Source organism: Chthoniobacter flavus Ellin428 (assembly GCF_000173075.1).
Lineage (GTDB): Bacteria > Verrucomicrobiota > Verrucomicrobiia > Chthoniobacterales > Chthoniobacteraceae > Chthoniobacter > Chthoniobacter flavus.
The window spans coordinates 1-57,671 of record NZ_ABVL01000008.1; the positions used below are offsets into that span (position 1 = coordinate 1).

40 protein-coding genes and 3 pseudogenes (1 of these 43 running past the window's edge) are annotated in these 57,671 nt (G+C 60.6%); 16 read left to right on the forward strand and 27 right to left on the reverse strand.

Translation table 11 applies throughout. The features are described from left to right. Nucleotides 1-733 precede the first annotated feature (733 nt). Nucleotides 734-1,474 carry a hypothetical protein gene (locus CFE428DRAFT_RS14340; RefSeq protein ID WP_006980283.1) on the reverse strand — a complete coding sequence of 247 codons (741 nt, stop codon included), beginning with the start codon at nucleotides 1,472-1,474 and terminating at the stop codon, nucleotides 734-736. Then, nucleotides 1,471-2,160 (reverse strand): hypothetical protein, encoded by a 690-nt coding sequence (locus CFE428DRAFT_RS14345; protein WP_006980284.1) that lies wholly within the window; start codon nucleotides 2,158-2,160, stop codon nucleotides 1,471-1,473. Before CFE428DRAFT_RS14345 ends, CFE428DRAFT_RS14340 begins: the two co-directional genes overlap by 4 nt. A gap of 268 nt (nucleotides 2,161-2,428) precedes the next feature. Here CFE428DRAFT_RS14345 and CFE428DRAFT_RS14350 point away from each other — a divergent pair, with 268 nt between their 5' ends. Beyond that, a complete protein-coding gene (locus CFE428DRAFT_RS14350; protein ID WP_006980285.1) occupies nucleotides 2,429-4,747 on the forward strand; it encodes an AsmA family protein in 2,319 nt (772 codons plus the stop codon). A 5-nt stretch (nucleotides 4,748-4,752) separates the two neighbouring features. Here the strand turns inward: CFE428DRAFT_RS14350 and CFE428DRAFT_RS14355 are convergent, their stop codons facing one another. The 4 genes from CFE428DRAFT_RS14355 to CFE428DRAFT_RS14370 all read right to left on the reverse strand — a co-directional run bounded on the left by CFE428DRAFT_RS14355 (nucleotide 4,753) and on the right by CFE428DRAFT_RS14370 (nucleotide 8,856). After that, nucleotides 4,753-6,075, reverse strand: coding sequence for a C39 family peptidase (locus CFE428DRAFT_RS14355; RefSeq protein WP_006980286.1), 1,323 nt, complete (start codon nucleotides 6,073-6,075; stop codon nucleotides 4,753-4,755). After that, the gene (locus CFE428DRAFT_RS14360) at nucleotides 6,072-7,151 is read right to left on the reverse strand and encodes an agmatine deiminase family protein (protein ID WP_006980287.1); all 1,080 of its coding nucleotides are present in this window, start codon (nucleotides 7,149-7,151) and stop codon (nucleotides 6,072-6,074) included. Before CFE428DRAFT_RS14360 ends, CFE428DRAFT_RS14355 begins: the two co-directional genes overlap by 4 nt. A 3-nt stretch (nucleotides 7,152-7,154) precedes the next feature. Beyond that, nucleotides 7,155-8,039 (reverse strand): carbon-nitrogen hydrolase, encoded by an 885-nt coding sequence (locus CFE428DRAFT_RS14365; RefSeq protein WP_006980288.1) that lies wholly within the window; start codon nucleotides 8,037-8,039, stop codon nucleotides 7,155-7,157. 220 nt (nucleotides 8,040-8,259) lie between these two features. Then, entirely contained in the window at nucleotides 8,260-8,856 is a 597-nt protein-coding gene (locus tag CFE428DRAFT_RS14370; protein ID WP_006980289.1) for a peptidylprolyl isomerase, read from the reverse strand. Nucleotides 8,857-9,211: 355 nt separating this feature from the next. On the opposite strand from CFE428DRAFT_RS14370, the gene CFE428DRAFT_RS14375 reads away from it, so the two are divergent. Together CFE428DRAFT_RS14375 and CFE428DRAFT_RS14380 are read left to right on the forward strand one after the other, a co-directional pair. Continuing rightward, on the forward strand, nucleotides 9,212-9,604 hold the full coding sequence (locus CFE428DRAFT_RS14375) for a hypothetical protein (protein ID WP_006980290.1): 393 nt from the start codon (nucleotides 9,212-9,214) through the stop codon (nucleotides 9,602-9,604). Nucleotides 9,605-9,841: 237 nt separating this feature from the next. Then, nucleotides 9,842-10,339 (forward strand): peptidylprolyl isomerase, encoded by a 498-nt coding sequence (locus CFE428DRAFT_RS14380; protein WP_006980291.1) that lies wholly within the window; start codon nucleotides 9,842-9,844, stop codon nucleotides 10,337-10,339. Between the two features lie 135 nt (nucleotides 10,340-10,474). Here CFE428DRAFT_RS14380 and CFE428DRAFT_RS39800 read toward each other — a convergent pair whose 3' ends face one another. Next, entirely contained in the window at nucleotides 10,475-10,912 is a 438-nt protein-coding gene (locus CFE428DRAFT_RS39800) for an aminotransferase class I/II-fold pyridoxal phosphate-dependent enzyme (RefSeq protein WP_006980292.1), read from the reverse strand. Between the two features lie 88 nt (nucleotides 10,913-11,000). Beyond that, nucleotides 11,001-11,639: pseudogene (locus tag CFE428DRAFT_RS41095) on the reverse strand (aminotransferase class I/II-fold pyridoxal phosphate-dependent enzyme); the annotation flags it as partial. Between the two features lie 202 nt (nucleotides 11,640-11,841). On the opposite strand from CFE428DRAFT_RS41095, the gene CFE428DRAFT_RS14395 reads away from it, so the two are divergent. Beyond that, entirely contained in the window at nucleotides 11,842-13,176 is a 1,335-nt protein-coding gene (locus CFE428DRAFT_RS14395) for a 3-keto-disaccharide hydrolase (RefSeq protein WP_006980294.1), read from the forward strand. Nucleotides 13,177-13,220: 44 nt separating this feature from the next. Here the strand turns inward: CFE428DRAFT_RS14395 and CFE428DRAFT_RS14400 are convergent, their stop codons facing one another. The 3 genes from CFE428DRAFT_RS14400 to CFE428DRAFT_RS14410 are packed head-to-tail and all read right to left on the reverse strand — an operon-like array spanning nucleotide 13,221 to nucleotide 14,649. Continuing rightward, nucleotides 13,221-14,039, reverse strand: a complete 819-nt coding sequence (locus CFE428DRAFT_RS14400) for a hypothetical protein (RefSeq protein WP_006980295.1) — start codon at nucleotides 14,037-14,039, stop codon at nucleotides 13,221-13,223. After that, the gene (locus tag CFE428DRAFT_RS14405) at nucleotides 14,039-14,293 is read right to left on the reverse strand and encodes a glutaredoxin family protein (protein ID WP_006980296.1); all 255 of its coding nucleotides are present in this window, start codon (nucleotides 14,291-14,293) and stop codon (nucleotides 14,039-14,041) included. Before CFE428DRAFT_RS14405 ends, CFE428DRAFT_RS14400 begins: the two co-directional genes overlap by 1 nt. Continuing rightward, nucleotides 14,290-14,649: a hypothetical protein gene (locus CFE428DRAFT_RS14410; protein ID WP_006980297.1), complete on the reverse strand. Its 360-nt coding sequence runs from the start codon at nucleotides 14,647-14,649 to the stop codon at nucleotides 14,290-14,292. The genes CFE428DRAFT_RS14405 and CFE428DRAFT_RS14410 overlap by 4 nt, the downstream gene beginning before the upstream one ends. 168 nt (nucleotides 14,650-14,817) lie before the next feature. Between CFE428DRAFT_RS14410 and CFE428DRAFT_RS14415 the strand changes: the two genes are divergently transcribed. Then, entirely contained in the window at nucleotides 14,818-15,384 is a 567-nt protein-coding gene (locus CFE428DRAFT_RS14415; RefSeq protein ID WP_237705497.1) for an RNA recognition motif domain-containing protein, read from the forward strand. Between the two features lie 428 nt (nucleotides 15,385-15,812). Here the strand turns inward: CFE428DRAFT_RS14415 and CFE428DRAFT_RS14420 are convergent. Beyond that, nucleotides 15,813-17,223: pseudogene (locus tag CFE428DRAFT_RS14420) on the reverse strand (DUF1501 domain-containing protein). Nucleotides 17,224-17,263: 40 nt separating this feature from the next. Beyond that, the gene (locus tag CFE428DRAFT_RS14425) at nucleotides 17,264-19,951 is read right to left on the reverse strand and encodes a PSD1 and planctomycete cytochrome C domain-containing protein (protein WP_006980300.1); all 2,688 of its coding nucleotides are present in this window, start codon (nucleotides 19,949-19,951) and stop codon (nucleotides 17,264-17,266) included. Between the two features lie 185 nt (nucleotides 19,952-20,136). Between CFE428DRAFT_RS14425 and CFE428DRAFT_RS14430 the strand changes: the two genes are divergently transcribed. Beyond that, the gene (locus CFE428DRAFT_RS14430) at nucleotides 20,137-21,882 is read left to right on the forward strand and encodes an ArnT family glycosyltransferase (RefSeq protein WP_006980301.1); all 1,746 of its coding nucleotides are present in this window, start codon (nucleotides 20,137-20,139) and stop codon (nucleotides 21,880-21,882) included. Between the two features lie 4 nt (nucleotides 21,883-21,886). Continuing rightward, nucleotides 21,887-23,611 carry an ArnT family glycosyltransferase gene (locus CFE428DRAFT_RS14435; RefSeq protein WP_006980302.1) on the forward strand — a complete coding sequence of 575 codons (1,725 nt, stop codon included), beginning with the start codon at nucleotides 21,887-21,889 and terminating at the stop codon, nucleotides 23,609-23,611. 282 nt (nucleotides 23,612-23,893) lie between these two features. Here CFE428DRAFT_RS14435 and CFE428DRAFT_RS14440 read toward each other — a convergent pair whose 3' ends face one another. The 7 genes and pseudogenes from CFE428DRAFT_RS14440 to CFE428DRAFT_RS14465 form a co-directional block, all read right to left on the reverse strand. Continuing rightward, nucleotides 23,894-25,567, reverse strand: coding sequence for an FAD-dependent oxidoreductase (locus tag CFE428DRAFT_RS14440; RefSeq protein WP_006980303.1), 1,674 nt, complete (start codon nucleotides 25,565-25,567; stop codon nucleotides 23,894-23,896). Between the two features lie 56 nt (nucleotides 25,568-25,623). Continuing rightward, nucleotides 25,624-27,312: a S26 family signal peptidase gene (locus CFE428DRAFT_RS33640; RefSeq protein WP_337442714.1), complete on the reverse strand. Its 1,689-nt coding sequence runs from the start codon at nucleotides 27,310-27,312 to the stop codon at nucleotides 25,624-25,626. After that, a pseudogene (locus CFE428DRAFT_RS40495) lies at nucleotides 27,286-27,768 on the reverse strand (serine/threonine-protein kinase); the annotation flags it as partial. The gene CFE428DRAFT_RS33640 and the pseudogene CFE428DRAFT_RS40495, both read right to left, overlap by 27 nt. 348 nt (nucleotides 27,769-28,116) lie before the next feature. Next, on the reverse strand, nucleotides 28,117-28,845 hold the full coding sequence (locus tag CFE428DRAFT_RS14450; RefSeq protein WP_006980305.1) for an RNA polymerase sigma factor: 729 nt from the start codon (nucleotides 28,843-28,845) through the stop codon (nucleotides 28,117-28,119). A gap of 63 nt (nucleotides 28,846-28,908) precedes the next feature. Next, complete coding sequence (locus CFE428DRAFT_RS33650) at nucleotides 28,909-31,896, reverse strand: protein kinase domain-containing protein (protein WP_006980306.1); 2,988 nt, start codon at nucleotides 31,894-31,896, stop codon at nucleotides 28,909-28,911. Nucleotides 31,897-31,928: 32 nt separating this feature from the next. Continuing rightward, on the reverse strand, nucleotides 31,929-32,684 hold the full coding sequence (locus tag CFE428DRAFT_RS14460) for an RNA polymerase sigma factor (RefSeq protein WP_006980307.1): 756 nt from the start codon (nucleotides 32,682-32,684) through the stop codon (nucleotides 31,929-31,931). A 150-nt stretch (nucleotides 32,685-32,834) separates the two neighbouring features. Continuing rightward, complete coding sequence (locus CFE428DRAFT_RS14465) at nucleotides 32,835-33,443, reverse strand: TetR/AcrR family transcriptional regulator (protein WP_006980308.1); 609 nt, start codon at nucleotides 33,441-33,443, stop codon at nucleotides 32,835-32,837. Between the two features lie 154 nt (nucleotides 33,444-33,597). On the opposite strand from CFE428DRAFT_RS14465, the gene CFE428DRAFT_RS14470 reads away from it, so the two are divergent. Next, nucleotides 33,598-34,350, forward strand: coding sequence for an SDR family NAD(P)-dependent oxidoreductase (locus tag CFE428DRAFT_RS14470; RefSeq protein WP_006980309.1), 753 nt, complete (start codon nucleotides 33,598-33,600; stop codon nucleotides 34,348-34,350). A 176-nt stretch (nucleotides 34,351-34,526) separates the two neighbouring features. Here the strand turns inward: CFE428DRAFT_RS14470 and CFE428DRAFT_RS14475 are convergent, their stop codons facing one another. Continuing rightward, on the reverse strand, nucleotides 34,527-36,191 hold the full coding sequence (locus tag CFE428DRAFT_RS14475; RefSeq protein WP_202797426.1) for a chloride channel protein: 1,665 nt from the start codon (nucleotides 36,189-36,191) through the stop codon (nucleotides 34,527-34,529). Between the two features lie 482 nt (nucleotides 36,192-36,673). Between CFE428DRAFT_RS14475 and CFE428DRAFT_RS14480 the strand changes: the two genes are divergently transcribed. Genes CFE428DRAFT_RS14480 through CFE428DRAFT_RS14515 form a run of 8 tightly spaced genes read left to right on the forward strand, consistent with a single transcriptional unit; the run spans nucleotide 36,674 to nucleotide 49,769 of the window. Continuing rightward, entirely contained in the window at nucleotides 36,674-37,933 is a 1,260-nt protein-coding gene (locus tag CFE428DRAFT_RS14480; RefSeq protein ID WP_131989581.1) for a hypothetical protein, read from the forward strand. Nucleotides 37,934-37,954: 21 nt separating this feature from the next. Continuing rightward, nucleotides 37,955-38,374 (forward strand): hypothetical protein, encoded by a 420-nt coding sequence (locus tag CFE428DRAFT_RS14485; protein ID WP_202797427.1) that lies wholly within the window; start codon nucleotides 37,955-37,957, stop codon nucleotides 38,372-38,374. 1 nt (nucleotide 38,375) lies between these two features. Continuing rightward, nucleotides 38,376-40,409, forward strand: coding sequence for an ATP-binding protein (locus CFE428DRAFT_RS33655; RefSeq protein WP_006980314.1), 2,034 nt, complete (start codon nucleotides 38,376-38,378; stop codon nucleotides 40,407-40,409). 1 nt (nucleotide 40,410) lies between these two features. Continuing rightward, nucleotides 40,411-41,403 (forward strand): cytochrome-c peroxidase, encoded by a 993-nt coding sequence (locus CFE428DRAFT_RS14495; RefSeq protein WP_006980315.1) that lies wholly within the window; start codon nucleotides 40,411-40,413, stop codon nucleotides 41,401-41,403. Next, nucleotides 41,400-44,000 (forward strand): DAHL domain-containing protein, encoded by a 2,601-nt coding sequence (locus CFE428DRAFT_RS33660; RefSeq protein WP_006980316.1) that lies wholly within the window; start codon nucleotides 41,400-41,402, stop codon nucleotides 43,998-44,000. The genes CFE428DRAFT_RS14495 and CFE428DRAFT_RS33660 overlap by 4 nt, the downstream gene beginning before the upstream one ends. Nucleotides 44,001-44,004: 4 nt before the next feature. After that, nucleotides 44,005-46,218, forward strand: a complete 2,214-nt coding sequence (locus CFE428DRAFT_RS14505) for an ATP-binding response regulator (RefSeq protein ID WP_006980317.1) — start codon at nucleotides 44,005-44,007, stop codon at nucleotides 46,216-46,218. 9 nt (nucleotides 46,219-46,227) lie between these two features. Beyond that, the gene (locus CFE428DRAFT_RS14510; protein ID WP_006980318.1) at nucleotides 46,228-49,161 is read left to right on the forward strand and encodes a hybrid sensor histidine kinase/response regulator; all 2,934 of its coding nucleotides are present in this window, start codon (nucleotides 46,228-46,230) and stop codon (nucleotides 49,159-49,161) included. After that, a complete protein-coding gene (locus CFE428DRAFT_RS14515; protein WP_006980319.1) occupies nucleotides 49,158-49,769 on the forward strand; it encodes a response regulator in 612 nt (203 codons plus the stop codon). The genes CFE428DRAFT_RS14510 and CFE428DRAFT_RS14515 overlap by 4 nt, the downstream gene beginning before the upstream one ends. A 127-nt stretch (nucleotides 49,770-49,896) precedes the next feature. Here CFE428DRAFT_RS14515 and CFE428DRAFT_RS14520 read toward each other — a convergent pair whose 3' ends face one another. The 6 genes from CFE428DRAFT_RS14520 to CFE428DRAFT_RS33665 form a co-directional block, all read right to left on the reverse strand. Further along, nucleotides 49,897-51,042 (reverse strand): nucleotidyltransferase family protein, encoded by a 1,146-nt coding sequence (locus CFE428DRAFT_RS14520; protein ID WP_006980320.1) that lies wholly within the window; start codon nucleotides 51,040-51,042, stop codon nucleotides 49,897-49,899. After that, the gene (locus CFE428DRAFT_RS37345) at nucleotides 51,039-51,896 is read right to left on the reverse strand and encodes a hypothetical protein (protein WP_006980321.1); all 858 of its coding nucleotides are present in this window, start codon (nucleotides 51,894-51,896) and stop codon (nucleotides 51,039-51,041) included. The genes CFE428DRAFT_RS14520 and CFE428DRAFT_RS37345 overlap by 4 nt, the downstream gene beginning before the upstream one ends. A gap of 18 nt (nucleotides 51,897-51,914) precedes the next feature. Then, complete coding sequence (locus tag CFE428DRAFT_RS14530) at nucleotides 51,915-52,178, reverse strand: PqqD family protein (protein ID WP_006980322.1); 264 nt, start codon at nucleotides 52,176-52,178, stop codon at nucleotides 51,915-51,917. Then, nucleotides 52,175-53,305, reverse strand: coding sequence for a tetratricopeptide repeat-containing glycosyltransferase (locus tag CFE428DRAFT_RS14535; RefSeq protein WP_131989580.1), 1,131 nt, complete (start codon nucleotides 53,303-53,305; stop codon nucleotides 52,175-52,177). The genes CFE428DRAFT_RS14530 and CFE428DRAFT_RS14535 overlap by 4 nt, the downstream gene beginning before the upstream one ends. A gap of 46 nt (nucleotides 53,306-53,351) precedes the next feature. After that, entirely contained in the window at nucleotides 53,352-53,510 is a 159-nt protein-coding gene (locus CFE428DRAFT_RS37350) for a hypothetical protein (RefSeq protein ID WP_006980324.1), read from the reverse strand. A gap of 1,164 nt (nucleotides 53,511-54,674) precedes the next feature. Next, a protein-coding gene (locus CFE428DRAFT_RS33665) for a beta strand repeat-containing protein (RefSeq protein ID WP_006980326.1) crosses the window boundary here: on the reverse strand, nucleotides 54,675-57,671 show its 3' portion. The gene runs 2,598 nt beyond the window's last position; the window shows 2,997 of its 5,595 coding nt (coding positions 2,599-5,595); the start codon falls outside the window, past its right edge; its stop codon occupies nucleotides 54,675-54,677.

Here is a 57,671-nt window from a genome sequence, read left to right on the forward strand (position 1 = left end):
TGACTGATCAGCCCGTAAAGGCTGTAGAAGCGCTCGCGCTTCTCCTGTTTGGCTTTCGCCCTCAGCTTCGCTCGCCAGTCCTGAAGTTTCGACGGCAGCAGCGCCTCCCGGATGGTCAGCTCCACTTTTGTCTCTTCTGTCATAGGTTCGGTTTTCACCGCTCCAATCAGCTCCAAGGACTCTTTGAGTCCGCTTCGTTCTGCCAAAGCCCCTTCGCTCCACGGACGTTACTCCGCTTCATCGCTACTATGGGCTTCTCCGACTCCCCAATCTCCAGCTCGATCCTTATGGCTTCGGCTCGGGCCGCGTTCCGTCCCGCTCTCGCGCGACGAAACCCAAGACCAGGGTCTCCCAGTCTGCCCAACCCCACCTTCCCTGCGCGCTGCCCCCTGCGACCCCGGAGGTCTTCACCGTTGCTCGTGAACATCCCTTCACGGTGAATGCTAGGCTTCGGCTCCTCCGAGAGATTGGCCGACCTCACTAAGCGTAACGAGGCTCTTCTAGGTTTGCTTGCGCTGCGGCTCACAGGTTCGATCCACGGAGCTTCAACCCCAGGATTGCTCCCAGAATCGTCCGCTTCTCTACAAGCTCGATGTTCAGTTGGCTTGACGAACACTTTTCAGTTCATGGGTTTGGGTTGGCGGTGCTGGCGCACCAGAGGCCGCAGAGACGCAGAGGGAAGAAGACAATCGGACAATCAGACTGGAGACAATGGGACAACCAGCGCGAAGCGTTATCCCATTGTCCGATTGTCTTCCTGTCTCATTGTCCTCTCCCCTCCGCCCTGCGCGTCCATGAGAGCGAGGATGCGTTGCTTCTTGGCCTCGTAGTCGAGGGAATGGAAGAGGCGGATTTCGTCCACCCGTCGGGCGCCGTTTAGGGCGTCGAGGAAGAGAGTGTATTGCCCGGCAAGCTCCGATGTCTCCAGGTAACGGCCGCGGAGGTTCGCATCGGCATAAGCGTGCGGGGTCTGGCGGGAGAAAAGGTGGAAGCGCAGCCAGCGGCGATCCGCGCGGGAGACTTTCTGGGTCTTGCGAAAGAAGGCCACGAAGAGCAGTAGCACGAGGTAGGTGTCGACCTGCGCCTGGAGCTCGAGATTGCGCGCGAAGTCTTCGCTGGCGATTTCCCGGATGCCCCGCTGAAACTGGATCGCCGCGTGCAAGGCGTGGTTGATCTCCTCCACGAAGGCGATGAGACAGCGGATGTTTTCGTTGGTGATCCCTTTGCGCGGGTCATGCCTTTCGAGCTGCTCGATGAGCCAGCGCGAGTAGTAGATGCCGATGTGCAGGCGGTCGTCCGATTTGCGCAGGAAGGTGCGGGCGAGTTCGCTGAGTTCGCGCGCCGAGGCACCGGCTGCGCGGCTGAGCTGTCCGCAGCGCTGGCGATCGATGAGACAATCTTCCAGATTGATGCCGACCTGCACGTAGGTGCGTTCAAAGAGCCGCTGAATCTCACTGAACAAAGTGGCGTTCATGGGATGAGCGGGGCGAAGGCGTTATCGAGGTGGATCAGCGAATCGGAAAGGTGATTGAGCGCAAGCCGGATCTCGCGGAAGCCGGCGGCGAGCTTTTCGAAGATCTCGCTCAGGGCACAGGTGCGGGCCACTTGATGGCCAGCCGCCAGGTGGAAATTGCTGCGCCCGAGGTCCTCGTAATAGCCAAGATCCGGCGCGCCGCGTTGCGAGCGGTGTTGCACCGTTTCGTGAAAGATGCCGGTGATGAAGAGCGAGTAATTGCCGACGTGCGCGCGAATGAGAAAGCTCTGCGCGGGCGAAGCGGTGCGCAGGGCGATCAGCATATCCGAAACATACTGGATCGGGCTGGTATGCCCATCGGCCGGCGAGCGCATCCGCGCGGTCTGGGAAAAAGTCTCGAGCAGCGAAGCGAGGTAATCGCTCACATCCCGATCCGCCAACGCTGTCTCTTTCAAGACATGCCTGAGCAAAATGTAGAAGTAGAGCTGCGGCGAAATAGTCAGCGGGCCACCGTCCGCGAACAGGGATTCGACGAGACGGGGATTATCCAGGACGGTATCCCGTGCTGCACCGTCGGTGAGGAGGTCCACCAGGTTTACCGAGTCGCGCTCGGACCTGGAAAGTGTGCGGACGACGAAATCGAAATCCGCCGCCGTGAAGCGTTCCCGACAATTGGCTTTGATCATCGGAGCTTTGATATGAGCACTGGGTGTGCCATGCGTAGTTCGACGCGCTAAAATAGCACGGTATTCATCCAATATTTCGGAAAAACGGGGGCCGGTGGATGGGAGGGGGAAGGAAGAACATCCAACATCCAACATCCAACACCCAACCTCCAACATCCAATGGCGCAAGCGCGTGACGGGAGCGGGTGAGTCTGCGGGGAAGTCATTGGGTGTTGGGTGTTGGACGTTGGATGTTGGATGTTCCGCTCTTTCCCCCCATCTTCCTCTCATGCGCCGCGTGCTGCTCACTCTCTTCGCCCTCTTCCTGATCGCGCTGTCGTTCGGGATGTGGTACGCGTCGCAGCGCGGTTTCACCAGCAAGTGGCGGGGCTATGTGCGGGAGGAATTTCACAAGCGCGGGGTGGAGGTCACGCTGCGGCGGCTGACGCTCGACCCGTTGCGCGGGCTGGTGGCGAAGGATGTGCGGGTCTTCGATGCGCATGACAAAAAGCGCACACTCGCAGTCATCGATGAGATGGTGCTGCAGGTCAATTTTGCGAATCTCATCCGCGGGAAGACATTCCTCGATGCGCTCGACCTGCACGATGCGAACCTTTCCCTGCCTCTGGATCCGCAGAAACCGCACGGGCACAAGATCGAGATCGCGCGGCTCAATGGGCGGCTGTTTCTCCCACCGCAACAGCTGTACCTCGCCTACGCGGATGCCGAGGTCTTCGGGTTGCACGTCAGCGCGTCGGGACGGCTCATTCATCCACAGGCGTTCCGACTCTCCAGCGCCTCGCGCTCGGCTATAACGCCGGACCTGGTCTCGCGCATTTTCGAGGAAATCAGTGCGATCAAATACGAGGCTGGGCCGCCGGTAGTGAGCCTGACCTTCAGCGGCGACCTCGCGCAACCAGATCAGATTTTCGTGGACGTGGCCCTGTGGGCGGAGCGCATTCGCCGCAAGCGCTACCTGCTCAACAATCTCTACATCGGCGCGAGCTGGCGCGGCGGGGCGCTCGACCTGAAGCAATTCGTGGCCACGGATGCAGCCGGCGAGTTGCGGCTCAATGGGCTGTGGGAGCGGGAATCGAATCACGCGCAATTGCAGCTCCGCTCGAACATCGACGTCGCGGCGCTGGCCCGGGCGTGCGGCAATTTTCCATGGCTGGACGATTTCGTTTTTTACGCGCCCCCGGCGATCGATCTGCGGCTCGACACGACGCTGGGCGACAAGCCGGAGTTTCTCGTCTCCGGGCGCCTGGCGGCGAAGAAGTTCGCCTATCGCTCGATCGTCTTCGATCAAGCGGAGGCCGGGTTTTCGTGGGATGGTACGCAATGGAGCCTGCGCGATGCCCATGTGCGACGGGCAAATGAACAGGAGATCAGCGGCGATGCCCTCCAGGTGGCGGGCGATTTTCGTGCGCGACTGGACAGCACGATGGACCCGCGAGTGTTCCGTCCGCTGCTTTCGGATGCGCAATCGGAGACCTTGCGGCAGCTCGAGTTTTCCCATGCGCCGCACATCACGGCGGAAGCGTACGGCGCTTCACCCAGCCTTGACGCGCTGAAGATCGATGGGCGGGTCGAGCTCGGCGCGGCGCGATTTCGCGGGGTGCCGGCGGAAAGCACGAAGGCGACGTTGCACTATGAAAACCGCACGCTCTCGATCGCGCCCTTCACCTTGAAACGCAGCGAAGGGGAGGGTTCGGGCGGTTTGTATTTCGATTTCGGGCGCGAGGAAATTCGCTTCGACAAGATCCGTGCACGGGTGAATCCACCGGAGGTAGCGATGTGGATCGATCCGGATCTCGTGAAGCAAATCCTGCCCTATCGTTTTGTGCGGCAGCCGCCCAATTTGCTCATCGATGGCGTGGTGAATACGCGCAATGGAAAGACCACCCGACTCTCGATCCTCGTCGATGCGCCCGCGGGCGTGGATTACACGTTCCTGAAGAAGAACCTCAGCTTTCCGAAGATCAGCGGGAAGCTGCTCTTCACCGATGGTCGCCTGAAGATTTCCGATCTCTCGGCGGCGCTCTTCGGCGGCACACTTTCCGGCGGCGCGGATATTTCACTCAATCGCGCGCGGCCCAACTACAGCGCGAATGTGGCGCTGGCCAATGTCGATTTCACCAGCGTGACGAAGCTGTATTTCGACTATGACGATTCGCACGGACATCTCAATGGCCGGTATGATTTCACCGGGAGCGGGGAGGATGCCCGCAACATGGAGGGGCGCGGTGAATTGACGGTGACCGAGGGGAATGTCTTCGCGATTCCGTTTCTCGGGCCGTTCTCCGGCATCCTGAATAACATCGTGCCCGGACTGGGGCGGGATGTGGCGCATCAGGCCAATGTGGACTTCACGATTTCCAGCGGGGTGATCGCGACGGACAACCTCAACGTGCAGGGGAAGGGCTTTAGTATGTTAGGCAACGGGAAGCTCTATTTCCTCGATGACAAGATGGACTTCGACATGCGGATCAATGCGCAGGGGATATCCGGCGTGCTGCTCTTTCCGATGAGCAAGCTGTTTCAATATACCGCCGATCAGAAACTCTCGAAGCCGCAGTGGCGGATGAAGATTATCCCGCGGCTGTAGAATGCTTAATTTAGCGGCTCGATCGACATCGTGCCGGTCGTCATCGTCCAGGCATCCTCGGCTTTCATGCGCTTGAGTTCGTGGCCCGGACCCCAGGAATCCGAAAAGAGGATTTCGTCCTTGAAAGTGTTGTAGCCGATGATGAGGCGCATGTGGCCTCCGGCGTTTTGCGGGATGCCAGGCTCGGGCACTTTGCCAAGCATCACGGTCCACAGCAGAGGGACGCCCTGGTCGACGTGCGCCTGGACGGCCTGGACGAAACGATGCAGACCCGTCTGGTTCTTGACTCGCGCTTCACGTAACACGTCCGGATCCATTCGACGATAGATCGCTTCGACATCGATGTTGTAAGTCGGCTCGGGCAGCAGCGGCTTGTGATCCTTTTTAGCTGCGCGGTTGTAATCGACCATGAGGGTAAGCATTTCCTTGGCGTCGAATTTTTCCACTTCCTTCACCCGCAACTTGAGCCGGGCACCAAGTTTCTTCAGCGCATCGAGCATCGACTCAGCGCTCGTGCCGGTCGCGGTCGTACCGGCGACCTGCGCGAGCTCGTTTTCGTCGACGCTGTCGCCATAATAACGCATCACGCGCTCGGTCGCGGCCACGACGCAGTATCCTTTTTCGCCTTGGTCAACCATCGGCACATCGCCAAGCCAGACGTCTCCATTGCCATTGCGTTTCACATGGGCGAGACCGGAAAACCGGGCTCGCTGCAGATTCGTGGCCGAAGCGAGCATGCTCACTTTCTTGACGGGCGCCGATACATCGAGACGCACGAATTCCGCGCGGAAAGGAGTATTGCTGGCCGCCACCGCCCTGCTCTTGCTGTATTCCAGAAGATAGTGCGCCTTGTCCGTCGTCCAGATCAGACCGTCGGCGTGCACGGCATTAGCGGCATCATTTCCGCGCACCTTGAATGGGGTATGGGTCGCCGCATTGATCTTATCCACCACGATGTGGACCAAGCGGTCGAAGCGCTCTTCCGTTAAGTTGCCGACATCTCCCCGTCCATAAAACAATATCGAAATCCCATCGAGCTTATCGCCATCGAATCGAGCCACGCTTTCGACTACCGGCAACCCGAAGACCGAGAGCGCCTCGTCCGACGTTCTCGCCGTATGGCCATCGGCACCATAGAGAAAAGTGGCGCGCGCGGAATCCCTGGCCTTGGAAGTCCATAAATAGCCGTACTTCTTCGCCGCTTGCATGAAGTCCTCTTGCTTCATCGTCCATAGATTGTCGGTGGCAAATAGCGAATCGAGCGATTCGCCAAACGCCGAAGCCACCAAGGTGGCCACGACAGCGGCGACGAAGAGCAAGCGAATCATGGGGGGAGGAGGGGCTGTTGCTGGGTAAGACAATGAAACGCACCCAGGCCCCAAATCAACTCCCGACAATCAATCGGCACGACCTTTCTCTTGGGAAAAGCCTTCTGGAGGACCGCCACCGCCCACTTGTCATGGGCATCGGCGAAGACGGGCAAAAGGATAACCTTGTTGCCAATATAGAAATTCGCGTAGCTGGCCGGCAGGCGCTGGCCATCGCGGACAATCTTCCGCGGCATGGGCAGCGTGACCACCTCCAGCGGGGTGCCGTCCTCGGCTTCCATGGTATGCAACGCGTCGAGGTTCTGCCGGAGCGGTTCGTAGTTGCTGTCGTTTTCGTCCTCCTCCACCACAGTCACCACCGTAGTGCGGCCGACGAAACGGGTCAGATCATCCACGTGTCCGTCCGTGTCGTCGCCCTCGATGCCGTCACCCAGCCAGAGGATGTGTTTCACACCGATATAATCCCGCAGCCGTTGCTCGATGTCCTTCTCGGACAAATCCGGATTGCGGTTCGGGTTGAGCAGGCACGATTTCGTGGTCAGCAGGGTCCCGGCACCGTTCACGTCGATCGAGCCGCCCTCGAGCACCATTTTCGGGAAGAAAATGGGCAGCTTTTGGAATTCAGCGATGCGCTTTGGCACATCGTCATCGAAATCGAACGGCGGATACTTCCAGCCCCACGCGTTGTAATCCCAATCGACGATTGCCAGGCGTGGCGCTTCCGCGCGGGTGAGATAGATGGGGCCGTGATCGCGGCACCACGGCTCATTCGTGGGGATGTGATAGAACGTGACGTGGTCCGTCTTCGCGCGGACCTTGGCGAGATGGGAGCGCACGAGCGCCTCGTGCTCCGCATCGCACACGTTGATGTTCACCTTTTCCGATTCGCCGAGGGCGTGGACCATCTGCGCGAGCGTGGGCACGACCTTTTCGTAGGAATCGGGAAAGCTGATGCCGTCGGGCCGCGGCCACGAGAGCCAGGTGGCCTCGTGCGGTTCCCACTCGGCCGGCATGTGATAGCCTTGGGCCGCGGGAGTGGAAGTAGCAGTGCTGGGGTGCTCGGTATGCGCGCTCATAGGTCAGTCGATGAATCGCTTTTGAATATCGCCGTAAGCGTCAATGCGGCGGTCGCGGAAAAAGGGCCAATGCGTGCGCTGGGTATCGAGGGCATCGAGATCGGCCTCGACGAGAAGGATTTCCTCATCGCTCACTGAAGCCTTGGCCACGATCTGCCCAGACGGGTCGGCGACGAAACTTTGCCCCCAAAATTCGATGCCCGGGCCGCCATCGGGCGCCTCGTGGCCCACACGATTCGGGACGGCGACATAGCAGCCGTTGGCGATGGCGTGCGAGCGCTGGATCGTTTCCCACGAACTGTGCTGGCGCATGCCGTATTGCTCCTTCTCTCCCGGATGCCAGCCGATGGCCGTGGGGAAGAAAAGGATCTGCGCACCGGCCAGCGCGGTTAGCCGCGCGGACTCGGGATACCACTGATCCCAACACACGCAGACGCCGATCCGGGCATACCGCGTCTTCCAGGCGCGGAAGCCGAGATCGCCCGGCGTGAAGTAAAACTTCTCGTAATAGAGCGGGTCATCCGGAATGTGCATCTTCCGGTATTTGCCGAGATACGTGCCATCGGCATCGATGATCGCCGCGGTATTGTGATACAGGCCGGCGCTGCGCTTTTCGAAGAGCGAAGCGACGATGACCACGCCGCGCTCTTTTGCCAGACGGCAAAGCGCGTCCGTGCTCGGCCCAGGGATTTCCTCCGCGAGCTGGAAGTATTTGTGATCCTCGATCTGGCAGAAGTACTGCGAGGTGAAGAGCTCCTGCAGGCAAATGATCTGCGCGCCACGATCCGCCGCCTCGCTGACGCGAGCGAGGGCCTTGGCGAGATTTTCCTGCGGCTCGGCAGAGCAGCGCATCTGAACGAGAGCGAGAGTGACTTTGGAAGACGACATGCGGAGAAAAAGAATGCGCCGCGCTTCGTCCAGACGAAGCGTTCTTGCGTGAAAAGTTTGTGACGAGCCGCGCGGATTGCAACCCGTCAAATTGGGAATTTCAGATTTTACTTTTCGGATGTTTTCGCCGCGCAATGCATGGCGCTGTCCCGAGGCGGGTTACGATAGCGTCCCTCTTCGCCTCACATCCGATTTCGGAAATCCGAAATCCGAAAACCAATTACTTAATGGAGTCGGCGGAAACGATCTGAACGCTCTCGAGCGCCACGCGGCTCTGCGGCTTGCTGTTCTCGCCATTCGGGCTCGGGCCCACCGGCGTCTTGCCCAGCTTGCGCAGGGTATCCTCGCCCTTGATGAGTTTGCCGAAGGCGGTGTATTTGCCATCGAGCTGCGGAGTCGGCCCGAGACAGATGAAGAACTGCGAGCTCGCCGAATCCGGATCCGCGGAGCGCGCCATGGAGATGACGCCGAACTCGTGGTGGTGGTCGTTGAATTCCGCCTTGATGCGCTCATCCGCGTGGCCCGTGCCCCAGCGCCCTTCCATGCTCGGATCCTTGGTCAGCGGATCGCCGCCTTGGATCATGAAGCCATCGATGATGCGGTGAAACGCAGTGCCATTGTAGAAGCCCGCCTTCGCGAGCTTGATGAAATTGGCGACCGTCTTCGGCGCCACATCGGGCCAGAACTCGATGACCATTTCACCCTGGGAGGTTTTCAAGACAGCCACTTCCTTGTCCTCCGCGCGCGCGGAGTTGGGAAAAAGAGTGACCGCGCTGAGCGCACAAGCGAAGAGGAAGGAAAAGAGGGGCAGCTTCATGCCGGGAACATCAGCGCGGCTCTTGGATGCTGTCACGCGGAAAAATCACGTAGGAGGGCGAAAGATGAGCCGTCGTCGGATGGCGATCGCGCTGCGGAACTCCGGAGAGCGCACCGTCCGGGGTGCTGGCGACGGCGTCCTGCCGTCGCGAACTTTTTTACCACGCCCGGCTTTTGTCTCCGACCGCATGAAGGGAAGTTTGTTTCGGCGGGACGCCAAAACCAGTGCCCGAGACGGGTGCGCTCCCAGAACTGCCGCCGTGTTTCCACTTTCATTCAACCGCACACGAAGCGCGCAACGGGGCTGGAAAATCTGCGGTGGCTCTTGGAAACTGAACGTGTATCCCTACCAAGTAATGAGCGAACAACCCCCAACCACTTTCGACGACCAGCCAGTCATCCGCGAATTCACCGGCACCTGGCGCTTTTCCGCCCCCAACATGCCGGGCCAAATGGGACTCATTCATTTCACCGAAAACGGGCGCGCGATTCAGTGCCTCTTCGATCCCACCAATCCGGAAAAGGGCACCTGGATGCGCCTCTGGTATTTCATCGAATCTCCGACGACGCTTCGCTTCTCCTACGAGAACGACGACAAGGGTTGGCGGCGCACCTATCAAGTGGCCGGCGGTACGATTACCCTCCGCGGCGGCGGTTCGGAAGATGCCGTCTTTACCCGCGCCCTGCCAAATCGCATTCCGGAGTGGTTTTCCCATTCAATCGCCTCGGCGGCCAAGCGCACCGCTTGATCGGCACATTGTGAATTTGTTGCCCGCTGGCAAGTAGGACATCGCGCGTGATACAACGGATTAGCATCATCGCCCTCGCCCGTGGACCGGGGGACCAGATGTTGGGCGATACAGTCGTGTCTCAAAATGGACACGCGGTCTGCCCAGAATCGGATACCGCGACCCATCCACCACTACGTGACCAGCCGTAAAATCGATTGCCAAGATGCGGTCGTATCCGCATCGTCGCCCACCCTTATGAATGACATTCGCCTGATCCTGAAGACGTCCCGCGGTAATATCGAAGGCACCATCTTCGCTTCGAAAGTGCCGATGACCGCCGCCAATTTTCTGAACCTCGCCAAGCGAGGGTATTATAATGGCATCAAGTTTCATCGCGTGATCCCGGACTTCATGATCCAGGGCGGCGACCCGACCGGCACCGGCATGGGCGGCCCGGGCTACAAGTTCGGCGACGAGATTCATCCCTCGCTCAAGCATACCAAGCCGGGCATGTTCTCGATGGCCAACGCTGGCCCCGGCACGAATGGCAGCCAGTTTTTCGTCACGCACGTCCCCTGCCCGTGGCTGGACGGCAAGCACGCGGTCTTCGGCGAAGTGACCAAAGGCCAGGACGTGGTCAACGCCGTGAAGCAGGGCGACACGATCGACAGCATCGAGATTCTGGATTCCACGGACGAGCTGTTCACCGCCCAGAAGGCGCAGCTCGACAAGTGGAATGCGGTGCTGAAGTAAGACGGCGCAAGCGCCGGAACATCCAACGTTCAACATCGAACATCCAACATCCAATGGCGCGAGCGCACGTGCGACAGCTCCATTGGATGTTCGATGTTGGGTGTTGGATGTTGGATGTTCTCTCCGGACGTTCCGTCACTCCGCGGCGCAAAGGATCGCACCCAGCGTTTCCAATCCGCTGACCAGTTCCTCCTCGCTGGCCTTGGCGCAATTCAGACGCAGGCTGCTGGTGGGTTGGGGCTCGGTGTAGAACACCGGGCCGGCGCCGAAGACAATCCGCTCCTGACGCGCGGTTTCGCGCACTTCGGCGAGGTCGACGGCGCGCGGTAATTCGGCCCAGAGCATGTAACCGCCGCGCGGCGGATTGGCGCGGGTACCTTTGGGAAATGCGCGGGCGATGGCCTCGAGAGCGAGCGCGCGGCGATGAGCATTGCGGGGACGCAATTTCGCGAGATGTGGATCGAGCGCACCGGCGGCGAGGAATTCGCGCAACGCCACTTCGGAGACGACCGCGCTGTGCAGATCCTGCTGACATTTGCGCGCGGCAAAATCTTCGTAAAGCGTGCCGGGCACGCAGACACCAGCGCGCAGGCCCGGGCGAAACGCTCTTCGAAAAGCTGGAGACGTAGCTCACCGTCGAGCCGTCGTCCCACGCAAGCAAACTGCGCGGCACGCCGTCTTCGATGAGTTCGCCATAGATGTCGTCCTCGATGAGGCGCACGCCGTTCTGTCGGCAGATCTCCACGAGCCGCGGACGTTTTTCATTCGGGATGGTGACGCCCGAGGGATTCGACAACGCCGCGCAAACGATGAGCGCGCGCGGCTTCCAGCGAGTGAGCAATTCTTCGGTGGCGTCGAGATCGATGCCATCCGGGCCGGTGATTGGCAGTGGCAACACGCGCGCGCCGGCGACACTCAAGACCTCGAGCATGCCGTAATAGGCGGGTGCCTCGACGGCCACGATGTCGCCCGGCTTGACGAGAATGGAGATGAGCAATTGCACGCCTTGCGTGCAGCCGGTGACGGTCACGAGTTGCGGCCCGCGCACATTCGCGCCGCGCGCCTGGAGTCGCGCGGCGAGTTGCTCGCGCAGGACGTGGTCGCCCTCCGGATGATGATAGGTAAACATCTTCGCGCCCTCGTGGGCAAAGGCGCGCGTGAAGGCGGCCTGCAACTCCTCGGTGGGCAGCGAATCGAGGCCGGGCACGCCGGCGGCGAGATTGATGAGACCGGCTTCGTCGGCCTGGCGCATGAAATCGACCAGGCGGCCAGCGGCGCGGAAGGGGCGGGGTTCAGTCATGCGAATCGAGGTGTTGGTAACGGGCGAATTGCCGGAGGGCAGGCGCCGAGACAATCCCAAATAAAAATTATGACACGTTCCCGCCACAATCCAATCGCACCCACCAACGGGGTTGGATTCAGGCCGAAACGTCCCAGCCACCCGCCCATTTCGATTGGCCTTCCCAAGAAAGACCGCGGCAGATGAATTGATAGGAGTATCTATGTTCCCCCGAACGTTCCTCACCACTTTCGTGCTGCTATGTGCCTCGCAACTCTATGCGGAGGACAGCGACGGCTTCACCCCGCTTTTCAATGGTCACGATATGAGCGGCTGGGTGCGGGAGAATGGTGCCGAAGACACTTTCACTGTGCGCGATGGAATGATCATCGACACGGGTCTGCCGATCGGGGTGATCCGCTCAGATCGGATGTATGAGAACTTCATCCTCGAGTTTGATTGGCGGCACATGAAGTCCGGTGGTAACAGCGGTTGCTTTGCCTGGAGCGACGGACTGCCGCATGTCGGCGGGCCATTCCCACGCGGCATCGAAGTGCAGGTGCTCGATCCCGGCTTCGCCGCGACCCACAAGGGCGAGAACGAGTGGTACACCTGCCAGGGCGATCTCTTCCCGGTGCAGGGTGCGACCATGACGCCGTTTGGCCGGATCTCGAAAACGGGCGCGCGCAGTTTCCCCATCGAAGATCGCACGAAGCCGTCGCCGGAGTGGAACCACTATCATCTCGTCGCCAATGCCGGCGAACTGCGGCTCTCGGTGAATGGGAAGGAAGTGACGGTCGGCAAAGACTGCGTTCCACGGCGTGGCTACCTCAGCCTCGAGGCGGAAGGCAGCGAGGCGCATTTCAAGAATCTGCGGATCAAGGAACTGCCGTCGACGAACACGCCGCCGGAACAGACGGCGAAGGCCTACGAAGGCTTCAAGCCGCTCTTCGACGGCAAGGACTTGGGTGGGTGGAAGTTCGATAACGCGACCAGCGAAATATGGAGCGCGCGAGGATCACATTTCATCAGCAAGGCCGGCATGTCACAAAATGCCAAGGGGCTGTGGAGCGAGAAAAAGTATCGGGATTTCGTGCTGTGCGTGGACTGGCGTTTGACTGGCAAAGTCGACCCGAGGCGCTTATTCACCTTTCAGGAAGACGGTCTTTACGTGCGCAATGCTGCTAACTCCATCGTCGAAAAGGAGATGCCCGATGCGGGCAGCAGCGCCATCGCCCTGCGGGGCGATTCCAAATATCAGTTGAACCTTTGGAGTCACCCCATGGGTTCTGGTGATTTTGAGTTGCTCCACACCGACGAAGCCATCCCGAGCCCGTTGCGCCGTGCGCTCCTGCCGAAGGTGAAAGCCGATGCGCCACCCGGAAAATGGAATCGATTCTTCATCACCCTCAAGGGCGACCGAGTCACGGTCGTGCTGAACGACCAGACCGTGATCGATAACGCCCAACTGCCGAACATCCCCGCCGAGGGCCCGATCGGGCTGCTGTACCACGGCGACGAAGTGGAGTTCGCGAACCTATTCATTCACGAACTGTAGCCAGCGAAGGCTCTCAACTATCCACTCTCAACCCTCAACTTCCCCTACGACAACCGAACCAGGTCGCGAAGAAATTGGAACCAGATGAAAAGCATGCCCCGCCACGAATAACGAATCTCGCCAGCGGCATTCCGGGTGAGCACCCCAGTGGCGATGTTGTGATTGATCTGCGCGCGCAGGTCTTTCTGGATTTCGTTCTGAATCTGATCGCCGTCGAGTTCCTCGAGATCCTCGAGACGCACGCGGTTCTCGTTCAGAAAATGGCGATGGCTTTCGTAGATCTGCAGGAAGGTCTGGTCGCCACGCAGCCGATTCACCCGCCATTGCGGCACGAGCTTGAGGCTGTAGCTGAAAGGATAATTCCAGGTCGTCCAGATCGTGCCATCCTTCGCCCGCGAGCTGACGCTGAGATAGAAAAACGCCACGTCGCGCTGGTCGATGAGACAGATGGCCGACTGGGTGCGCTCGGCCATCTTGTAAAAAAGCCGGAAGAATTGGGCGTAGTCTTCCCAGTCCCAACCCGAATCGCTGATATGCTCGAACTTCTCGCCCTCGATCTCCTCGGTGATCTCGTTCAGCGCGGGAAAGGTTTCTGAATTCGGCGGCGTCTTCTGGCGGAGGTTCTTTTCCAGCGGCAAGGTCAGCCGCCGCACGCGGGTGAGGATTTCCAGCCACGGCAAAAGCAGCCAACTGGCAGCACAAAAGACACCGACCATCCAGTAGCCGGTGAATCTCCAGCCTGCGATGAAAGAGGTGGCCAGAACCCCGACCGCGCCCAGTTTGCGCAAAAAGGGGTGGCGGAAGCTGCGCAAGGCGAGGGTAAGGACAAACACCCCCAGGGTGAGCAGCAGGTCGGATAACATCAGGGACTGATGCTGTACTTTTTTACGAAAACTGCAAGTTCGTCCGGTCCGAAGTCCGGGAGAACAAGGCCATCCGCGGTCACCAGGGTGGGGGTTAGCCGCTGGCCGGAGAGGCGGATCATTTCATCATAATCCGCCCGCGACTTTTCCACATCGATGAGGGCGTATTGATAACCGCGCTCGTCCAACCATTCCTGCGCTCGGACGCACCACGGACACCACACTTTGACGTAAAGCTTCAGTGCCGGGGTCATTTCGCCTTCTCGTCCTTCCACTTCTTCGACTGGGCATCGATATAATGCTGCACGTTCACCTTGTAGGTGGCGAGCTGCTCCTCCGTAACATCCTTTTCCTCAATCACTTTCACGCTCTCGGCACCGGTGATGAAAGTCGTGCCGGCGAGTTGGAGAACCAGCTTGGTGTAGTCGTCTTTGTACATGACCACCGGAAACGTGTCGCCTTTATCCATCATCCAGCGGGCGCCGTCGGAAAGCAGTACCGGGGTATCCGCCGTGAGCATGGCGTAGAGGACAAAGTGCTTCTTGGGAGGTCCGGCTTGCACAGAGCCACCCAGGATCAACGCGAGGAAAATGAGGAGGATACGGTTCACGTCCGGCTATTTTCTCCGCCTCGGACGGAAAATCAATGGAGGATCAGGGCACCCCCAGACCGTTCGCGAAATGATAAAATAGACTTTGCTTTTTATCAGGTTTCTCTAATCTCCACGCTCCAGATAACACAACCTTAGCACAGCCCTCGGAGTTGGGAAGATTGTCAGTTGAACCTGTTCAGTGACGACCTGAAAACCGATTTCCGGGAAACCGTCACCGAAGACCGCGCTCAGGCCAACAGACTACACTACATGGGCAACAAACTCTACGTAGGAAATCTCTCCTTCAATACGACGGAGACCGATCTCCAGGATTACTTCGCACAGGCGGGTCCGGTAACGGAAGTGCTGCTGGTGCAGGACAAATTCACCGGTAAATCGCGCGGCTTCGCATTCGTCACCATGGCGAACGACGCTGACGCGCAGACCGCAATCACCCAACTCCACGGCAAACCCTTCGAGGGGCGCACGCTGACGGTTAATGAAGCGCGTCCGCGCGAAGATCGTCCGCCGGGCGGCGGCGGCGGCGGATATCGTGGCGGAGGCGGAGGCGGTGGTGGTGGTGGATATCGTGGCGGCGGGGGCGGAGGAGGAGGCGGTGGTGGATACCGTGGCGGAGGCGGAGGAGGCGGTCGTGGAGACCGCGGCGGCGGCGGCGGTGGCTATGGCGGTCGCGGCGAACGTGGGGGTGGTGGCGGCGGCGGTGGCTACGGTGGCGAGCGCGACGACCGGTAATTCCGGGACGTCTCGTTAGTCCGCTAACAAGATCACAATTTCAAAGCGCGGTCCGGTTTCTGCCGGGCCGCGTTTTTTTATAGCATTTTAAATAACCGGTGGTGGAGATCACTCAAAAGAGCGGCCCGAATTTAACCCGGAAGACGCAGAGCATTTTGAGAGAGGAAAGGAGGGATGGCTGGCTCTTCCTCTGCGGCCCTCTGCGTTCTCGGCGTCCTCTGCGTTTAAATGGATAGGGCCTTTGGTTGCGACTACAGCTTTATATAAAATGCTTCAGTGGGAAGTCGCGATCGACAGCCACGCCTTATCTTGAAGACCGGAAAGCATTTCCGGGTAAGACGATTCTCGCAGTGAGTGCGTGGCAAGGACCTGCTGGCGGGCTTGCGGAATGCCACCTGTGATTCAGCCCCTGGTTGGCCTGCCCAATCTTACGCCATGATTTCCTTCACCACACTCCCCCCAACGTTCGTCAGGCGGAAGTCGCGGCCGGCGTAGTTGAAGGTGAGCTTCTCGTGGTCGAGGCCGAGGAAGGCGAGGATGGTGGCGTGCAGGTCATTGATCTGCACTTTGTTTTCCACCGCCTCGTAGCCGTACTCGTCCGTGGTGCCGTAGCTCAAGCCGCCCTTCACGCCGCCGCCCGCCATCCCACACCGTGAAGGCCTTGTTATTGTGATCGCGGCCATCGCCACCCTGCGCATGCGGGGTGCGGCCAAATTCACCTGCCCAGACGACGAGCGTATCCTTCAGCAACCCACGCAGGCGCAGGTCCGTGAGCAGGCCGGCGATCGGCCCATCCACCGCTTTGGCATTCGCGGCGAGCGCGTTGGTGAGGTTGAAGTGCTGGTCCCAATTGCCGTGGGTAATTTCCACAAAGCGCACTCCCGCCTCGACACAACGCCGCGCCAGCAGGCACTTGCGGCCGAAATCTTCTGTCGCCGGATCGCCGATGCCGTAAAGCTTTTGCGTGGCCGGTGATTCCTTCGAAATGTCCATGACCTGCGGCATCTGGCTCTGCATCTTGAACGCCAGTTCGTACGACTGGATCACGCCTTCGACTTCGGGATTGACCCCATCGCGCACCAGCTTCTCCTGGTTCAGCGATTGCACGAGCGCGAGCTCATTACGCTGCGCCTGGGTGCTCAGCGATGTGTCGAGATTCTTCACCTCCGCACCGGCCACCGGACGGCCTTCCTGCCCGATGCGTTGCGCCTGGTAAATCGCCGGTAAAAACGCGCTGCCATAATTCTGCGCGCCCCCGAAACCGCTCGGCGGTGTGAGCGTGATGAAGCCGGGCAGGTTCTGGTTTTCCGTGCCGAGTCCGTAGAGCGTCCAGGCGCCGAGCGACGGACGCACGAACTGGAAGCTGCCGGTGTGCATCTTCAAAAACGCCTGCGGGTGGCTCGGCAGATCGGTCTGCATGCTGCGAACGAGGCAGAGTTCATCCGCGTGTTTTGCGACGTTCGGAAATGCCTCGGAAATCCACAGCCCACTGCGCCCGTTTTGCGTGAACTTCCACTTCGAGCCGAGAAGCTGTGTGCCAGGCCGCTTGCCAGGCTTGCCGGTATCGGCGATGAGCTGCGGCTTGTAATCGAACGTATCCACGTGCGACGGGCCGCCGCGCATGGTGAGGAAAATCACCCGCTTCGCGCGCGCCGCGAAATGCGGCTTCTTCGGCGCGAGCGGATTTTCAATCGCACCTGCCGGTGTGGTCGTGGCCGCGGCCTTGTTTGCGATGGCGGCGAAGGCCAGCCAACCGAAGCCGCACGAAAAATTCTTCAGGATATCGCGCCGGGTGAAGAGCGGCGTGATCTGGTTGCAGGAGTGATCGGACAGATTCATGGCAATGGGAGACGGACGAATGTCTGGAGGCAGAAGAGGATCAATTGACGTAACGGAATTCCGCGCTGGCGAAGAGCGCTCGGCAGAAGCTGGTCCACGCGGCCCTGGCCGCATCGGCATCGCGCACGCCCGCGGCGCCGCTCTGGCCCTTGGCCCAGTTCGCCGGGAAGCGGGTGAAGAAAGCCGTGGCCGCGGTCCGCTCGGCATTATCCGGCGGACGCGAAAAGACGAGCCAGTAGGCGTAGGTAATGCGTTCCTGGAGATTCGCCCCAAGGCCGCCATTCGGCCCCGAAGGATATCCCGCCACCACGCGTTCACCGAGCCGCTCCGCGCGCTTCTCGACGAATTTGCTATTCAACATGAAGAGCGCCTGCGACGGCACATTGGTCGTCTCGCGATCGCCGGTGACCAGCGAGTTCTCGGCGAAGTCGAAAAGCGCGAGCGACTCCGGCACGGCATCGCGCGCATCCGGCAGATACACGGAGCGCACTGGCGTATCGACGTTGAGCTGCGCCTCGCTCATGCCGCGGCCGCGCGGACCGTTGATCATGCCGTCACCGGCCATGGCGACGGCATCACCGACGGGCGCGCTGTACTGCAAGTCGCCGCTTACCGAGAGCATCGCATCACGGATACACTCGGCATCGAGGCGCCGCTTGCTCATGCGCCACACAAGCGTGTTCTCCGGATCCGCAGCGAAATCCTTGGGATTGAAGTTGGAGCTGAGTTGATAGGCGTGGCTCAGCACGATCTCGCGGATTATCTTTTTCACCGAGTAGCCCTTCTTTTGGAAATCGAGGGCGAGATGATCGAGTAACGCCTGGTCGCTCGGCAGATGACCGGTAGTGCCGAAGTTATCCGTGCTTTCGACGATGCCCTTGCCGAAGAGCCAGTGCCAGACACGGTTCACCATCACCCGCGAGGTCAACGGATTCGTCGGCGCGGTGAGCCATTCCGCCAATTCGAGGCGGCCGCTGGTGCCCTCCGGAATCGCGGGCGCATTGCCATTGCTAAGGATGCTCACGAAGCCGCGTGGCACTTTGTCGCCGGGCTTGTCGACATCGCCGCGCGCGTAGAGCGGGCTATCGGTGATCGTCGGAAACGCGGTGACGCTCCCATAGAAACGTCCGCCCTTGCCGCCGCCGGCAAACATCCCGCCGAAGCGGCCGCCACCGCCGGCGCTCGCCGAACTCATCGCCGGACGATCCTTCGCGCCCATGGCGAGAATCTTCGGACGCCCCGAGGCATCGAACGAATTCAGCTCCGACTCGAGCATCCCCGTCTGCGTGAGGAGGATCAGGAGGCGAACACCTTTCTTCACATCCACACCATTCGCCGGCTTGCCTTCGCGCCGGGCCTCCATGCGCTCGGAGATCATTTCGTTGCGCTCCTTCTCGAGATCGGCCAATTGCTTCTCCTTCTGTGCGCGTTCGGCCGGCGCCAGAATCTTCGTGATCGTCGGCAGACCGGAGCTCGCCGGCAATTCGATGAGCTGGGTGGCGTGGCGATTCTGCTGGCCGCTGGCCGTACCGTAGCGCGTGTCCGTGCTCAGGAAAATGCCGGCCATCGCGTAGTATTCGCGCTGCGGAATCGGGTCGAACTTGTGATCGTGGCAGCGCGCGCAGGCAATGGTCATGCCGAGGACGCCTTGGGAAATCGCATCGATCTGCTCATCGGCGACATCGAGCGCATACTGCCGCGGGTTGTTCTCGTTTTGCGATTTGGCGCCGATCGCCAGGTAACCCGTGGCCACTTCGTGTTCGGCCCGTTCGCGCTCGGTCTTCGCCGGCAACAGGTCGCCGGCGATTTGCTCGCGCAAGAATTCGTCGTAGGGCTTGTCGGCATTGAACGCGGCGATGACGTAGTCGCGATAACGCCACGCGTGCGGATAGGCGAAATTCGCTTCCTTGCCGCTGGACTCCGCATAGCGAGCCACGTCCAACCAGTGCCGGCCCCAGCGCTCGCCAAATTGCGGCGAGTTGAGCAAGCGGTCCACCACAGTGGCAAAAGCGTTCGGCGATTTGTCCTGCTCAAAAGCGCGGATTTCATCGAGGCTCGGCGGCACGCCGACGAGGTCGAAATAAACGCGACGAATGAGCGTGAGCTTGTCCGCATCGGCGACGGGCTTCAGTCCCTTGGCCTCCAGGCCCGCGAGCAGAAAGCGATCGATATCCGCCCGCGCCCAGGCCGCATCCTGCACCGCCGGCACTTCAGTCTTTTTCGGCGCCTTGAAGGCCCACCAATCCTTCGACTTCTCGGTGTCATACTTTTTGGCCGCCGCCACCGTGACCGGACCACCGTTGCGAGGATCGGGCGCGCCCATCTGCACCCACTTTTCGAAATCCTGGATGACGTCGGCGGGCAGCTTGCCGCCGGCCTTTTGGGGCGGCATGGCGGTGTCCTTGTTGCCATAGTGGATCGCTTCGATGAGCAGGCTGTCCTTCAGATTGCCGGGCACTACGGCCGGTCCGCTATCGCCGCCGCGGCGAATGCCTTCCCGCGAATCGACCATCAGGCCGCCCTTCAGCTTTTCCGCCTTTTCCGAGTGGCACTTATAGCACTTGTCGGTGAGCACGGGACGGATCTTCTTCTCAAAGAAATCGAGCTGATCCTGGGGGATGGCCTCGGCCTGGGCGACATCCGCCTTCTTGCCCTCGTCGAGCGCGGCCATCGCCGGACCGGCGGCCAGCAAGAGGGCGAAAATGGGAGAAATCTGATAAGTTTTCACGGTACCGTGGATTTACGACTTTCAACCCTGCCGTCGGCCCGCGGTTGCGTGGAAATTATTAGCAAGGACGAAATGCCGCTCGACCTGCCGGTTTCCATGGTAAAAATCCGCCCCGCCCTTGCAAAAGCGCGTGCGCCCATCCGCTTCCCTGCCATTCTGGCTTCCCGCCTTCGTTTCCCTTTTTCATGTCCAGCTTTTCCCGTCCCGCTGATTCCCTCCCTGTCGACTCGACGGCGCGCGAGGCGGCATCGGCGGCCCGCTCCGCAAAGCTCACCCGCACCGAGTGCCTCATCCTGGCGCTCGCCCTGATTCTGCTGGCCGGCCTGCGCTGGTTTTCGGTGACAAGCCATCGGTGGAATAGCGACGAGTCCCAGCACTTGCACGTGGTGTGGGCGTGGACGGTGGGCAAGCTCCAGTATCGCGACATTTTCGATAACCACACCCCGCTCTTCCACATCCTGAATGCGCCTCTGCTGCGCTGGCTCGGGGAACGGGCGGACATCGTCCTGCCGATGCGTCGCGCGATGATGCCACTCTTCGCCATTGGCGTGTGGTGCATCTACCGGCTCGGGGCGACGCTTTACGATCGGCGCACTGGTTGGTTTGCCGCGCTCATCGGCGCTTTCCTGCCGGCGTTTTTCTATCGGATGGGCGAGTTCCGTACCGATGTGCTCTGGACCATCCTCTGGCTGGCGACGCTCGCCGTGGGCCTCAGTGGCCGGCTTACTCCGGGGCGGACTTTTGCCGCGGCGCTGCTGCTCGGCGCGGCCTTCAGTGTGTCGATGAAATCGACGCTGCTCGTGCTCTGCCTGGCGGTCGCGGGCATCATCACCTGGCTGCTCGCCGGCCGGCCGATTTCGAAAGCGTGGCCGGCGCACCTCATCGCCTTCATCGTCGGCGTGGTCATCGTGCCCGGCGCGATCGTCGCCTACTTCGCCAGCCAGGGCGCGCTCGAACCGCTCTACTATTGCGTGATCAAGCACAACACCATGGCGGGGAACGGCCTCGGCAAGACGATCACCAAACAACTCCTCTCGCAAAGCACGCTCTGGTTGATCCCCACGATCTTCCTCACGCGGGCCATGCTGCCTGGCGTGCGGCAGGATCCGGAGCGCGGTTATCGCCGGCTCTTTTTGTTTCTCGTCGCCGGGACTTACTACTCGCTCCTCCGCGGCTTCTGGCCGGTGGTGACCACGCAGGATTACATCCCGTGGCTCCCGCTGTTGCCGATCTTCGCCGTGGCGGGGATCACCTGGGCGAGCGACTGGACGGCGGCGCGCTTCCACTGGAAACTCCCGTGGCTGCTCATCCCCACGCTGTTACTCCTCGGCGAAATCGTCTGGATCGTGCGCGAAGAGCCGCCCTTCACGGTCACGGAGAAGGGACGCATCGCCTCTCTCTCCACCGTCCTGCGCCTCACCGACCCGGGCGAATATGTCTTCGATCTCAAGGGCGAAAGCATCTTCCGCCCACGGCCGACCCGGCTGGTTTTCGAGACCCTCACCCGCGATCAAATTCTCACCAGCCGCCTGGTCGACGACACCATTCCGCGGCTCATCGAAACGCGCACCGCAGTGACGCGCCCGAGCAAGCGAATGATGGATCCGACGAAGCAGTTCCTGAAGCAGAACTACATCTCCGTCGAAGGCTGCTGCGTGCTCGGTCTCCATCTGCCAGTCGAACAGAACAAGCCGCTTACTTTCAATCTCGTCATCCCCGAGCGCTATGCGTTGTTCAGCCAGAACGGCCCGGTGACCGCGATGCTCGACGGCCAGCCCTACGACGGGCCGCGCCAGCTGGCCGCGGGAAAGCACGAAGTCACCGTGACCAGCCCGGATCCCACCGGGAACGTCACGCTGGTCTGGGCGCGTGCCTTGGAACGCGGCTCGGCACCCAAAAACAACAGCGGGGAAGCATTTTCAGCGGACTGAGGGCATGATGAATTTCGCTGTTTCCACCGAGGACGATTTTTCCGAATCCCAGCCCGCGCACGAGTCGATCGGCGCGCTGGAGCGATGGCTCGCCTTTGGACTGCTCGGGTGCGCGCTGGTCCTGCGTTTTCTCTACATCTGGCATTACCGGATCGACTCGGACGAGCCGCAGCATTTGCACGTGGTGTGGGCATGGACGCAAGGCCTGTTGCCCTATCACGATGTTTTCGACAATCACTCGCCGCTCTTCCAGGCGCTCTTCGCGCCGCTGTTTTATTTGCTCGGCGTCCGCGCGGATATCCTGCTGCCCATGCGCGCGGGCGAACTCCCGCTTTTCATCCTCGCGATCTTTTGCGTTTGGAAAATAGCCCGCTCGATTTTCACCCCGCGCGTGGCGTTGTGGACCGCGACGCTCGCCGCGCTGGTGCCGCCGTTCTATCTGAACTCGATTGAGTTTCGTCCCGACCAATTGTGGACGGTGGTGTGGCTGCTCATCCTCCTCGTGCTGGGCACCGGCCCGATCGGTGCGCGGCGCATGGCGCTGGCCGGTCTCCTCTGCGGCCTGGCCTTCTGCGTGTCGATGAAAAGCTCGCTGCTGCTCGCGGCTCTTGTGCAGGCATTGATCGGTGCACTCATCGTCCGCTGGATCGCCGGCGGTTTTCCGCTGCGCTGGTCGCACATCTTCCGTTGCTCGGGAGCGTGGCTTGCTGGACTGGTGATTGTGCCGGCGTTGGTTGTGCTCTTCTTCTACGAGCGCGGCGTGCTGCGCGACATGTACTACTGCGTGATCCAGCACAACATCCTGCCCGGCGCTTCCAACCGGGTCTTCGGGAGTGCCGCGATCAAGACGTGGCTGAAAGGGCTGGTCGGCGCGCTCATCGCCGGCGCGCTCATCGTGCGCTTGCGCATGCCCATTCCCGTGCGCACCCGCATCGCGTTCCTCTTCTTCGCGCCTTTCCTTTATTACACGACGCTCGAAGCCGCGTGGCCCGTGCTGACCGCGGAGGATTATCTTCCGTTCTACCCGGCGATGATGATCACCATCGGCCCGGCGGTCCTGTGGCTGGCGAACCGGCTTGTCCGCCATACCTTCCCGGTCGGCGGCGTCCTGGCCGTGGCGGAACTGGTCTGCATCCTCGTCACCGTCTCGCCCTTTCAGGACCACACGGTCGATAAGATCGGCATCGTCGCCGACACGCTCAAGCTCACCGATCCAAGTGATTACGTGATGGATAGCAAGGGCGAGACGATCTACCGGCGGCGCCCCTTTCGTTATGTGATCGAGTCGCTGACGTTTCACCGGATCAAGCAGGGCATCGTCAAAGACACAATCGCGGACGAGCTCATCGCAAAGCGCGTGCCCTTGGCGACCACGCAGCGGATGCCGCATCGCGCGCGCGATTTCATCAAAAAGAATTACGTGCCAATCGCCTTCCGGCTGTATGTCCTCGGCAAAGTCTTGCGCGACAAAGGCGTCACTCCTGGTGCGCCCTGCGCCTTCGAAATCAAGGTCCCGGCACGCTACACGCTCGTCGATCCCGACGGCACGCCCGCCGGCCAGCTCGACGGCACGCCCTTCACCGGCTCCCGCGAACTCACCGCCGGCAAGCACAGCTTCCTTCCCGAAGGCGACCCCGGCAAAGTCGTGCTCATCTGGGCGCCCGCCATCGAGCGCGGCTACTCGCCCTTCGCGAAGATCAAAAAGGATTACAAGTCGCCGCAGGATTGAAGCCTTTGCCGTCATTCAGCATAGAACCGGTCGTACCACCAGCGATCGCTTCGCAGAGACGCGCGCAGCGCCCCCAAAAACACCGTCATCCTGAGCTTGCGAAGGACCTCTGATCTCTGCCGGGCATCTTGATAGTCGCCATAGACAGCAGCACGCTGTCATCTTCCGTACGGTAAAAAAGGCAGAAGTCAGAGGTCCTTCGCAAGCTCAGGATGACGGTGTGGAGCGCTACGCGCCTCTCTGCATGGCGCTCACTGACCGCACTGCCGGTGTGTGCGCTGCCTACTTCTTCCCCGCCGCTTTCGCCGGCGCCTTGTATTCCAGGACCTGCCCGTCCGCGAGCAACCGCTCGCGCAGCTTCGCATACGGCACATCCTGTACGGCGCTCTTCGCATCGATCGCCATCGCTGCCACCGTCGCGGCGCTTTCGCCGAGAATCATAAACACCGGCTCCATGCGAATGCTGCCATAGGCGATATGCGAAGCGGACGCACACACCGGCACGAGCAAGTTGTCCGCCTGGCCTTTCTTCGGCACCAGCGAGCCGTAGGCGATCTCGTAGGGCGCCTTCAAGCCCACGCCGATATCACCCTCGTTCTGCACATTTCCCTCGGGCGTGATGTAACGCTGCACATTATGCGAATCGATGCCGTAGCTGCCCATGCCCACGGATTCCGGCGTCTTGCGCACTTTCTGCAGGTCATTCTGAGTCATGACGTAACTGCCAACCATGCGGCGCGCTTCGCGAATATAGAGCTGCGGCGACCACCCGCCGCTGTCCTTGAATTCATCCTTCGGGAGGCCCCACTTCTGCATTTGCTCCCGCACCTCCTGGGGCACACGCGGGTCATTGGCGATGAAGTACAGCCAGCCCTTCTGATACGTCTCGTGCTCCTTGATGATCTCGCGACGGCGCTCGTAAGACGCATCGGGATAATCCCAATTCATCCCAATATCATCCGTGCTGAACGGCCCGTGATTGTTGGTGTCGGTCTTATGATTCGGGATCGGATCGAACTTCTGGAAGGTCTCGCGCCAGCCCGCCTGGTAGACGCGCGCCAGGAGCTCGTACTGCTTGGGATCGTAGCCCTCCGGCTTGGCAAACGGGATGCGATTCTCCGGCACATCCGTGAGGCACATACGGAAGCAATAGGCCTGCACCCGCTTGTCCGCCGCGCCGTAGGTGCCCGGCGGCTCGGTGCTCACGCGCGCGACCACACCGCTCTTGGGATCGCCAGGCACGACATAGGCGCTGATCGGCGCCTTCACCGCGCCGAAATTGTGTCTGTGATGCAGCACGCCCACCTGCACGCCGTTCCACTTCTCATCGTAGGTGCTCTGCGCCTCGCGCCCGACGGTGTAATTCACACCGGCCGTGGCCATCAGGTCGCCTTCGTAAGTGGCATCGATGAACATCTTCCCGCCATAGGTCTTGCCACTCAGCACGGTGATCGACGCGATGTGCGCCCCCTCTTTCTTCACCCCCTTCGCGCGGTCGAGCCATTCGTCGCGTACGACCGGAATTTGGTTCTCCTTGATGTACTCCTCGAAGATCTGCTCGGCCACGTGCGGCTCGAAAATCCACATCGTGCGATTCTCGCCATCGACCGCCGGTGTCCCCTGCCCCTTGTTGCCGTACTCTTCCTTTTTCTGCCAATTCCACGCGCCGGCCTGGTCGTAGTGCATCCACACCCGATGATAGAAGTCGCGCGACAACCCACCGATCACCCCTTTGTTGCCCGTGTCGGTAAAGCCAAGGCCGCCCGAGGTCAGTCCGCCGAGATGCTTGTCCGGGCTGACTACGATCACCGATTTGCCCATCTTCTTCGCCTGCACCGCGGCGATGACGCCGGAAGCCGTGCCGCCGTAAACGACGACGTCATAATCCTCGGCACGGGAGAGCAGAGACAGGGCGGCAAGCGCACACAGGGAGACACAAAACGTGGGGAGTCGCATGGGCGTCAAGTAAGAGGAGCTTCCACTCCAAGACAAGACCAGAGCGCGTGGCTTCCTCACTGCCGTTCGAGCGGAAAAACGGCGCTCAAATGGATGTCCCTGGCGCGAACTTCCCCCGGGCCATCGACCACCAGGTTCAAACGAATGAGATCGGGCATCTCTCCTTTTTGGAGGAAGAAGGGAATCTGACAGGAAATCCAATCATTCGAACCGGAGATGGTTTGATCCAGGCCTCGGGAAAACGCTTCGCCCATTTTGGGAAATCGGCACCACATCTCGAGGTAGGCCTGGCCTTGCAAATCCTTCGTTTTGATTTGGGCATGATAGAGGATCTTGCAGTCCTCCACCTGCGGGTTCTTGATCTCGTGGAGACGAATCACCCGCGGCAACTGGGCGGGGCCGCGCTCCTCGATCTTTTTGCGCAACGCCAGCACTTCGGGGTCATCGGCCGGGCGCTCTTTGAGCAAGGCCTGGAGTTGCTCGTCGAGCGGATCGTGGGCGCGGCGATCCAGCACGAGGACAGGATCCGGGCCGTCAACGTTGGTCCAATGAATGTCGGACGAGATCGTGGAGTCCTGGGGAGTGAACGCTTTGATCGTCATCTCGCTTCCCGGCTGCCCCGCCGGCGCACCCGATTTCGTCAACGGTTGCGGGCCGCCGAGCTGACCCAGGCGCGCGGCTTCCATCACGGGTATCAATCGCCGCGTGAGCGTCACGGGATAAGCGTCCGCTTCCGTCTTGCCCGCGGGGACAACGAGCAACTTCACTCCCGTCCCCTCCGGTCCACGCAGGGCAGCGACACATTCTTCCAGGCGCTTTCCCGCCGGGGTCGTCATCTCGTGGGTGTCGTCGCCAAATTGCAAAATCTGGTCTCCCGGCCGAATGCGGCCGTCCTCACTCGCGGGCGCGTGCGGCACGATGTCGCCGACGAGGAGTTTGCCGTTTTGCAATTTGAGCGCGAGGCCGATCGCCCCGTTGTGGTCATCGCCGCCGGTAAATTTCTGCGTCCCGCGCCAGTAGATGCTCACCACCTTGCCGATCACGCTCGACCGCTCCAGCACCTCATTCGGCTTGCCCGTCCGGTTGACGGTGACCGTCGTCCCGGAGTCGATCACCACGCGACCGACATAGGCGTTGCGGTCGTGACGATAGACAATCATGTCGCCGGGAAGAAAATCGTGGGCCAGTTTCCAGGCGAGGACGCGGCTGCCTCGGGGTATTTCCGGTCGCGCGCTGTCGCCGGTCACCACGTATGACTCGAGCAGCCAGGCACGCAACGGAAGGGAAACCAGGATAGCGAGGACCACGGTGATCAGCGTCTTGTGCCACCACTTTCGCAGCGTCGAAAATTCCTCGGCGATGGCCACACCGACAATCCCCAGACAATAGACCAGGATGAGTATCCAATCCCAGCCAGCGGCGAAGCCGTAAAACACCAGAAAACCGAGGACCGCCAGTGCGATGCATTGCCGCACCCATCGGTGCGTCAATCCGAGTGCCTCGGCAAGGTGCTGCCATGCCGTCATCGATCCGGCACTGGCACGACCACCGGCCGTCTGGGCCGTTTGCGCAACGGCAATCGTTTCCACGCCTGTCCGCATGGCCGCCGCCGTTTGGTAGCGCAATTCCGGCGCCTTTTCCAAGGCGCGCAGGACTACCTCGTCGAGACGCACATCGATCCTCATACCATGGGCGCGCGCCGACGGCGGTTGCAATTTGTCGCCGGGCAATTCGCCGGTGAGCATCTCGTAGAACACGACGCCCAGCGAATAGATATCCGCGCGATGGTCGGTGTGCTGACGCTCCTTCTGCTCCGGCGCCATGTACTGCGGCGTGCCCGCGGGTTGGGAGTCGGCAACGTCGGCATTCGTCTCCTCACCAAGGATCTTGGCGATGCCGAAGTCGGCGATCTTCACCCGGCCTTCCTTGTCGAGCAGCAGATTCTCCGGCTTGATGTCGCGATGCACGATGCCGTGCTCGTGGGCGTATTGCAGCGCCTCGCAAATGGGTGGCACCACCGCGAGCGCCTGCTCGGGCGTGAAGCGCTTTGCACCCATCGCCTGGCGCAGGTTCACACCATCGATGAATTCCATGAGCAGGAAATAAAACCCGCCGGCGCAGCCGAAATCGTACACGGTGACGATGTGTGGACGATTCAACGCCGCGAGCGCGTGTGCTTCGTGGGTGAAGCGCTGGGCGAATTCGGCATCCTGGGCCCGCTCCCGGCGCGAGAAGCTTCAGCGCAACGAGGCGGTTGAGCGATTTTTGCCGCGCCTTGTAGACCACCCCCATGCCACCGCGACCGAGGCATTCGAGAATCTCGAGTTGCGGAAAATGGGGAGCGAGTTCTTCCGGGGAAAGCGGCGGAATGGCCTCCGCGGCGCCCTGCGTCTGTGTCGGGTGAACGATCTGGGCCATCAGACAGCGCGGGCATAGGCCGTCCGCCTCGGCGGGCATTTCGGCGCCGCATTGCGGACATCTTTTGGTGGTGGCGGAAGAGGTGCTCATGCCGTGTCCTGACGCAGCGCGACGGAAACCTAACATGTTTTTTAACTGCCCAGGGCGGCGAACAACGCCTCCATTTCCTCCTGGACGCGCGTGGGATCGTCGAGTGTTCCTGCCACTTCGGCTTTCACACATTGCCGGAGCCGTTTCTTCAGCCGATGCATGGCCATGCGAAAGGCCTCGAGGCCCATGCCGCACGCTTCGGCAATTTCCGCCTGTCCACCATGCTCGCCGTCTCCCGTCAGCAAGGGCTTCACCCGTTCGAAGAAATCCTCGCGCCCTTCGTCCCGGCACTCCGCGCGCAATGCGTCCAATCCCCGCGAAAGCACCGTGAGCGCCCACTGGCGATCGAACGCTGCGTCAGGGGAAAGCTGCCGCGGATCGGGCAGCGCGCCGACCGCTTCATCATCCATCGGCACCGGCACAACCCCACCGCCACGCTTCATTCGCAGCGCCGCCGCGCGGTGATGCGACAGAAAATGCTTCACCGCGCCGAGCAGATACGAGCGGAAGCGCCCACGCTCCTCCTCGGCCGTGCGAATGGTCCCACCGGCCAGCATCCCGGCAAAGAACGCGTGACTCAGCTCGCGAGCCGCCTCCGCGTCGCGCAACTCGCACCGCAGAAATGCCATCACCGGCGCGTAATAAGCGGCGCACAAATCCGCCAGCGCCTTGCGTCCGTCGTCCGAATCGGCCTTCGCCAGGCAAACCCGCGTCCACCGCGTCGTGTGAAAGGACGCGTCATCGAGGGCCGGGCGTGGTTCCGTGGTCATACGCGACACGCGAAAGGTGTCACGGTTCCCTGACGTTTTGGAGCGCAAACATCACGCAAGCTTTCACTTCCTTGGAGGCGTCGCAACGGGGGCATCTTTTGTCGGCCATAACACCACATCTTTCCATTCCTCAGTTCGGATGGGACGGGTTCCGACGACGAAGTTTGCCACTTGGGCCAGGGACACCGGGAACTGAAAATTTTCCATCTCCAGAACGCCGCCCGGAACCGTATAGTAATCCGTGGGAAGAAGACGCCGCCCGTCTTTGGCCACGACCAGGGCGCCGAACTTGCGTGACTTCAATTGCGCGGCATTCACCGCCACTGTCACGAAAGCGTTGCCTTCGGCATTCTGGCCAATGCCACCGAGTTGGCTGCTGCCTTCCAGGGGCATGCCGCCATTGAAATCCGGTTCGATTGCCTCGGTATTTTCGAGCGAGCCGACGACATAATTCAAGCGAACCGTCACTCGCGCCGGAACGTCCGAGCTCCACCCAGGACTGATGGCGCACCCGATCCAGCCCACGTTTTGGGTCTCCGGAGTCGCGCTGAGCCAGGCCCTACTGAATCCGGTTTTCACACCAACGAGAGGCTGACCTTGTTCATCGCGCAACGCGATATCCTGGAAGGACGACGCCATGTCAAAATCGGGATGCGAAAACCAGATATTCAGAAAACGCGGGCGCCGGCCTTGTGGGTCCGGCCTCTCCTCCACGCTCGGTACATGGAACAGCTTCAGCTTCAGCAATGCGATTTCATCTGCTCTGATCACCGGCGAACCATCCGGATGCCACGCTCTCGTCCAGAGGGGCGCACTCGAATCCTTCTCCTGCCAGGCGAGAAAACGTAGCGCCGGCGGTTGGGCCAAGGAGTTCGCATCGGCAGGGGCGGACTCCGCAGGATTGGCGGCTTTCGGGACAGACGGCTCGGCTGGCTCGATGGTCGCGGCGAGGGGCGCAGTATCGCTGGTCAACAGTTTCCATAGAAACACCCACGCCAGCACGATGCAGGCGCAGAACCCGAGGGACCATTTTCCATGCGGCGTGCGGAGCGAGGGAATCGCCAGTGCAAGACCCGCGAGGGCAGTGATGAGAATCGACCACAGCACGAATTCCGGCGGCCTGGGCATGAGTATCCACGTGATTCCGGTCAGAATTCCGCTGGCCCAGGTGCAGCTAAGTGCTGCCGTGGAAAGCGGCGTATTCCGTGCGGCGACGGGAGGCTCGGCCGGTGGAGAATCTGGGCGGCGCTGCACGGCGTGCCAGACGCGGCGAGCGATGTGCCAGTCCGCCCATGCCGAGGTGATTACCGTAACCAGCCCGCAACCCGCGATGAGCACGTAATCGAGGGCGCGCGGATCCGTTGGATGCCAACCCCGGGAGTGCACCCACGCGACCACGAAGGCGGTGACGGAATACCAGAAGATACCGATGGCGACATTCACAATGAGCAGCGGGAAGAGCAGGCCGTCGAAGACCGCCAGGCCCAGGCCGCGGCGCTGGCCGTTCGCACGGCGGAGACGCACGGCCGCAACCCAGCCAAGGAGGGTGGTCGCAATCGGAGCGGCGAGTCCGGCGAGAATGATCGGCACGAGCAACAAAATCAGGCGCCCGGGTGTTGCTGGATTCATAGCGTGGCTTCGCAATAGAAAGATCAGGATAAAGGAAACAGGAAGCAGCAATGCCCACCATGCCCCGAGCGCAGCGAGGCGCGGGTAACGCCGCTCCTCATAATCGGCCGGGCGAATGAGATAGCCCGTGGCCTTCCACGCGCCATCGCGTTCGCGCATGAAGTTCACCGTCTCCGTGGCCTCGGGCATGCCGGCAAAGGCCGTTTTAAAGCGAACCTGAAAGCGAGATCCGCCGGCGACGAAACGTGTGTCGAGGATCTCACGAGAAACGAGATCGCCTAGCGGCGGACGGACACTCAGCACTTTCGCGGTCCAATTCTCCTTGGTGACCTCGCGGCGGAACCAGGTCGATGTCACGTCCCAAGTCGCCGCGTATTCGCCGCGATCGAACAACTCGAGCCAGGCGTGAACGGCGCGCAGGGCCGTTGCTTCCGCGGTTCCTTCATTGGTTGCACCCGTGGAGTGCGCGATCGTTTCCACCTGAGTCCGAAATTCCGCGGCCGACTGGTAACGCCGCTCGGGCGCATCCTGCAACGCGCGCAGGACAATGTCGTCGATGCGCACATCGATCTGCACGCGTTTGGAGGGAAGTTCGAATTTATCCTTCGGCCGCTCGCCAGTGAGCATCTCGTAGAGCACCACGCCAAGCGAGTAGATGTCCGCGCGATGATCGGCTTCACCATTGGCCTCGCGCTGTTCCGGCGCAGCGTAGGCCGGCGTCCCGACGGTGAGCGTCGCGGTGCCGGTAGAGGCGCCCTTTTTGCCGGTGCTGTGCTCGCCCGGCGAAGCGGCGATGATCTTCGCAATGCCAAAGTCGGCGATCTTCACGCGGCCCGTTTTATCGAGCAGGAGGTTTTCTGGTTTGATGTCGCGATGGACGATGCCGTGCTCGTGGGCGAATTGCAGCGCATCGCAGACCGGAGGCACGATGCTGAGGGCTTCCTTCGGCGCGAGCCGCCGCGTCTGCAGGAGCTGGCGGAGATTCACTCCGTCCACGAATTCCATGAGCAGATAGTAAAATCCACCGGCCTGCCCGAAATCGTAGACGCCGACGATGTTCGGATGATTCAACGCGGCGAGGGCCTGCGCTTCTTTTTCGAAACGCACGGCAAATTGCGGATCGTCGGCGCGCTCCGGCGCGAGGAGTTTCAGCGCGACGAGGCGATTGAGCGATTTCTGCCGCGCCTTGTAGACCACACCCATGCCGCCGCGGCCAAGACACTCGAAAATCTCGAGCTGTGGAAAATGCGGTGCGAGTTCTTCCGGCGAAAGCGGCGGCTGGACTGGGCGTTTCGGTTCCTCAGTGACGGCGGTCTCAGTGCCGAAGGGCAGCGCGGCAAGACAGCGCGGGCAGAGCCCTTCAGGGGCATTCGCCGGCAGCACGGCGCCGCAGCGCGGGCACTTGGGAATCGATTCGTTCATCGCTGGTTCCAATAAGAATCCGCCGATATTTGTTACACCCGGCCGAGCACTTCCACGACGTAATGCATTTCCGCCTCCACATCCTCGGCGCTGGAAACGGTATCCGCCACCGTGGCGCGGAAGACTTCGCGAAAGCGCTTGCGCAGCCGGTGCACGGCCACACGCGCCGCGCCTTCGCTGGCGCCGAGTTCGCGCGCGATTTCGTCATAGGGAATCTCCCCACGCTCTGCCGTCAGATGGATCTTCAATCGCCCAAAATCTTCGCCCCGGCCATCGCTCTCATATTCCGTTCGTAAACGCGCCATCGCTTGTTCGAGCAACGTCAGGGCCCAGCGCCTTTCGTAGAGATGATCGGCCGACAAGGCCGGCCCTGCATCCGCGAGATAACATTGCTCGGCAAACTCCGCGTCCAGCGACACGAGCGCCTGTCCGCCACCACGCCGCGCGGCCCGGCTCTTGTCCCACTCGTTCGCCAGAAAGCGTTTCACGGCCATGATGAGAAAGGTGCGGAACCGCCCGCGATCGCGCTCTACCGCGTCGAGCCAATCCTTCTGCAATAAGCGCGCGAAAAATTCCTGCGTCAGGTCTTCCGCATCCTGCGGCGAGTTTCCCAGCCGCCGGACAAACGCGTACAGCGGCGGCCAGTAGCCCGCGCACAACGCCTGCAGTGCGCTCGCCGATTCCGGCGAAGCCTTGTCGCGCGCCGCCATCACCACCGTCCACCGCGTCGTGGCAAAGTGGGCTCCAGGTGAGGCAGTGGATGGACGCTTTTCCGGGGAGTGATTCATCGAACGATCATCAGAGCTTATCAGTTAGATAAGCGCGGGTGAATGATCGTTACTGCAGAGGGACGCGCTCCTGCGCGTTTCCCATTTTCCGGGAACAAATGGCAGAAAAGAATGGGGAACGCGCCGGAGCGCATCCCTCCGAGCGTTTCCTCACGCCGGCCAGTGCTGTATCGCCAGTTCGGCAATGGCCTGCAATTCCCTTGGCGACATCCCGCTCGCGGACTGCACGGCCAATCCGTGAATGACCGCCATAAGATAACCCGCCAGGCTGGTGGCGTCCGTGCCTTTCGGCAGATCGCCCCCCGCGATCGCCTCTTCGAAGCGCCGCCGCAAAGCGTTGCGCGCTTCGTTGCGGTGCGCGGCCAGCGCCTCGCGAATGGGATCGGCCTCCGTGCCGGAGGACAGTGCGGCCTGCACCACGAGACATCCCTTCGGCAGCTTCGGGTCGCTCATTTGCCCGACCACGCCGCGGAGCATCCGCTCGGCGACCTTGCGCGCGGTCGGTTCCCGGAGCGCCTCGCCCAGACAAGCCGCCGGACCGCGGAGATAGCGATTCAAAGCGAGGCGAAACAACTGCTCCTTGTTGCCGAAAGCCGCGTAGAGGCTCGGCCGATTGATTCCCATGGCCGCCGTGAGATCGGAAAGCGAAGTCCCCTCGTAGCCCTGACGCCAGAACAGCTCCAGGGCACGGCCAAGCGCGACATCGGTATCGAAGGCGCGGGGCCGACCCTTGGGCGGATGAGGCGGTTCCGTTTTCATACTGTTCGGTAAAATAATGCGTTGACAGGGATTTGTCCACGACGTATTTACGTACCAAACGATACAGAAATAAGGAGACCGCGCCAACCCAACAAAAAGCCGTCCGCCCCCGCCTGAAATTCGATTCGTTCCAAATCCAAAACCACATCACACCATGACACAGAAACTCACTGGCAAAGTCGCCGTCGTTACCGGTGCCTCCAAGGGCATCGGCGCCTCCATCGCCCAGCATCTCGCCGCCGCGGGCGCGGCCGTCGTCGTCAACTATTCGTCCAGCAAGGAAGGCGCGGACAAAGTCGTGCAACAAATCACCAGCCAGGGCGGCAAGGCCGTGGCCGTGCAGGGCAACGTCGCGAAAAAGGCGGACATCGATCGCCTCTTCGCCGAAACGAAAAAGGCCTTTGGCCGCCTCGATGTGCTGGTGAATAACGCAGGCATCTATGAGATGAAGCCGCTCGAGGAAATCACCGAGGAACATTTCCGCAAACAATACGACGTGAACGTCCTCGGACCGCTGCTCGCCACGCAGGAAGCGGTGAAGCATTTCGGGGCCGAAGGCGGCAGCGTCATCAATATCAGTTCGGTGGTCAGCACCTTCGCGCCGCCGGCATCCGCCGTTTACTCGGGCACCAAAGGCGCGCTCGACACGACGACCAAGGTGCTGGCCAAGGAGCTCGGCCCGAAAAAGATCCGCGTGAACTCGATCAACCCCGGCATGGTGGAGACTGAGGGCACGCACACCGCGGGCTTTATCCAAAGTGATTTCCGCAAGCAACTCGAAGCGCAGACCCCGCTGGGCCGCATCGGCCAGCCGTCGGACATCGGCACCGTCGCGCTGTTTCTGGCCAGCGAAGATTCGTCGTGGATCACTGGCGAGTCCTTCGTGGTCAGCGGCGGAATGCGCTGAGCGATGGAAAAATAGGAGGTATGGGAAGAATAGGAATAATGGGAGTGCTCGGACAGCGCGTGGACCGGATTCCGAATTGCGGGATCGCGCACGGGTCGTGAAAAGTTGGGGGAACGCGCAGGAGCGCGTTCCTCCGCTTTTCGGCGATTCGCGCAGTTGCTCCGCTCGTTGACACCCTACCCTTCCCGCTCACTGATCGCCGCTTGGGCCCGCAGCAGGTCGTGCAAGGTGACCACCGCCAGGGGGCGGCCGCCTTCGGTATCGGTAATGACGATCAATCCGCACGTCGATTCAATGAGCAGCACCTGGCACTGGCGAATCGTCTGACTCGGCCGTGCGGTTACCGCTGGCACCAGACCTACCGGGCGCTTTTCTTTTTGCGCTGCTTCGAAATCGCTGCGCAACAAAATGCCTTCGAGCTTCCCGTTCGTAGCCACGGGATACCGCTGATACGGCGTCTTCTCCAGAATGGCCGCGCAGGTCGTTTCTTCCAGACCGGAAATCACCGCCGGTTCGAAGTGCGCGATGGCCGAGATCGGTAGATTTTGCCAGCTCCGCAAATCCCGCGGCGGGACGACGTGCGCCATGTCATGTCCGTCCTGCGTAAGAATGGCCTCGTAGAAATTCTCGTGATTGCAACGACGCGCCACGATCTGGCTGACCAGCGCGGCAATGAGCAACCCCGGCACGAGTGCAAACTGGTGCGTCATTTCGAAGATGATCAACACCGACGTCACCGGCGCCTGCACCACTCCACCGAGGCACGCGCTCATTCCGACGACGGCGAGCAGGGTCCGGTCCGCCTCGTTGAGGGCGAGGAAGTGATTGCCCAAGCCAGCCACGGCGACCCCGCACATGCCGCCAAAGAAAAGGCTCGGCGAAAAAACGCCCCCGCATCCGCCCAGGCCATAACAGGAAATGGTCGCGATCAATTTCGCCACGAGCAGTGCCAGCGCCAGCTTCCAAAAAATGCCCCCGGTCAGCGCCGCGGAAAGATCATCGTAACCCAAGGCGAAGACACCGAGATGCCCCGAGCGCGCGTAGACGGCCATGCCGAGACCCCACGTAATCCATCCGGCCAGCAACGGACGCCACATCGCGGGCAGCTGGCGCCAGGTCCGCGAACGTGCGCGCAAGGCGAGTGAGCCGCGCTGAAAGATGACGCCGGAGAGTGCCGCCAGCACCGCGCTGAAAGGCATGAGAAGATAAGCGCGCCACGTCGGTTCATCGATCCGAGGCAGATCGAAGGCCGGCTGCGCACCGAGAAAGGCATGGACGATAAACGCGCCGATGACCGAAGCGAGCAGCACGGGACCTAGCAGGCGGCTATTCAAATCCTCGAGAATCTCCTCCAGGACGAAGGCGACCGCGGCGAGCGGCGCGTTGAAAGCAGCCGCCAGTCCCGCCGCCGCTCCCGCCGCCGCCGCGGTGCGCTTGTTTTGTTTCGCCACACCCAGGAATCCGGCAATGATCGACGAAACATTCCCGCCGAGCTGCACACTGGGCCCTTCACGCCCCAAGCTCATCCCCCCCCCGATGCTCAAGGAACTTGCAATAAACTTTACCCATCCCACCCGTGACGACGTGTGGCCGAAGTCTTTCCAGAACGCCAGTTTCAACTGCGGAATGCCACTGCCGGCAGCTTCGGGACAGAGATTGGCGAGCAGCCAGCCGGAAATGATTGAGACAACCGTGATGACGGCAAAGCTAATCCACGGAAAGAGCTGTGGCGCCTTGGCGAGGGGATAAATGAAACTCGCCCAGTAGATTTTATTGATTGCCACCTGAAAAGCTACCGCCACCAAGCTTGCCGCCAGACCGTAGAGGACAGCAGTGAACAACTGGCGGCTTCCTTGGGGAAGGCGTTGGAGCGCGCGTTGAAATGGATTGGACACGCCCCACCTTGCGAGCCATCGCCGCAAACATCAATGCCGGGACATGCCCGAGGCCTTTTCCGACTTCACTTCCCCAGCGTCTGTTTCGCGCGACGTACCTCGCCAGCGATTTCGCATCGCTTCGCCACTTCAGGTGATCGCCGACGAAGCCTCCGGGAGGCAGCGACCCACAAATGTACGGATATTGTTAAGCAACGGATCGAAAAGCGTTAAGCGCAAGAGGATCAGGGATGTGCGCATGTCGCTCCGCCTGAGCATTAAACGTTGCAACTCTTACCCGGGCACGTCGGGGTTTTCCCGTATTTCGAAATACGTGATACTACCCCTATCCGACGGAGAGGTACGTGCTCAAATTCTGGTCAATGTCAGAATCTCCAGAGATTACAAAGAGCCACCCACTGAAACCCGGGCGACAGAGCCAAAGTAACTTGGCCTTTGCCTGCGCGTTGGTGGCCGGTCTGTTGGGCCTTCCGGCGGTAGCCGCGGATGGCTCTTCGAGTCTGGCCGATTCCCTTCAACACGTCTGGAAAGAAGCGACGACCTCCGTCCAGTTCGGCGGTTTCGTGAGCCAGGGATTTCTCGCCAACACCGGCCATAACGACTATCTCGGGGACACCAGCCGGGGCACGTTCGACTTCCGCGAATATGCCGTGAATGCCTCTTACGCCATCGGCCAGTGGCGCTTCGGGATGCAAGTCTTCGGTCAGAAACTCGGACCCTACGGTGATGATCGCCTCGAGATCGATTGGGCGACGGTCGATTACCAGCCCGCGCAATGGTTCGGCTTGCGGGCTGGCCGGGTGAAGATGCCACGGGGTCTTTACAACGAAGCTCTCGACGTCGATTCCGTCCGCCCTTTTGTGCTCCTGCCGCAGAGCGTCTACGATGCACGCCTGCGCGATTTCAATGCGGCTTTTGATGGTGGCATGATCTTCGGCAATGTCGGCCTGAAGAAATTCGGCAGCCTCGATTACCGGGTGTTCTATGGTGACATCCCCATCGCGGCCGACTCCGGTGCCAGCGACTATTTCAACAACGACTATCCGTCCCGGAGCCTGAATATGAAAATGGATTCGGTGCGCGGCGGTTCGATCTTCTGGAATACGCCGCGGACGGGGCTGCGCTTCGGATACTCGTACAGTGCATTTCAGAATCTGCGTTCGACCCGCGAGGCTTCCGTGCCGTTCGCGCCACCGCCCGCGCCAGAAATCGAGGTGGTGGGCACTAAATCGACAGATTCCTACGGACGGCATCTATTTTCAATCGAGTATGCCACCGGTCCCTGGGTGTTCGCCGCCGAAGCGGGGAGGGAACACGCGATCTACCACGTGACCGGCAACGGGTTGCACATCGCCGACACGGATTTCACGAGCTACTCCTTTTACGTCTCCGTGGCGCGCCGCATCAATCGTTGGCTGGAACTCGGCACTTACTACAGCTATTCGCGAGATACGGAGACGTTGATCGGCACCACGCCCGTTCCACTCGGCAAAGGGCCGGCGCTGACCCAGGCCGATCTGGCGTTAAGTGCCCGCTTCGACATCACCCGAAACCTGATCTTCAAGTTGGAAGGTCACTATATGGATGGCGCGGGCAAGATTTTTGACACGGTGGAGCACCCTCAACCCGTCGCCGATCGGGATATGGCCTGGTTCCTCTTCGCGGCCAAAGTCACCTACTCGTTTTAACCCGCCAAACCGCGAAGTACCGTGAAGACAAAGTTTTTCCATTTGCTGGTGTTTGGGGTTGGCATGCTGCGCTGCGCGGCGGCGGTCCAGGCCGAGCCGGCGCTCGCCGGGCACGACGGGCTGGCGGGCCAGACGCTCGACGCCGATGGCATTAAAGCGGTGCTCATGGGCAAGAAGATCACGCTTGGCGGGATGAGAGTCGTGATTGTCATGGCGAAGGCCGGCGGCGCCCAAGACGCTTTCCTCCAATCCCACATCGGGATGACCACCAGCCAATTTCAAAATTATTGGCGCCGTCTTTTTATGACCGGCGGCGGGACCGCGCCGAAGATTTTCGAGACGGAATCGGACGCGCGCAAATTCGCCGCCGAAACGCCGGGGGCCATCGTCATCACCGATTCGGCCAACGCCCGTGGCTTGACCATCCTCGCCGCAAACTGACATGCCCATGATCCTCTTTCGTCTTACTCGCCGCCCGGGATTCCGGCAGACGATGCTGCTCACGGCCCTGTGCTTCGTGCTGATCACGCTCGGAGTGACTGGCATCACGGTGGTCTCGCGCAACTATTCCCGCCAGGGCACGAGGCAAACGCAAACGATCACCGGAGAATTTCTTCCGGGCCTGATGACGCTGGCCCGGCTGCAAGACGCCACGCTGAATCTCAAAAGCCTGACCTATCAGTTTGCCCTGGCCAAAGACGAAACAGCGATGAAGGAGAAGAGACAGGCGTTCCAGGTCGCCACCGTGCAAGTCACGCGCGGCCTCGCCCGCTTGAAACTCCTGGCCAAAGACGAGCCCACGCAACGCCTGATTGCCGACTTTGCCGTCGACGTGCAGAGCTATTGCGAATATGCGCAGCAGTTTCAGTCCGAACTCAGCGCCGGAGAATTTGAAAAAGCGATGGCTTCGCTCGACCAGCGAATCGGCCCGGCGCAGAAAGGAATTGAGACCCAGCTCAATGCGCTCAGTCAGCATTACTTCCGGCTTTCCGACGATGCCGGGACCCGCGCCACCACGGTGTTGGCGGAGTCCGATCGCTTTGGTCTCCTGGCGACGATCGTCCTGGTGGCATTCACGCTCTTCTGCCTCGCGGCGACATTGGCGGCCATTCGCGCCTTGCTGGCTCAAGTGGAGAGCCGGGACGCCGAGCGCCAGGCGGAGCAGAACCTGTTGGAAAAGCGTGTGGAAGAACGCACCGAGGAACTGGCTGCTTCGCTCTCCATCCTGGATGCGACGCTGAATTCCACCGCCGACGGCATCCTGGCGGTCAATTTTTCGGGAAAAGTCGTCTGCCAGAACGCCAAGTTCGCTTCGATGTGGGGAATCCCCGGGGAAATGCTGGCAAGAGGAGACGCCAACGAGATGGCCGTCTTCTCGGCCGCCGCGGTGAAAAACTCCCACCAATTCATGCAAAGAATTGAAGAACTTTATGCCAGCCAGGGCGCGGAGACTTTTGACCTGATCGAGTTGACGGACGGACGAATTTTCGAACGCTACATTCAGCCTCAGTGCAGCGGTCAGGAGCGCACGGGAATGGTGATTAACTTTCGCGACATCACGGAACGAAAACGCGCAGAGGCCGAACTGGAGGGTACGCATCGGCGGCTGCTGGACATCTCGCGCCAGGCGGGCATGGCGGAAGTCGCGACCAGCGTGCTGCATAACGTCGGAAATGTGCTCAACAGCGTGAACATTTCCTGTTCGGTGGTGGCTGACAAGGTGCGGAAGTCCCGAATCGGCAATGTGGAAAAAGCGGCCCATCTTTTGGCCGAACACCAGCAGGATCTGGCGACCTTTTTCACCAGCAATCCGACCGGCCTGAAACTGCCCGACTTTTTGTCCAAGCTCGCGGGCTGGCTCTCCAAAGAGCAAGCGGAGGTGCTGCACGAGTTACGGCTCCTCGGCCACAATATCGAGCACATCAAGGACATCGTGGCCATGCAACAGAACTACGCTCGTATCTCGGGCGTCACGGAAACGGTCGACGTGATCGATTTGGTCGAGGACAGCCTGCGCATGAACGCGGGTGCGCTGACGCGCCACGAAGTGCAACCGGTGCGGGAATACCAGGAGGTGCCGCCGATCACCGTGGAGAAGCACAAGGTCCTGCAAATCCTGGTGAACCTGATCCGCAATGCCAAGTACGCCTGCGATGAATCCGGGCGCAAAGACAAACGGATGACCGTGCGGGTGACCACTGGCGACGGTCACGTGCAGATCGCCGTCATCGACAATGGCGTCGGCATCCCCGCCGAAAACTTGACGCGTATTTTCGGGCACGGATTTACGACCCGCAAAGACGGGCACGGTTTCGGTCTGCACAGCGCCGTGCTCGCCGCCCAGGAGATGGGCGGGCGCCTCCATGCGCAAAGCGACGGGCCCGGCGCCGGCGCGACGTTCACGCTCGAATTGCCGGTCCAATTGCCGAAAGAAAACCATCTCGTCGTCACGGACGAGATCCGCCTGGAAGCTTGAGATGAAGCCGATCTTGATCCTGATTTTGATCCTCGTCGCGACATCGGGAAAGACGTCCCGGCTATGGGCTGTTCCTCCTCCCGTGGGCGGACAGCCGGCAGCGAAAACGCACGAACCGATCAAGCCGATCCCTTTTCAAACGAATCTGGATAGCCGCAAGGTGGCCTTGGGCCGGATGCTCTTCCAAGAGTCGAAACTCTCGCATGACAACACGGTCTCCTGCGCCAGCTGTCACGACTTGTCCCAGGCCGGGACGGATCACCGGGTGCATTCCTTTGGCATCCATCAAACTGAAGGAACAATCAACGCGCCCACGGTGTTCAACAGCGCGGGAAACTTCAAACAATTCTGGGATGGCCGCGCCGCGACCCTCGAAGAGCAAATCGATGGGCCAATTCAGGCGCCGGGGGAGATGGGCTCCACTTGGGATGAGGTGATCGGCAAACTCCGCGCTACGCCCGTCTACAACGCGCCGTTCAAGGCGATTTATCCCAATGGGATTCAGCGCCGGAACATCAAGGATGCGATTGCCCAATTCGAGCGCTCGCTCATTACCCCGAATGCCCGCTTCGACAAATTCCTGCGCGGTGACGATACGGCTCTGACCACGGAGGAAAAAGAAGGCTACCGCAAATTCAAATCCTATGGCTGCACGAGCTGCCACCAAGGGGTGAATGTCGGCGGCAACATGTTCGAGACGCTGGGCGCGATGGCGGACTATTTCGCGGACCGCGGTGGTCCCACCCCGGCCGATAATGGCCGGTTCAATGTGACGGGCCGGGAGGATGATCGCTACGTTTTCAAAGTGCCGAGCCTGCGCAACGTGGCGCGCACCGCGCCCTACCTGCACGACGGCTCGGCCAAAACGCTGGAGGAAGCGGTGACGGTGATGGGACGATATCAATTGGGCGAGCGGTTATCGCCCCAGGACGTCGACCAGATCGTGAAGTTCCTGAAAACACTCACCGGCGAATACGAAGGGAAACCGCTGTGAAGCTATCCCCGAAGCACGTCCTGACCGGCCTCGCGTTGCTTGGCGCGCTCGTCATCTTTTACCTGAAGACGAATCATATCGTCTTTGCGGAGCATAAACGATTTGACGACGACATCCACCGCCTCCGGCAGGTCGACGCATCGCTGAACCAGGATGTGCTGAAATCTCCTTTTCATCTGATCGAGGACTACGATCGCTTTCCGGAGGAGATCAACGCATTGCAGAAGACGACGGAAGAGCTGGGCGGCGCCATCCCGTCATTCACGCCTCCTGCGGGGCGCGGTTTGATCCAGCAGAAAGTGAATGAACTTTCGCAATTGCTCTCGCAAAAGGAAGAACTCCTGGAGCGATTCAAATCGCAGAATGCGGTCCTGAACAATTCGTTGCGCTATCTTCCGGTGAGCGGCACCGAATTAATCGAAGCGACCGCTGGCGACGACCAGGGGCGTGAACTGAAAGCGATTCTGAATGAGGTAATGCGGCAGGTGCTGGTTTACAGCTTGCGGACAGACGACGAGTCCGCGCAGGAGATTCATGTCTCGCTGAGCAAGCTCGATGAATGGCGGTCGCGGCATCGCGACGATGCCCAGGGTGCGGCCCTGGCCAGCCTGGCCGGACACGTGAAATCCATCGTCCAGCACAAGCCCCGCGTCGAGGCCCTCATGGAGCAACTGGTGTCCATTCCGGTCGATCAGTGCCTCGAGGAGATGCAGGGGGTGTATGATGAGCAGTTCGCCCGGGCCATGCGGCGTGCCGATCTCTACCGGGTCGGGCTGTATCTTCTGTGTGGGTTCCTGGTGGTGGGGATCGGGTACACCATTTTTGCGCTCGATGCCGCGAATACCCACCTCGAACGCCGCGTCGCCGGCCGGACCAGCGATCTTTCGCGGAAGAACGAAGAGTTGCGCCTGGAGATCGCCGAGCGCCAGCGGGCAGAGAAGCTGTTGGCGGAGAACGAGCAACGCCTGCGATTGATTCTCGAGTCCGAGCCGGAGTGCGTGAAATTGGTCGACGCCGACGGAATCCTGCTGGAGATGAATCCGGCGGGACTAAGGATGGTCGAGGCCAGCCACTTCGGTGAGGTCCTCGGGCAATCCGTCTATGGGATCGTAGCGCCCGATTACCACCCCGTATTCCGGGCTCTGAACGAGGCGGTTTTTCAGGGCGAATCGCGGATTGCGGAGTATGAAATCATCGGGCTGAAAGGGACCCGCCGGTGGATGCAGACGCACGCCTGCCCTCTGCGCGACACCGCCGGGAAGATCTTCGCGCAACTGGCCGTCACGCGCGATGTCACGGAAAGCCGGCGGGTCGAAGCGGAGTTAGCCTACGAGCGGGATTTGCTTCGCACGCTGCTGGAGAATTCTCCGGACCAGATTTATTTCAAAGACCGCGACTCGCGTTTTCTGAAGTGCAGCAACGCCCTGGCGGGCAGATTTCAAGTCACGCACGGCGACGATCTCGTCGGCCGCTGCGATTTCGACTATTTCACCGATGAGCACGCGCGACCGGCGTTTGAGGACGAGCAGGAAATCATTCGGACCGGCCGGGCCATGGTGGGCAAGGTCGAAAAAGAAATCTGGAAGGACAGCGATGGCCACAAAGTCACCTGGGTGCTGACGACCAAGGTGCCGTTGCAGGACAAGACGGGCGAAATCATCGGCACGTTTGGCATTTCCAAGGACATCACGGCGATCAAGGAAGCGGAGAATAAACTCGAAGCGGTCCACAAGGAATTGCTGCACACCTCCCGCCAGGCGGGCATGGCGGAAGTGGCGACCAGCGTGCTGCACAACGTCGGAAATGTCCTCAACAGCGTGAATGTCTCGTGTGCGGTGATTTCCGAGAAGATAGGCAAATCGCGCATCGCCAATGTCACAAAAGTGGCGGAACTGCTGATTCAGCATGCCGATGATGTTCCGGCTTTTTTCGCCAGCGACCCGGTGGGCCAAAAGCTGCCGCACTTTCTCACCAAACTGGCGCAGCGGCTTTCCACCGAGCAGGCGGTCGTCCTCGATGAAGTACGGTTGCTGGCGAAGAATATCGAGCACATCCGGGAAATCGTGGCCATGCAGCAGAGCTACGCCAACGTCGCCGGTGTTCAGGAGGCTTTACCGGTCCAGGAGCTGGTGGAGGACGCCCTGCATATGAATGGCGCGGCCCTGGCACGGCACGGCGTGAAGGTGATCCGCGAGTACGCAGCGGCGCCGCCGGTCTCCGTGGACAAGCACAAGGTGCTGCAAATCCTCGTCAACCTGATGCGCAACGCCAAGCACGCGCTCACCGATGGCGGTCGGGAAGACAAGCAGATCCTCGTTTCCATTCGCCGTCGGGACGACCACGTCGCCGTCAGCATCAGCGATAACGGCATCGGGATCGCGCCGGAAAACATGACGCGCATTTTCGCCCATGGTTTTACCACCAAAAGAGGCGGCCACGGTTTTGGCCTGCACAGTGGGGTGCTCGCGGCGCGGGAGATGGGAGGCCGCCTGGCTGCGCACAGCGACGGTCCGGGCCGGGGCGCAACGTTCACTTTGGAATTGCCGATCAACCCGCCAGTCACCGCCACCCCGTTACCCTCAAAGAACCGCCATTAAAACCATGTCCGACCGACGCTATTCGTCTTCGCTCCTCTCCTCATCCCATACGGACCTGGAAATCAATCACCGCATTCTCATCGTGGATGACAACGAGGCCATTCACAACGACTTCCGAAAGATCCTCGGCGTCGATGCGTCGGAACGGGAATTTGCCAATGAGGAGGCGGAGGTTTTCGGTCACCTCGCCAGCATCACGCCGCAGCAGGAGTTCGAGATGAGTTTCGCCACGCAAGGCCGGGAAGCGCTGGAACTCGTGAGCGGGGCGTTTGCCGATGGCCGGCGCTACTCGCTGGTCTTCATGGACGTCAGAATGCCGCCGGGCTGGGACGGCCTGGAAACCGTGCTCAAACTCTGGGAAGTGGATCCCGATCTCCAAGTCGTGATCTGTACCGCCCACTCGGACAAATCATGGCAGGAAATGATGGAGACGCTGGGTGATTCCGAGCGGGTGCTCATTCTCAAAAAGCCGTTCGATACGATCGAGGTGCTGCAACTGGCTCATGCATTGACGGAGAAATGGTCGCTCTTGCAAGTGGCGCGTCGGAATACCAAGGAGTTGGAACGAACCGTGAGCCTGCGGACACGGGAACTCGTCGCCACCAATCAGCGATTGGAAGCCGAGATCGCCGGCCACAAAGCCGCGACGGAGCGGATCCGCGAGCAAGCCATGCTGCTCGAAACGGCTCGCGACGCGATCATCGTCCGGGACCTCAACGACACGATCGTCTTCTGGAATCACGGCGCCGAGTGTCTCTATGGCTGGACGGCCGCCGAAGCAGTCGGCCAGAATGTGCTCGGCCTGTTGTATGGCGGCGCGCCGGGAAAAGATGTCCAGGCGGCCAGACAGGCGGTCGTCGAGAAAGAGACCTGGTTTGGGGAATTGTCCCAGAAGACCCGGGATAGCCGGACGGTGATTGTCGAAGGCCGCTGGACGCTGGTGCGCGATGCGGAGGGCCGCCCGAAATCGATCATGGGGATCAACAGTGACATCACCGAGAAACGGCAGGTCGAGGCAAAGTACCTGCGCGCCCAACGTCTCGACAGTATCGGCACGCTGGCCGGGGGCATCGCGCATGACCTGAATAATATCCTCCAGCCCGTAACCATGACGATGGACGTCCTGCGGGCCCGATTGCCAGACCCATCGATCCGCAGCATGCTCGATTTGGTGATCAACAATGCCGAGCGGGCGGCTTCTCTGATCAAGCAGGTGCTTTCCTTCGCCCGCGGAGTGGAGGGAAAACGAGTTCCCATTCCACCGGAAACCCTGGTCGACGACATCGCCAACATCGTCCGCGAAGTTTTTCCGAAAAACATCCAGTTTCAGTTGCGGCTGGCGGAGGGTGCGCGGCCATTGCTGGGCGATTCGACCCAACTCCACCAAGTGCTCCTGAACTTGTGTGTCAATGCCCGGGACGCCATGCCCGGGGGAGGAACTCTGACGCTCTCCGTGGAGAACGCCGACATCGACGAGTACCATGCCGCCACCCAACCGGATGCCGTCGCGGGGCGTTACGTGGTACTGACTGTCGCCGATACCGGCTGCGGCATTCCCGCCACGCTGCGCGAGCGGATATACGATCCCTTTTTTACCACCAAGGAACAGGGCAAAGGCACCGGTCTCGGCCTAGCGACCACACTCAGCATCGTGCGCAGCCACGGCGGCTTCATTAGCTTGACCTCGCAAGAAGGCGCCGGCACCACCTTCCGCGTCTACGTGCCCGTCAGTGACGTCATCCGCCCCATGGCGGAGGCCCCGGCGGACGACAAAAAGAGGGATTTGCGCGGCCACGGTGAACTGATTCTCGTCGTCGACGACGAAGCGCCGATCCTCAGCGTGATGCGTCAGGCCCTGGAATCTTTCGGCTACCGGGTGCTGGCCGCCGTCGACGGGGCTGACGGCGTCCGCGTCTACGCGAAACACCAGAATGAAATCAAAGCAGTCATCACGGACATGGTCATGCCCGTGATGGATGGACCGGCCATGATTGGGGTTCTCAAGAAACTCAGTCCCGCCATCAAAGTCATCGCCACCACGGGGATGACTTCGAACGTCAGTATCGAGGCGATCAGAAGGCTCGGCGTCGAGCGCATCATTTCCAAGCCATGCGCGGCCAAAGCCGTGCTCGTGGCACTGCGGGAAGTGCTCGAGGAAAAAGCGGTGGACGACCTGGACCCATCCAACGAGCTCCCGCCGCTATCCGCATCTCGTTGAGATAAATCCATGGCCCCCCTCATCTCTCCTGCGGCGATGACCCTTCCTCTCCATATCGATATGAAAACCAACCACCGCATTCTGATCGTGGACGACAACGAAGCCATTCATGGCGATTTCCGAAAAATTCTCTGCACCGATGAGGCGGAAATGGATTTCGATGCCGAAGAGGCGGCCTTTTTCGGGGAGACAAACAACCTGTCGCGACGCGCCGGGTTTGAGGTGAGTTCCGCGTTGCAGGGGACGCAAGCGCTCGAACTGGTTCAAGCGGCGATTCAAGCTGGCCGACGCTATTCGCTGGTCTTTACGGACATGCGCATGCCACCCGGTTGGGATGGGTTGGAGACCGCGCTGAAGTTGTGGGAAGCGGATCCAGATCTGCAGATCGTGATTTGTACCGCCTATTCGGACAAATCGTGGGAGGAGATGATGGCAAAGATCGGCAACCCCGAACGAGTGCTCGTTCTCAAGAAACCCTTCGACACGATCGAGGTGCTGCAATTGGCCCACGCGCTGACCGAGAAATGGTCGCTTCTCCAATCCTCCAGGAGCAATACGGAGCAACTGGAACAGATCGTCAATGTACGCACACAGGAACTGCAAGCGGCGCATCACGAATTGCAGGCGAGTGAACAACGTTACCGCCAACTGAGCTCTTCGGCCCCGATTGGCATTTTCGAAAGCGACGCCGGCGGTCTCTGCCTTTATGTGAATCCGCATTGGCAAAAGATCGCGGGACTTTCACTGGACGAAGCGATCGGAACGGGATGGCACCAGATCATGCACCCGGAGGACGATGCCCGAGTTCGTCGGGAATGGGAAAATGCCGTGGTTGCTGGACGGCAATTCAATAGCGAGCATCGCTATCGGCGTCCCGATGGCGACGTGCGCTGGATTCACGCCCGCAGTGTCGTCATCCGGTCGGAAACGGGGGAAGTCATCGGCCATGTCGGCACCGTCGAGGACATAACTGAACGCAAGTACGTGGAAGCGCAGTTATCCAAAGCCTGCGATGCGGCGTTGGAGTCTGCGCGGCTCAAGTCGCGTTTCCTCGCCAATATGAGTCATGAAATTCGAACCCCGATGAACGGTGTCATCGGCATGACGAATCTGTTGCTCGATACCTCTCTGAACAACGAACAGCGCGATTTCGCGGAAACGATCCGGGCCAGTGCGGAAGGCCTGCTTACCGTGATTAATGACATTCTCGATTTTTCCAAGATCGAGGCGGGCAAAATGACATTTGAGGACCTCGACTTCAATTTGCATGATGTCGTCGAAAGCACCCTCGAACTGCTGGCCAAACAGGCCCACACCAAGGGAATCGAACTAGCCGGCTTCATCGAGCCCAACGTTCCAACGCGGCTGCGTGGCGACGCTGGCCGTATCCGGCAGGTCCTGACCAATCTCGTCAGCAATGCGATCAAATTCACCCAGACAGGCGAAGTGACCATCCGAACTTCCTGTCTCGATGATCAAGGAAGTCAGTGTCAGCTGCGATTACAAGTCAGCGACACGGGAGTGGGGATTTCACCCGAAGCGCAGAAAAACCTTTTCGAAGCCTTCAATCAAGCGGACGCCTCAACCACTCGACGGTTTGGTGGAACCGGCCTGGGGCTCGCGATCTGCAAGCAACTTGTGGAGAAAATGCATGGATGCATCGGCTTGGAAAGCACTCCGGGCAAAGGCTCGATCTTTTGGTTCACCTTGCTGCTGAGCAAACAGGACGTTCCGCCGGAAATTTCGACTGGAGACCACGGACTGATCAACCAGCGCGTCCTCATCATCGATGACAATGCTCCGCGCGGCCGGATTTTACAGGAGCGCCTCGTCGCATGGAAGATGCGCAGTGAGCTTGTGCACGAGGCGGACACGCTTCGACATTTGCGTGTCGCCGCGCAGGAGCGGGATCCCTACCCGATCACGATCATCGACATGGATCTGCCGAATGCGGATCGCCTGGCCTTGGTTCGAGAGATCAAGTCCGACCCGCAGATTGCCGGCACGCGGGTGATCTTGCTGACGGAATTCGGCCGGCGTTTGGATTTCGCGGAACTAAACACCGCAGGCATTTTCGACTCCCGTTTCAAGCCGGTGCGTCAATCCGCGCTTTTCGACTGCCTGACCAATGCGCTGCTCGAGTCGGCTCCTCGAGTGCGGACGCCCATCTCGATGTCTCCCAATCCCCACTCTTTCCGTCCGGAGCGCATCCTTGTCGCGGAAGACAACGCGGTAAATCAAAGGGTCGCGCTGGGCCAGTTGCGCAAACTAGGGTATCGCGCCGATGTCGCAGGCAATGGTTTTGAAGCTCTACAAGCTCTCAGCCAGATCGCTTACGATATCGTGTTGATGGACTGCCATATGCCGGAGATGGATGGTTACGAAGCCACCCTGGCGATTCGGCAGCGCGAGAAGGGAACACAGCGCGCATGGATCATCGCCATGACGGCCAATGCCATCAGCGGTGATCGCGAACAGTGTCTTGCCGCAGGCATGGACGATTATGTGAGCAAGCCAGTGCGGACCGCTGATTTGGCTGACGCTCTGGAGCGGGCACGAAACCGCGGGAGCGTGCAAGCGGAGGAGAGCGCCATTGATTCCAACGCGATCGCCGAGTTGGAAACTCTGCCGGCCGAAAATGGCGAGAATCTTCTCCTCAATCTCATTCGGCTATTCATCCGCAACGCGCCCCAGGCGATCGGAGAGATGGACGCGGGACTGAATACCGCCGATGGGCGTGCCGTCCGACTGGCAGCGCATCAACTCAAAGGAAGTTGTTCCCAATTCGGCGCGCATCGACTGGAAGCGCTTTGCGCCCAACTGGAAAGGATAGGCCAGACTGGCAGCCTCGAATCCGCGGACGAATTGCTCTCCCAGGCAGAAGGCGAACTTCAGCGGGTGATCAGTGCTCTCGAATCCAAACTCCATTTGGCCCATATATGAAAATCCTCATCGCCGAAGACGACCCCATCGCAGCAAAAGTCCTGTGCCTGACGCTGCAAAATCTAGGTCACGAGGTTGTTGTTGCCACGAACGGCGCGGAAGCTTGGGAGACGTTCGACGCGGAACCGATTCGCGTAGTCGTGAGTGATTGGATGATGCCGGGCATGGATGGACTCGAACTGTGCGGCCGTATTCGTAACCGCGCCCAAACACCTTATACTTACTTCATCCTCCTCACGGCCGCGCAGACCGGCAACGAAGACTACCTGCAGGCAATGGATGCTGGAGTGGACGATTTTCTTACGAAACCGTTCGATCGAGATATCATCCGCACCCGGCTTTATGTCGCTCATCGAATTCTGCGCTATACGACGGAAATCCGGCAGCTTAAAGACATTATCCCGATCTGTTCCTATTGCCACAAGGTGAGAAGCGATGAACAGTATTGGGAACGTGTTGAGACCTACATCGGCGCTCGCACCGGCAGCCGATTTAGCCACGGAGCTTGTCCTGAATGCTTCGATATCCAGATGGAGGAAATCAATAAATTCGCGGAAAGCTACCGAGCGGATCTGGAAGCACCACCAGTTCGTCCCGCTGCGCAGTAAACGGGTCCCATTCTCTGCTTCGTGACTGTCCTGGATCGGCTCCATCTCCAGCAGTTACCAACGTTGCCGAAGGCACCGGGGCTCCGATGGTGACCCGGTTCTCGCGCGACAGGTTACCAGGGTCCGATCAACGCTTTGCTCTGGACAGTACCTTCCTCAGAAAGGTCCAGGGAAGAGCGAAGATGGAAGTCACGCGCCAGTAAGTCTTGAGGTGCTGCAGAAAACCTCTGAGACCGGGCGGCACCTCCTCCAAGGCGCGAGCGCGCGTCCAATCGGAAAGATATAAATCCCAAGCCATACGCAGGGAGGTGGATTCGTATGGACGAGTCAGTTGCTCGTAGGCACGCCGTTGCCTTCCACTTACGGGGTGTCGGGCCAGTTCCCGGCGAATCTCTGCCGGGATTTCGCCCGGCAGAATCTCGTCATAAACGGCCATGGCATCCGCGACGAGCAACGTCACTCCGCGGCGAGCGGCCTCGGCGGCGACGTGCGGCCAATCCGGCGTGTGTCGCCGCAGAAGAAGATGAGTATCCAGGATCCAGCGAATGGCCGGCACTCTTTCCCAGGAAAGCCCATGCACCAGTCCATGCACCAGCATGTGTTCCGGCGATAAAGTGAGCGCGGGCCGATCGCGGAGAAGAATGGTTCTGCGCGAGGCCCAAACCGGCTCCTCATCGACCGGTTCATTCGGCCGGCAAAGAAGACGCCAATGAATATCGCAACTCAGTCCGGAGAGATGCGTCAACTCTTCCGAATGGCGCCACCGGCGCGCGGATACCGAGAACGCCTCCGGGCGGGCCGGCTTCCAGCCGGATTCAGCGAGTGCGGCAACGGCGGGTTCGACGTGCTCATCGCGAAGCATGATATCGAAGTCCTCCATGTAGCGGCCGCCGATATCCTGGTAGGCCTCGGCGAGCAAAGGCAGACCTTTGAGCAGGAGGACGGGGATCTGATGATGCTCCAGTGTTGCCAGGACGGCCAGCGCGCTGCCAGTGAGCCGCTGGTTTGTTATCCAGGCAAAGCGATAGATGCTTTCCAAGACGGCCGCATCTTCCGCAGAAACCCCTAACTCATCGCGTCGAAGGTAAATCCAGGGCAATAACCGGACGGATGCGGCGCCGGAAGAGGCCGGCTCGTTTTCAGCGCGCCATCGCTTCCAAAAATCGCGAGCGACATTCGCTGAAGCACAGGCCGCTTTGAGCAGCAGTGTCTGAGCGGGATTGGGACGGCAACCCGGCGCATCGCAGAGTTTATGTTCCGGGCCGGCGTTCAAAATTGATTCACCAGGTTTTCGAGATGTTCTGCCGCACCGTCCGGCGTGCGATAGCGCAGGGCGAAAGCCGGGACGGTGCGTCCGATTTCCGCCAGCCAGGCAAGCGTGACGGGGTCGCAGGCACGGAGTTCGGGAGCGAGGGATTGCACCAGTCCCAAGCCGGACAAAGCAGTGGACGCCGGGGTTGGTGCGCCGGCGTCGTAGGCCGGCACGACGATGGCCGCAACGATTCCGGACGACGCGAAGGAGCCGCAGCGGAGAGCGTCAGGATTCAGGAAGCGAATGCACTTTCGGGAATCGTTCACCATGATCTCGCGATTCCCGGGCAAATCCGATGTTTGAGGAAAGCAGGAAAACGAGCGTTGCTTGAGATTGAAATTCCGGCGGAAACCTTCGGCCATACGCGAATCCTTTTGGCGGAAGCAGAGCAGTTCGTCCGAAAGCCAGTTCCATCCTCTGAGGATGCAGGCGAGCACGAGGGAGGTCTTGCCGGCTCCGGATGCTCCGCAGATGACGAGCGCGCGGCCTTTGGCGTCGACCACCCCCCCCGCGTGGAGAAGCGGAACGGTGGTGAGGCGTTCGCGGACGAGATCATCGAGGAGGCTGTCACTTTGAAGATATAAATCCTCCGCCTGAGACCATTCGGCCTCCCACGGCTGGCCCTTCAGCAGGATCCGCCATCGGCCACGGGAAGCGCGCTGCCACACGAGGTGCGCCGATGTTTCGGCGCTGCACTCCGATATGTCGACGAGTGCGGAGGAATGCAGGGTGACGGCAAGACATTCCAATTCCCTCGAGTCGAGCCGCAGGGTTACCTCGAAGCCCAGCTTGCTGTACCGGAGCAGGAGACTCATCGCAATGGCGGGCGCTTGCTAGATGACGCCTTCGTCCTGCAGACGTTTCAAAACGCTTTCTGCTTCTTCAGGACTAATCTGGAACTCACCTTCGATCGCGCGGCAAATCTCGGCAACCGTCGTCTCGCCATCGCAATGGGTGAGGACCGCCTCCGCCGTGGCATTCAAAGTAATCATCTTTCCCGTGCTCTCCTCGTAGAGGATACAGCCGTCGGGAATCGGTTCCCAAGCAAAGCTGCCTCGTACCGAGGGGACATAGGCCGCGAAGTTCGGATCGGTCATTCGGGCATTATGCGCGTGGCGACAAAACGCCGCAACTCATGCTCCGGATTTCCGGGTTCGAGCCGGCTACAACGTTGAAAGGATTCTGCGGCCTCTTGATACTCGTGAAGGCCCATATGGCATTGGCCGACGATTCGCCAGAGACCGACTCCCAGGTATTCTTCGCGAATGGGAACCTCGAAGGTATCGGGATTGGGTGACTGCGCGAACCGTTGTAACCACTGGATGGCAGCGGCAAAATTGCCGGAGGCAAATTCCTGGAGGCCGCGGTGTAACTGATACACCGCCGATGAACCAAGGATTTGCTCGAGTTTGCGGGTCCAGGCGATGGCGGTCGCCGCATCTTTCCGCTCCGATAAGATCCAGAGAAGATTGATCAAAGCCTGGAGCGAAGCGGCCGGGGGAAGCGAGGTATGCACCTGGATCGAGGCAAGCTCACCGAGCAGGTTTTCGAGGAAAACGCAGGCCTCCGCGGATCGATTGTCGTGGGCCAAAGCCAGGCCGAGGTCGGCGCCGATCTGGAATCTTCGCTCCACGGCAGAGGGACCGGTGCGTTTCCACTCCGCCTCGAGCAGGGGCAGATTCCTGGCGACCTTGCCAGGCAACGCCTGCGACACATACCCGGTATGGATGAGTTGAATGTCCGTATCCTGCAGAGGCAAACCTGCCCGGCGACATTCGTTCAGCCAAGTGGACAAGGATTCGTGAATGGCGCCCTCGAAATGCGCCCCCCGTCTGTTCCGCAGAATCTTCCATGCACGGACCGAGGTATAGCCAGACTGGACAGCGTAGCGCACGGTCGCCGCGCAGGCGTTCGCCTCCAGATGGCGGCGAAGCCTGGCTGCTTCACCTGGAGGAAAGAGATCATCTGCGTCGAGGGTGATAATCCAGTCCTCGGCGACTTCTGCGATACTGGCATTCCGGGCATGGGCGAAATCGTTGCCCCAGGGAAACGAGCGGATAACCGCGTTATGCGACTTCGCGACTGCGATGGAATCGTCGATGGAGCCGGTGTCCGTGACATAGATCGAGTCGACCTGACCATCCAGGCTTTGGAGACACGCATCCAAAAACGCCGCCTCGTTGCGGACCATGAGGCAGGCAGCAATGGTCGGTGTGATGGACAACGGTTGCCGGCAGTTTCAGGAGGAGGTGTCCTCGATGGGTTTCGAATCAGATCGGCTCCTGCCGGCCGGCAGAAGATTGACCGAAGAGCGGGGGCGTGGATTTCGCAATCAGGTATACCGTGACCGCCGGGATGAGGCGTCCCACGATCGAGCGTCTCAGGAAAGCGCGCCGGTTCAGGAGGGTCTCTTTATTCAGTTTTTTCATGCGCGAGTTTCGCTCTTCAGTTACTTCGCCAGCGTGACGCCGCGTGGTTGTTCGAAGAAGCCATCGATGGATATTGGGGTTGCGATTCCTGTGCCTTTGTCGACCCGGAATAACCGGCGAGTCGTTGAGACCGATTTACCATCGGTGACGAGATAGTTCCCATCGGCTTCGATGGTCACATGCGTCGGCTGGACGAACTGCGGATCGGATGAGATGACGGTTTGTTGACCGCCCGGCAGGCTAATGGAGATGAGCTTCCTGGCATAAGCGTCCGCGACGACGAGGCTGTTTCCGTCGCTTTGCACCGCCATCCCGACCGGGAATTGCAGCAGTCCGCCGCTGGAGACGACGGTCTGTGCACCCGTGACCGGATTCACCTTGATGATCTTCTTCGGCGTGCCCACGTCGGAGACATAGATATCGCCATTGGGAGCGAGGGTCAGCCCCTGGAGGTAGTAGAAATTGCCCGCGGTGGAGAGGGTGGTTCTGGTGCCGGTCGTGGAGTCGACCCGGAAGACTGCGCCAGCGAAGTTATAGGCATCGGCGTCCGCGACAATCCAGCTTCCACTGCTCTCCACTTTTACTCCGAGCGGGGTGACGAATGGTGCGCCCGCGGCAACCAGCCTCTGAGCTCCAGTCTGGCGGTCGATCGCGTAGATACCGCCCGCGGGATTGATCTGCTGGGTGGTCAAGTCGTGCTGATAGTCAGCGATGACCAGATTTCCCGCGGCATCGGTGGTCATCTCGTAAGGATCCTTGATCGTCGTCGTGATGATCTGCTGAACGAGCCCTTGCTTCGTGATGAGCAGGATCGTCCCGGTGCTGTTGTACGGTCCACGGTCGGCGACGAGGAAGTCGCCGTCTTCGACCAAGATCTTCATCACGTAGATCGTGAACACCTTCTCGAAAAATCCACCGCTGGAATCGGAGACCCGCACGCGGATGCTGTAAGTGGGTTGCACGGTGATGTCGGGCGTCGAATTCAACTGGAGCACGTTGCCGACGATGGTGAACTGCCCGTTGTCCGTGCTTCCGGCGCCAGGAACGAGTTGGAAGGTATTGGCATTTCCAAGGTCCGGATTGGCGACCAGTGTGCCGGCGTTCACCGGGCCCGGTGCCCCGTCGCGAACGCGGCCGCCGATCAACGACAGGTCGATCGGATGATTATCGAGCGTGCCGGTGCCCTGGACGACGAACGTGTAGGGATTGGTGGAAGTCGTGTTGTTGGCGATGGAGATGGTGGCAGTGCGCAGGCCTGTCGCGGTCGGCTGGAAGGTAACCGTGAAGCTCGTCGAAGTGCCCGCGGCGACGGAGGATGCCGCAGGCTGGCCCGACGATGAAATCACCGGCATTAGCCCCGGAGACCACTACTGCCGGGGTACCGGTCAACTGCACCGTGCTCGTGCCGTAACTCTCGATGAGGAAGGTGTTCTGGATTGCATTCACACTCGCGATGGCGCGTCCGAAATCGGTGGCATCGAGCACGCTGGGAGTGCTGTCCCCGTTTAGAATGGAGACGCCACTGCCTCGGAGATTCATCTTCGCCGCCGGGTCGGCTCCCGAATTCACCGTGAAGGTCTGATCCACGTCGGGTGCGGCGTTGTAGGAGGTGTTTCCCGGCTGCGAAGCCTTCACATCGACTGTGCCCGACCCGGTGAGCGTAATTGTATTGCCCAAGATGGTGGCCGGCCCGGAGACGATCGTGAACGTGACCCCCAGACCCGAGCTGGCCGTCGCGCTGACCGTGAAGGGCGCATCGCCGACGTTGTGATTGGGAATCGGTCCGAAAGTGATAGTTTGGTTCGCTTTCGCCACCGTGAACGTCTGATCGACGTCCGGTGCGGCGTTGTAGGAGGTGTTTCCCGGCTGCGAAGCGCGAACGTCCACGACGCCGGCGCCGGTGATCGTTACCGTATTTCCGGAGATGGTCGCCGGACCGGATACGATACTGTAGGTCACGCCGAGGCCCGAGCTAGCCGTGGCATTCACCGTGAATGGGGCATCGCCGTAGGTGTGGTTTGCCAACGCGCCGAAAGTGATCGTTTGGTTCGCTTTCGCCACCGTGAACGTCTGGTCGACATCCGGGGCGGCGTTGTAGGAGGTATTTCCCGGCTGCGAAGCGCGGACGTCCACGACGCCGGCGCCGGTGATCGTCACCGTATTTCCGGAAATGGTCGCCGGGCCGGAGACGATGCTGTAGGTCACGGCAAGGCCGGAGCTAGCCGTGGCACTGACCGTGAATGGGGCATCGCCATAGGTGTGGTTGGCCAAGGCGCCGAAAGTGATGGTCTGATCCGCTTTCGCAACCGTGAACGTCTGGTCGACGTCCGGCGCGGCGTTATAAAAGGTATTTCCCGGCTGTGAAGCGCGGACGTCCACGACGCCGGCGCCGGTAATCGTGACCGTATTTCCGGAGATGGTCGCCGGGCCGGAGGCGATGCTGAAGGTCACGCCGAGGCCCGAGCTAGCCGTGGCACCGACCGTGAATGGGGTATCGCCGTAGGTGTGGTTGGCCAATGCGCCGAAAGTAATGGCCTGGTTTGCTTTCGAAACCGTGAAGGTCTGATCGACGTCCGGTGCGGCGTTGTAAAAGGTATTTCCCGGCTGCGAAGCGCGGACGTCCACAACACCGGGACCGGTGATCGTCACCGTGTTTCCGGAGATGGTCGCCGGGCCGGAGGCGATGCTGAAGGTCACACCGAGGCCCGAGCTAGCCGTGGCACCGACCGTGAATGGGGCATCGCCGTAGGTATGATTGGCCAGTGCGCCGAAAGTAATGGCCTGGTTTGCTTTCGAAACCGTGAAGGTCTGGTCGACGTCCGGTGCGGCGTTATAGGAGCCATTGCCCGGTTGCGAAGCGCGGACGTCCACGACACCCGGACCGGTGATCGTCACCGTATTTCCGGAGATGGTGGCCGGACCGGAAACGACGCTGAATGTGACCGCCAGCCCCGAGCTTGCCGTGGCACTGACGGCAAATGGTGCGTCACCATAAACATGATTGGCGAGCGCCGGAAAATTGATGGTCTGATCGGCCTTCGTGACCGTCACCGTCTGAACGCCGCCGTTCAGACTGGTCGTCGTGTCCAGCGCGTTTCCAGCCGGGTCCAGAATCTGTGCTCCCGAGGGGATCTGCAGGATGATCGTGCCGAGCGAAGCCGGCGTCACCTGAACGGCAAACACGCCGCTGGAGGTCTGCGTGATCGTGCCAAAATTGATCGAAGCGGTGCCGGTATTTGAGAAGTCCGCAGCCGTGACCGTGGCACCATCGATCTGCTTGCTGAAGGTTACCGTGTAAGTGAGTAACTGCCCGACCGTTGCCAGGTTTCCCGGATCATTGTCATTGATGCTGGTCAATGTCGGTGGTGTGGCATCACCGGTGACGTTGGAGATCGTCGCCGCAGCGAAGGATGCGGCGTCATTGCCCGCTACGTCCTGGACAGCGGCGACGTCGTCACCCGCTGTCGGATCGGTGTAGGCGACGGTCACGGACTGGCCGGTCAGCGCCGGGCTCGAGAGGGTCAGGATTACTCGATTCCCCGCCGGGTCGACGACGAGACCGGAGATGCTGCGCCCGACTCCCGCGACGGTGACGGTGAATGCGCTGGTGAGCGGCACGTTGATGGAATCGAGCGAGTGTGCGTCGGTATAGTTCAGCGTGACCGTGGATCCATTGACCGTTCCGCTGGCAAACACCGGCGCCGTGGTGTCGATGATGATATCGTTGTTCGCGCTCAGCGACCCCGCCGCGCCCGGAACCGGAAGGGTGAGAATCGAGTTATTGCCCGCGGCGTCTTTGATCGTGCCGCCATTCAAAGCGAGAGCCGAGGAGGAGATATACGCTAGGTCTGGCGAAGTATCGCCCGGCTGCACGGTGTAGTTGAAGATGAGAGCGTTCTGGCCGCTTCCGCTCGAGTAACTGATGACTTCATTGACCGATCCGGTGGACAACGTCAGCGTCGGTGTGCCCGTGACAATGACGGGCTCAGTGAATTGAACCTGGATCGGGATGACAACGCCCGCGTCAAACTGCCCGTTCAGGACAGCACCCGTTCCGTCGTAGGCGGTGACCCCGATGATCTGGGGAGGAGTGGTGTCTGGTGTCGCATTGATATTGCCGGTCGAGAAACTGGCCGCGTCATTTCCGGCAGGGTCCTGGAT

Bases quoted from the DNA above. Each gene is read 5' to 3' on its own strand.
- CFE428DRAFT_RS33650 (WP_006980306.1), bottom strand. From the start codon at position 31,896: ATGAACGAATCGATTCCCAAGTGCCCGCGCTGCGGCGCCGTGCTGCCG.
- CFE428DRAFT_RS14405 (WP_006980296.1), bottom strand. From the start codon at position 14,293: ATGACCCCGGCACTGAAGCTTTACGTCAAAGTGTGGTGTCCGTGGTGC.
- CFE428DRAFT_RS14400 (WP_006980295.1), bottom strand. From the start codon at position 14,039: ATGTTATCCGACCTGCTGCTCACCCTGGGGGTGTTTGTCCTTACCCTC.
- CFE428DRAFT_RS14515 (WP_006980319.1), top strand. From the start codon at position 49,158: ATGAAAATCCTCATCGCCGAAGACGACCCCATCGCAGCAAAAGTCCTG.
- CFE428DRAFT_RS14350 (WP_006980285.1), top strand. From the start codon at position 2,429: ATGCGCCGCGTGCTGCTCACTCTCTTCGCCCTCTTCCTGATCGCGCTG.
- CFE428DRAFT_RS14375 (WP_006980290.1), top strand. From the start codon at position 9,212: ATGAGCGAACAACCCCCAACCACTTTCGACGACCAGCCAGTCATCCGC.
- CFE428DRAFT_RS14505 (WP_006980317.1), top strand. From the start codon at position 44,005: ATGTCCGACCGACGCTATTCGTCTTCGCTCCTCTCCTCATCCCATACG.
- CFE428DRAFT_RS14470 (WP_006980309.1), top strand. From the start codon at position 33,598: ATGACACAGAAACTCACTGGCAAAGTCGCCGTCGTTACCGGTGCCTCC.
- CFE428DRAFT_RS14435 (WP_006980302.1), top strand. From the start codon at position 21,887: ATGATGAATTTCGCTGTTTCCACCGAGGACGATTTTTCCGAATCCCAG.
- CFE428DRAFT_RS14345 (WP_006980284.1), bottom strand. From the start codon at position 2,160: ATGATCAAAGCCAATTGTCGGGAACGCTTCACGGCGGCGGATTTCGAT.
- CFE428DRAFT_RS14340 (WP_006980283.1), bottom strand. From the start codon at position 1,474: ATGAACGCCACTTTGTTCAGTGAGATTCAGCGGCTCTTTGAACGCACC.
- CFE428DRAFT_RS14370 (WP_006980289.1), bottom strand. From the start codon at position 8,856: ATGAAGCTGCCCCTCTTTTCCTTCCTCTTCGCTTGTGCGCTCAGCGCG.
- CFE428DRAFT_RS33640 (WP_337442714.1), bottom strand. From the start codon at position 27,312: ATGCTCACCGGCGAATTGCCCGGCGACAAATTGCAACCGCCGTCGGCG.
- CFE428DRAFT_RS14530 (WP_006980322.1), bottom strand. From the start codon at position 52,178: ATGACCGATCCGAACTTCGCGGCCTATGTCCCCTCGGTACGAGGCAGC.
- CFE428DRAFT_RS14460 (WP_006980307.1), bottom strand. From the start codon at position 32,684: ATGAATCACTCCCCGGAAAAGCGTCCATCCACTGCCTCACCTGGAGCC.
- CFE428DRAFT_RS14495 (WP_006980315.1), top strand. From the start codon at position 40,411: ATGAAGCCGATCTTGATCCTGATTTTGATCCTCGTCGCGACATCGGGA.
- CFE428DRAFT_RS33655 (WP_006980314.1), top strand. From the start codon at position 38,376: ATGCCCATGATCCTCTTTCGTCTTACTCGCCGCCCGGGATTCCGGCAG.
- CFE428DRAFT_RS14355 (WP_006980286.1), bottom strand. From the start codon at position 6,075: ATGATTCGCTTGCTCTTCGTCGCCGCTGTCGTGGCCACCTTGGTGGCT.
- CFE428DRAFT_RS37345 (WP_006980321.1), bottom strand. From the start codon at position 51,896: ATGAGTCTCCTGCTCCGGTACAGCAAGCTGGGCTTCGAGGTAACCCTG.
- CFE428DRAFT_RS14360 (WP_006980287.1), bottom strand. From the start codon at position 7,151: ATGAGCGCGCATACCGAGCACCCCAGCACTGCTACTTCCACTCCCGCG.
- CFE428DRAFT_RS14450 (WP_006980305.1), bottom strand. From the start codon at position 28,845: ATGACCACGGAACCACGCCCGGCCCTCGATGACGCGTCCTTTCACACG.
- CFE428DRAFT_RS14510 (WP_006980318.1), top strand. From the start codon at position 46,228: ATGGCCCCCCTCATCTCTCCTGCGGCGATGACCCTTCCTCTCCATATC.
- CFE428DRAFT_RS14365 (WP_006980288.1), bottom strand. From the start codon at position 8,039: ATGTCGTCTTCCAAAGTCACTCTCGCTCTCGTTCAGATGCGCTGCTCT.
- CFE428DRAFT_RS14440 (WP_006980303.1), bottom strand. From the start codon at position 25,567: ATGCGACTCCCCACGTTTTGTGTCTCCCTGTGTGCGCTTGCCGCCCTG.
- CFE428DRAFT_RS14380 (WP_006980291.1), top strand. From the start codon at position 9,842: ATGAATGACATTCGCCTGATCCTGAAGACGTCCCGCGGTAATATCGAA.
- CFE428DRAFT_RS14430 (WP_006980301.1), top strand. From the start codon at position 20,137: ATGTCCAGCTTTTCCCGTCCCGCTGATTCCCTCCCTGTCGACTCGACG.
- CFE428DRAFT_RS37350 (WP_006980324.1), bottom strand. From the start codon at position 53,510: ATGAAAAAACTGAATAAAGAGACCCTCCTGAACCGGCGCGCTTTCCTG.
- CFE428DRAFT_RS14395 (WP_006980294.1), top strand. From the start codon at position 11,842: ATGTTCCCCCGAACGTTCCTCACCACTTTCGTGCTGCTATGTGCCTCG.
- CFE428DRAFT_RS14465 (WP_006980308.1), bottom strand. From the start codon at position 33,443: ATGAAAACGGAACCGCCTCATCCGCCCAAGGGTCGGCCCCGCGCCTTC.